The 57,024-nt window shown below is 69.0% G+C and carries 52 protein-coding genes and 1 tRNA gene (2 of these 53 only partly in view); 20 read left to right on the top strand and 33 right to left on the bottom strand.

Going from position 1 to position 57,024, the window contains the following annotated elements:
- From fusA to Q9Q40_04315, 13 genes are all read right to left on the bottom strand, one after another.
- Positions 1-1,109: the 5' portion of an elongation factor G gene (gene fusA / locus Q9Q40_04375; protein MDQ7006445.1), read on the bottom strand. The gene continues 976 nt to the left of window position 1, outside the view; the window shows 1,109 of its 2,085 coding nt (coding positions 1-1,109); its start codon is at positions 1,107-1,109; the stop codon falls past the left edge of the window.
- 604 nt (positions 1,110-1,713) lie between these two features.
- Positions 1,714-3,531, bottom strand: a complete 1,818-nt coding sequence (locus tag Q9Q40_04370; protein MDQ7006444.1) for a molybdopterin-dependent oxidoreductase — start codon at positions 3,529-3,531, stop codon at positions 1,714-1,716.
- Positions 3,531-5,030 carry an ATP-binding protein gene (locus tag Q9Q40_04365; protein MDQ7006443.1) on the bottom strand — a complete coding sequence of 500 codons (1,500 nt, stop codon included), beginning with the start codon at positions 5,028-5,030 and terminating at the stop codon, positions 3,531-3,533. The genes Q9Q40_04370 and Q9Q40_04365 overlap by 1 nt, the downstream gene beginning before the upstream one ends.
- Positions 5,031-5,034: 4 nt before the next feature.
- The gene (locus Q9Q40_04360) at positions 5,035-5,424 is read right to left on the bottom strand and encodes a response regulator (protein MDQ7006442.1); all 390 of its coding nucleotides are present in this window, start codon (positions 5,422-5,424) and stop codon (positions 5,035-5,037) included.
- Between the two features lie 185 nt (positions 5,425-5,609).
- A complete protein-coding gene (locus Q9Q40_04355) occupies positions 5,610-6,374 on the bottom strand; it encodes an SDR family oxidoreductase (protein MDQ7006441.1) in 765 nt (254 codons plus the stop codon).
- 18 nt (positions 6,375-6,392) lie between these two features.
- Positions 6,393-6,468: transfer RNA gene (locus Q9Q40_04350), tRNA-Gly, on the bottom strand.
- Positions 6,469-6,555: 87 nt separating this feature from the next.
- Positions 6,556-7,620 (bottom strand): AI-2E family transporter, encoded by a 1,065-nt coding sequence (locus Q9Q40_04345; GenBank protein MDQ7006440.1) that lies wholly within the window; start codon positions 7,618-7,620, stop codon positions 6,556-6,558.
- Between the two features lie 9 nt (positions 7,621-7,629).
- Complete coding sequence (gene dusB, locus Q9Q40_04340; protein ID MDQ7006439.1) at positions 7,630-8,604, bottom strand: tRNA dihydrouridine synthase DusB; 975 nt, start codon at positions 8,602-8,604, stop codon at positions 7,630-7,632.
- Positions 8,601-9,149 carry an NUDIX hydrolase gene (locus Q9Q40_04335; protein MDQ7006438.1) on the bottom strand — a complete coding sequence of 183 codons (549 nt, stop codon included), beginning with the start codon at positions 9,147-9,149 and terminating at the stop codon, positions 8,601-8,603. Before Q9Q40_04335 ends, dusB begins: the two co-directional genes overlap by 4 nt.
- Before the next feature lie 8 nt (positions 9,150-9,157).
- Positions 9,158-9,871, bottom strand: coding sequence for a site-2 protease family protein (locus Q9Q40_04330; GenBank protein MDQ7006437.1), 714 nt, complete (start codon positions 9,869-9,871; stop codon positions 9,158-9,160).
- Entirely contained in the window at positions 9,868-10,233 is a 366-nt protein-coding gene (locus Q9Q40_04325) for a hypothetical protein (GenBank protein ID MDQ7006436.1), read from the bottom strand. Before Q9Q40_04325 ends, Q9Q40_04330 begins: the two co-directional genes overlap by 4 nt.
- A gap of 60 nt (positions 10,234-10,293) precedes the next feature.
- A complete protein-coding gene (gene pyrF / locus Q9Q40_04320; protein MDQ7006435.1) occupies positions 10,294-11,019 on the bottom strand; it encodes an orotidine-5'-phosphate decarboxylase in 726 nt (241 codons plus the stop codon).
- Positions 11,020-11,113: 94 nt separating this feature from the next.
- Complete coding sequence (locus tag Q9Q40_04315; protein ID MDQ7006434.1) at positions 11,114-12,061, bottom strand: DnaJ domain-containing protein; 948 nt, start codon at positions 12,059-12,061, stop codon at positions 11,114-11,116.
- Between the two features lie 180 nt (positions 12,062-12,241).
- Here Q9Q40_04315 and Q9Q40_04310 point away from each other — a divergent pair, with 180 nt between their 5' ends.
- Positions 12,242-13,624, top strand: a complete 1,383-nt coding sequence (locus tag Q9Q40_04310; protein ID MDQ7006433.1) for an ADP-ribosylation factor-like protein — start codon at positions 12,242-12,244, stop codon at positions 13,622-13,624.
- A gap of 75 nt (positions 13,625-13,699) precedes the next feature.
- Here Q9Q40_04310 and Q9Q40_04305 read toward each other — a convergent pair whose 3' ends face one another.
- Together Q9Q40_04305 and serS are read right to left on the bottom strand one after the other, a co-directional pair.
- A complete protein-coding gene (locus tag Q9Q40_04305) occupies positions 13,700-15,865 on the bottom strand; it encodes a hypothetical protein (GenBank protein MDQ7006432.1) in 2,166 nt (721 codons plus the stop codon).
- A gap of 193 nt (positions 15,866-16,058) precedes the next feature.
- On the bottom strand, positions 16,059-17,327 hold the full coding sequence (serS, locus tag Q9Q40_04300; protein ID MDQ7006431.1) for a serine--tRNA ligase: 1,269 nt from the start codon (positions 17,325-17,327) through the stop codon (positions 16,059-16,061).
- Positions 17,328-17,439: 112 nt separating this feature from the next.
- On the opposite strand from serS, the gene murA reads away from it, so the two are divergent.
- Positions 17,440-18,696, top strand: a complete 1,257-nt coding sequence (murA, locus tag Q9Q40_04295) for a UDP-N-acetylglucosamine 1-carboxyvinyltransferase (GenBank protein MDQ7006430.1) — start codon at positions 17,440-17,442, stop codon at positions 18,694-18,696.
- Positions 18,697-18,794: 98 nt separating this feature from the next.
- On the opposite strand, the gene Q9Q40_04290 is transcribed toward murA, so the two are convergent.
- The 3 genes from Q9Q40_04290 to Q9Q40_04280 form a co-directional block, all read right to left on the bottom strand.
- Entirely contained in the window at positions 18,795-19,622 is an 828-nt protein-coding gene (locus tag Q9Q40_04290) for a DUF2384 domain-containing protein (GenBank protein MDQ7006429.1), read from the bottom strand.
- Positions 19,623-19,692: 70 nt separating this feature from the next.
- The gene (locus Q9Q40_04285) at positions 19,693-20,187 is read right to left on the bottom strand and encodes an SEC-C domain-containing protein (protein ID MDQ7006428.1); all 495 of its coding nucleotides are present in this window, start codon (positions 20,185-20,187) and stop codon (positions 19,693-19,695) included.
- A gap of 1,072 nt (positions 20,188-21,259) precedes the next feature.
- A complete protein-coding gene (locus Q9Q40_04280; protein ID MDQ7006427.1) occupies positions 21,260-21,493 on the bottom strand; it encodes a hypothetical protein in 234 nt (77 codons plus the stop codon).
- Between the two features lie 664 nt (positions 21,494-22,157).
- Between Q9Q40_04280 and Q9Q40_04275 the strand changes: the two genes are divergently transcribed.
- Together Q9Q40_04275 and Q9Q40_04270 are read left to right on the top strand one after the other, a co-directional pair.
- Positions 22,158-23,258 carry a hypothetical protein gene (locus Q9Q40_04275; protein MDQ7006426.1) on the top strand — a complete coding sequence of 367 codons (1,101 nt, stop codon included), beginning with the start codon at positions 22,158-22,160 and terminating at the stop codon, positions 23,256-23,258.
- Positions 23,255-25,297 carry a VCBS repeat-containing protein gene (locus Q9Q40_04270; protein ID MDQ7006425.1) on the top strand — a complete coding sequence of 681 codons (2,043 nt, stop codon included), beginning with the start codon at positions 23,255-23,257 and terminating at the stop codon, positions 25,295-25,297. Before Q9Q40_04275 ends, Q9Q40_04270 begins: the two co-directional genes overlap by 4 nt.
- 167 nt (positions 25,298-25,464) lie before the next feature.
- Here the strand turns inward: Q9Q40_04270 and Q9Q40_04265 are convergent, their stop codons facing one another.
- From Q9Q40_04265 to Q9Q40_04240, 6 genes are all read right to left on the bottom strand, one after another.
- Entirely contained in the window at positions 25,465-25,683 is a 219-nt protein-coding gene (locus Q9Q40_04265; protein MDQ7006424.1) for a CopG family antitoxin, read from the bottom strand.
- Positions 25,680-25,973 carry a BrnT family toxin gene (locus Q9Q40_04260; GenBank protein ID MDQ7006423.1) on the bottom strand — a complete coding sequence of 98 codons (294 nt, stop codon included), beginning with the start codon at positions 25,971-25,973 and terminating at the stop codon, positions 25,680-25,682. The genes Q9Q40_04265 and Q9Q40_04260 overlap by 4 nt, the downstream gene beginning before the upstream one ends.
- A gap of 263 nt (positions 25,974-26,236) precedes the next feature.
- Positions 26,237-27,592 carry a S8 family serine peptidase gene (locus tag Q9Q40_04255; GenBank protein ID MDQ7006422.1) on the bottom strand — a complete coding sequence of 452 codons (1,356 nt, stop codon included), beginning with the start codon at positions 27,590-27,592 and terminating at the stop codon, positions 26,237-26,239.
- Complete coding sequence (locus Q9Q40_04250; protein MDQ7006421.1) at positions 27,592-27,924, bottom strand: hypothetical protein; 333 nt, start codon at positions 27,922-27,924, stop codon at positions 27,592-27,594. Before Q9Q40_04250 ends, Q9Q40_04255 begins: the two co-directional genes overlap by 1 nt.
- A complete protein-coding gene (locus Q9Q40_04245) occupies positions 27,921-28,244 on the bottom strand; it encodes a hypothetical protein (protein ID MDQ7006420.1) in 324 nt (107 codons plus the stop codon). Before Q9Q40_04245 ends, Q9Q40_04250 begins: the two co-directional genes overlap by 4 nt.
- A complete protein-coding gene (locus tag Q9Q40_04240; protein MDQ7006419.1) occupies positions 28,241-28,447 on the bottom strand; it encodes a hypothetical protein in 207 nt (68 codons plus the stop codon). The genes Q9Q40_04245 and Q9Q40_04240 overlap by 4 nt, the downstream gene beginning before the upstream one ends.
- A 226-nt stretch (positions 28,448-28,673) precedes the next feature.
- On the opposite strand from Q9Q40_04240, the gene speD reads away from it, so the two are divergent.
- The 12 genes from speD (at position 28,674) to Q9Q40_04180 (ending at position 41,919) form a co-directional block, all read left to right on the top strand.
- Complete coding sequence (gene speD / locus Q9Q40_04235) at positions 28,674-29,087, top strand: adenosylmethionine decarboxylase (protein ID MDQ7006418.1); 414 nt, start codon at positions 28,674-28,676, stop codon at positions 29,085-29,087.
- A 42-nt stretch (positions 29,088-29,129) separates the two neighbouring features.
- Entirely contained in the window at positions 29,130-30,074 is a 945-nt protein-coding gene (locus Q9Q40_04230; protein MDQ7006417.1) for a methyltransferase domain-containing protein, read from the top strand.
- Between the two features lie 224 nt (positions 30,075-30,298).
- The gene (locus Q9Q40_04225) at positions 30,299-31,285 is read left to right on the top strand and encodes a MoxR family ATPase (GenBank protein ID MDQ7006416.1); all 987 of its coding nucleotides are present in this window, start codon (positions 30,299-30,301) and stop codon (positions 31,283-31,285) included.
- Entirely contained in the window at positions 31,282-32,193 is a 912-nt protein-coding gene (locus tag Q9Q40_04220) for a DUF58 domain-containing protein (protein MDQ7006415.1), read from the top strand. The genes Q9Q40_04225 and Q9Q40_04220 overlap by 4 nt, the downstream gene beginning before the upstream one ends.
- Positions 32,190-33,170 (top strand): hypothetical protein, encoded by a 981-nt coding sequence (locus Q9Q40_04215; GenBank protein ID MDQ7006414.1) that lies wholly within the window; start codon positions 32,190-32,192, stop codon positions 33,168-33,170. Before Q9Q40_04220 ends, Q9Q40_04215 begins: the two co-directional genes overlap by 4 nt.
- Positions 33,167-34,156, top strand: coding sequence for a VWA domain-containing protein (locus Q9Q40_04210; GenBank protein ID MDQ7006413.1), 990 nt, complete (start codon positions 33,167-33,169; stop codon positions 34,154-34,156). The genes Q9Q40_04215 and Q9Q40_04210 overlap by 4 nt, the downstream gene beginning before the upstream one ends.
- A complete protein-coding gene (locus tag Q9Q40_04205) occupies positions 34,153-35,154 on the top strand; it encodes a VWA domain-containing protein (protein MDQ7006412.1) in 1,002 nt (333 codons plus the stop codon). Before Q9Q40_04210 ends, Q9Q40_04205 begins: the two co-directional genes overlap by 4 nt.
- A complete protein-coding gene (locus tag Q9Q40_04200; GenBank protein ID MDQ7006411.1) occupies positions 35,151-36,044 on the top strand; it encodes a tetratricopeptide repeat protein in 894 nt (297 codons plus the stop codon). Before Q9Q40_04205 ends, Q9Q40_04200 begins: the two co-directional genes overlap by 4 nt.
- Complete coding sequence (locus Q9Q40_04195) at positions 36,041-37,747, top strand: BatD family protein (protein MDQ7006410.1); 1,707 nt, start codon at positions 36,041-36,043, stop codon at positions 37,745-37,747. The genes Q9Q40_04200 and Q9Q40_04195 overlap by 4 nt, the downstream gene beginning before the upstream one ends.
- Positions 37,744-38,619 (top strand): SH3 domain-containing protein, encoded by an 876-nt coding sequence (locus Q9Q40_04190; protein ID MDQ7006409.1) that lies wholly within the window; start codon positions 37,744-37,746, stop codon positions 38,617-38,619. Before Q9Q40_04195 ends, Q9Q40_04190 begins: the two co-directional genes overlap by 4 nt.
- A gap of 31 nt (positions 38,620-38,650) precedes the next feature.
- Entirely contained in the window at positions 38,651-40,441 is a 1,791-nt protein-coding gene (locus Q9Q40_04185) for a pitrilysin family protein (GenBank protein MDQ7006408.1), read from the top strand.
- The gene (locus Q9Q40_04180; GenBank protein ID MDQ7006407.1) at positions 40,441-41,919 is read left to right on the top strand and encodes a pitrilysin family protein; all 1,479 of its coding nucleotides are present in this window, start codon (positions 40,441-40,443) and stop codon (positions 41,917-41,919) included. Before Q9Q40_04185 ends, Q9Q40_04180 begins: the two co-directional genes overlap by 1 nt.
- Positions 41,920-42,838: 919 nt before the next feature.
- On the opposite strand, the gene purF is transcribed toward Q9Q40_04180, so the two are convergent.
- Positions 42,839-44,299: an amidophosphoribosyltransferase gene (gene purF / locus Q9Q40_04175; protein ID MDQ7006406.1), complete on the bottom strand. Its 1,461-nt coding sequence runs from the start codon at positions 44,297-44,299 to the stop codon at positions 42,839-42,841.
- A gap of 27 nt (positions 44,300-44,326) precedes the next feature.
- Positions 44,327-45,361, bottom strand: coding sequence for a hypothetical protein (locus tag Q9Q40_04170; protein MDQ7006405.1), 1,035 nt, complete (start codon positions 45,359-45,361; stop codon positions 44,327-44,329).
- Between the two features lie 284 nt (positions 45,362-45,645).
- On the opposite strand from Q9Q40_04170, the gene Q9Q40_04165 reads away from it, so the two are divergent.
- The gene (locus Q9Q40_04165; GenBank protein MDQ7006404.1) at positions 45,646-46,398 is read left to right on the top strand and encodes a hypothetical protein; all 753 of its coding nucleotides are present in this window, start codon (positions 45,646-45,648) and stop codon (positions 46,396-46,398) included.
- On the opposite strand, the gene Q9Q40_04160 is transcribed toward Q9Q40_04165, so the two are convergent.
- Positions 46,395-46,805: a hypothetical protein gene (locus tag Q9Q40_04160; GenBank protein ID MDQ7006403.1), complete on the bottom strand. Its 411-nt coding sequence runs from the start codon at positions 46,803-46,805 to the stop codon at positions 46,395-46,397. The two genes, Q9Q40_04165 and Q9Q40_04160, sit on opposite strands and share 4 nt — an antisense overlap.
- Before the next feature lie 227 nt (positions 46,806-47,032).
- Here Q9Q40_04160 and Q9Q40_04155 point away from each other — a divergent pair, with 227 nt between their 5' ends.
- Both Q9Q40_04155 and purH read left to right on the top strand, forming a co-directional pair.
- A complete protein-coding gene (locus Q9Q40_04155) occupies positions 47,033-47,872 on the top strand; it encodes a hypothetical protein (GenBank protein ID MDQ7006402.1) in 840 nt (279 codons plus the stop codon).
- A gap of 4 nt (positions 47,873-47,876) precedes the next feature.
- Positions 47,877-49,478 carry a bifunctional phosphoribosylaminoimidazolecarboxamide formyltransferase/IMP cyclohydrolase gene (gene purH, locus Q9Q40_04150; GenBank protein ID MDQ7006401.1) on the top strand — a complete coding sequence of 534 codons (1,602 nt, stop codon included), beginning with the start codon at positions 47,877-47,879 and terminating at the stop codon, positions 49,476-49,478.
- Here purH and Q9Q40_04145 read toward each other — a convergent pair.
- The 3 genes from Q9Q40_04145 to Q9Q40_04135 form a co-directional block, all read right to left on the bottom strand.
- Entirely contained in the window at positions 49,450-50,550 is a 1,101-nt protein-coding gene (locus Q9Q40_04145; protein ID MDQ7006400.1) for a hypothetical protein, read from the bottom strand. The genes purH and Q9Q40_04145 overlap by 29 nt on opposite strands.
- Before the next feature lie 171 nt (positions 50,551-50,721).
- Entirely contained in the window at positions 50,722-52,911 is a 2,190-nt protein-coding gene (locus tag Q9Q40_04140) for a hypothetical protein (protein MDQ7006399.1), read from the bottom strand.
- Positions 52,912-53,125: 214 nt separating this feature from the next.
- Positions 53,126-53,482 (bottom strand): hypothetical protein, encoded by a 357-nt coding sequence (locus tag Q9Q40_04135; protein ID MDQ7006398.1) that lies wholly within the window; start codon positions 53,480-53,482, stop codon positions 53,126-53,128.
- On the opposite strand from Q9Q40_04135, the gene rlmN reads away from it, so the two are divergent.
- Positions 53,481-54,533, top strand: a complete 1,053-nt coding sequence (gene rlmN / locus Q9Q40_04130) for a 23S rRNA (adenine(2503)-C(2))-methyltransferase RlmN (protein MDQ7006397.1) — start codon at positions 53,481-53,483, stop codon at positions 54,531-54,533. The genes Q9Q40_04135 and rlmN overlap by 2 nt on opposite strands.
- A 102-nt stretch (positions 54,534-54,635) precedes the next feature.
- On the opposite strand, the gene rho is transcribed toward rlmN, so the two are convergent.
- The 3 genes from rho to Q9Q40_04115 form a co-directional block, all read right to left on the bottom strand.
- Positions 54,636-55,931: a transcription termination factor Rho gene (gene rho / locus Q9Q40_04125; GenBank protein ID MDQ7006396.1), complete on the bottom strand. Its 1,296-nt coding sequence runs from the start codon at positions 55,929-55,931 to the stop codon at positions 54,636-54,638.
- Between the two features lie 43 nt (positions 55,932-55,974).
- Positions 55,975-56,796, bottom strand: coding sequence for a HEAT repeat domain-containing protein (locus Q9Q40_04120; GenBank protein ID MDQ7006395.1), 822 nt, complete (start codon positions 56,794-56,796; stop codon positions 55,975-55,977).
- A 161-nt stretch (positions 56,797-56,957) separates the two neighbouring features.
- Positions 56,958-57,024: the 3' portion of a HEAT repeat domain-containing protein gene (locus tag Q9Q40_04115; GenBank protein ID MDQ7006394.1), read on the bottom strand. It continues 674 nt past the right edge of the window; 67 of the gene's 741 nt are visible here — the last part of the coding sequence; its start codon lies beyond the right edge, outside the window — the gene reads right to left on this strand; it ends in the stop codon at positions 56,958-56,960.

Raw genomic sequence — 57,024 nt, 5'->3', positions numbered from 1 at the left:
CCGCAGGCCACCTGCTCGACGGCCTCCTGCTTGTCGGCATGGAGCCGCAGCAGTCGCCGCAGGCGCAGCCGCGCACCGCTGCGGGGGTTGTAGGCCCGTTGTTCGGTACTCAGCGAACCGGAGTAGACGCGCAGCCAGAACAGGTCCTTGTTCGGGTCGGCGACGACCTTGAAGACCAGTGCCGAAAACGGCTCGTCCAGCGATGGAGCCCTTTCGGCGGGTTCCCCGGTGGCAGGATCCACGCCCCGGGCGGGAGGGCGCTGGCAGGGCGAGGGCAAGTAGTCACAGACCGCGTCGAGGATGGGCCGGATGCCCAGGTCCTTGAGCGAGGCCCCACAGAGCACCGGCACGAAATCCCCGGCCAGGGTCGCCTGCCGAATCGCCGCCTTGAGTTCGGCGTTGGTGATTTCCTCCTCGCCGAGGTACTTGTCGGCCAGGGAATCGACCACCTCCGCCACCGCTTCAACCAGGCTCTCCCGGGCGGCCCGGGCCGGCTCCACCATCGACTCGGGAATCGCCCTCGATTCCAGTTCGCGGCCGCGGGTCTTGGCGTCGAAGACCAGCCAGCTCATCTCCAGCAGGTCGACGACACCGTCGAGGTCGCCCTCGACACCCCGGGGCAGATTGACGAAGCGCGCATGGGCTCCGAGCACCTGCTGAATCTGCTCCAGCACCCGTTCATGGTCCGCACCGACCCGGTCCATCTTGTTGACGAAGGCGATTCGGGGCACGCCGTAGGTGTCGGCCTGGCGCCAGACCGTCTCGCTCTGGGGCTCGACCCCCTCGACGCCCGAGAAAATCACCACCGCGCCGTCGAGCACCCGCAGACTGCGCTCCACCTCCGCGGTGAAATCCACGTGACCGGGCGTGTCGATCAGGTTGATCTGATGATCGTTCCACAGGAAGGAAGTCGCGGCGGAAGAAATGGTGATGCCCCGCTCCCGCTCGTCCGCGCGGAAGTCCATCGTGGCTTCCCCGTGGTGCACCTCGCCGATCTTGTGGGTCAGTCCGGCATAGTAGAGAAAACGCTCGGTCGTCGTCGTCTTCCCCGCGTCGATATGCGCGATGATCCCGATATTGCGGACCTTTTCCAGCGGTTTGAGCAGCATCAGGGTTTCCCGGAGCGCCCGCGGGCGCGGATGACGGCAACAGCGGAGCCGACGTTAGCAGGCCCTCCCAGCGCCGTCAAAACGCCGGACCGGGCAGTCTCAGCGCCCAAAAGACATCCCCCGCGACGGGTGCCGCGGGGGATGACCGACTCGGAAAGGAGGGCAAGTGCCGGGGCCGGTCCGCCGGGTCGTTCCCCACCCGTTGTTCGAAGACCCGCTGCGGTTTCCCGAACCCTGGCTTCGGCGTGAGCCCTCCGGGATCCACCCTGTCGAGGATGGTCCTTGGCTCCGATTTCGGGCTGAAGCTTATCTGTTATTAATGGACTTGTCAACGAAAAGGTTCAAGTTTTCTCCGCTTCGCGGCCTCCCCCTCCAAAACCCCGGCCCTGTCGGCCAGGCCAGCCTGCCGCGCTGGCAGCCCGGGCAGACCTTAACGCCTCGTGAATGCCATGAGTCCCGCGTTTTCAGTACATTAAGGCAATCCCGGGCGCGCCGGACAGCGCCCCGGGAAGCTGCGGGCGGTTTTCCACAGCTGTGGATCCGGCGGTGGAAATCCATCGGACTCTAGGAGATAGACCGGCACCGGCATCCACCGCGCCAGGCCTCACGGCGTGGTGCGGGACGGCTCGCCCTTTCGGGCGGGAGCGTCGACCTCGACCAGGCAGGGCCCACGCCCCACGGCCGGGTCCAGCAACACGGCCGGAGCGTCGCCGACCACCCCCCGCTCCCACCAGGCCAGCACCACCACCCCACAGGGCTGGTCGGGGTCGATGACGGCCCGGCCCTCGACCTTTCCCCGCTCGTTGTACACGACCACCTGGTCCCCCTCCTCGATACCTCGCAGGCGGGCGTCTTCCGTCGCCAGCAGGACGCGGCGCGTACCGGGGGCGACGCCGGAGCCGTCCTCGGGATCGGTGCAGAGCACCAGATGCAGCGGCAGGGCCCGGTGGAGCCGGGGCGTGGCGAGAGGCCCTTCCCCCGTCTCGCGGTAGATCGGCGCAGCCGTGGGCACCGCCACCGGAGCCGCGGGATCGACGATGGTCGTCATTTGCTCGGCGAGTTGCTCGAGAGAAGCGGACAGCCACTGTCCGGGCCACTGCAGGCGCCGGGCGACAGCGGCCCAGATCCGCTGCCGCGAGTAGCTCTCCCCGGCGGGCGGCAACGCGGCCTGCCCCCAGCGGTGGACTCGCCCCCAGTGCCGGGCTTCCAGGTCGCCGTGCTCGAGGAAACTCACCACGGGAAGCACCAGGTCGGCGTGCTGGCAGACCGGGCTGCGATGAGCGGCAAGCACCACCACGAAGCGCGCGCGGCGCAGGTAACCCTCGAGCAGCGGTCCCCCGCCCCAGCTTTCCAGGGGATCCCCCCCCTCGACGATCACCACGTCGGTCGCGGGATCGGTGGAAGCCAGGAAGTCCTTGAGTCGGCCGGAAGAGACCTCCTCCACCGATCCCCGGGGATCGGGCGCCGGCACATCCCGCGCCGGAGGACGCAAGCGCCGGGGTGACAGCAGCCGCAGACCGGCCGTCTCGGCGAGCACCACCAGAGCTTCGAGAGCATGGCGGGGATCGCCCGAACCCAACAGGCCGGCCCCCACCAGCAGGGTCGCCCGGCCCCCGGCGAGAGTCGCCACCGCCGCGTCGAGGACGCTCCTGTCCATCCGGCAGATTTCGGCCGCCCGGGCCGTCGACCACCCGGCCAGCCGCGCATCGTTCCGCCCGGCCCGCTCGGCCAGGCCCGCCGCCAGCCCCAGGGCCAGGGCGCCATCCGTCCCGGGACGGAGCGCCAGGTGACTTCCGGCCCGCCGCGCCGAGGACGAACGCCGGGGATCGACGACCAGCACCAGCGAGCCCTCTCCCCGCATCAGGGGCCGGCGGAAGATCGCCGGTGACCGCAGGGGATCGATCCCCCAGGCGACGACTCGGCCGTCGAGGCCGGCGGCTGCGTCCAGGCGCATCGGCCGGGGCACCAGATCCCCGGCCAGGAGCGCCAGGGCCTGGGTGTCGGTTTCGTGATGCAGGTGCACCACGTCACCGGCCAGCGCACCGACGCGAAAGGCATAGGCCGCCGACAGGCGGGGACGGTCGGCGGCATGAATCCACACCAGGCGCCGCTCACCCCGGCCCACCTGGGCAAAGGCGCGGGCCAGGCGATCGAGGGATTCGCTCCAGGGAATCGGGACCAGGTCGTGGGAGGCGTCCCTCAGGCGACGGGCGGCCCGGGGCCGGAGCGGGGTCGAAAGCCTCCTCTCTTCCAGCGCCCGCGCGCTGTCCAGGCAGCGCGGACAGGGCGCGGCCCCTTCCTCGGCTTCGAGGCCGATCAGCCGGTCGGCTTCCACCACCGCCCGGAGCCGGCATTCGCGCGGGCAGTGGGACGAGGCGGACACTTCGACGGAACGAAGGGCCGCGGCCGTCGGCGGGCGCATCACGACGACGCCACCGGGAAAAAGACATGGAAACGAGTTCCGCCCCGGGAAGACGTATCCACCCGCACCCGGCCCCCGTATTCCCGCACCAGGCCCCAAGTCACGAAGAGCCCGAGCCCCGTGCCCGGGCTTCTTTCGGCGGAGCGGAAAGGATCGAAGATGTGAGGCAGGACCTTGTCGGGAATCCCGGGGCCGGCGTCGGCCACGACGATTTCCACCTCCCCGCGAGCAGCCAGCAGGCGCGTCGTGACGCCCAGCCGGCCTCTTCGCCCGAGCACATCGAGGGCATTGAGCACCAGGTTCAGAACGATCTGGTAGAGATGGCGCGCCGGCACCCGCACGGTGGGACCACTCTCGGCCAGGATGACGGTGGAGCGCAGCTCCCGCTGTCGGAACCGCGCCCGGCACAGGCCGAGCACCTCCTCGACGATGCGGTTGACCGCCACCGGACCCGTGCCATGGTCCCGACCACGGTGCAGGTCGAGAAGATCGGCGACGATCTCCCGGATGCGCCCGATCCCCTCTTTCAGCCGGCGCCAGGAATCCTGCTGGTCGAAGTCGTCTCCGAGGGAGGACTCGACCAGGGAGAGGTGCATCAGTACCGCCTGCAGGGGGTTGTTGATCTCGTGGGCGACTCCCGCCGCCAGCCGGCCCGTGGCCGCCAGGCGATCGGTCAGTCGCAGCTGCCGGACGAGCATCTCCCTCGAAGCCAGGTCCCGGGCGGAGACGAAAACCCGACCGGGCTCGAGAGGCGAGACCAGCAGTTGGACCGCCATCGGCAGGGGACGGCCCGAGCGGCGCCGAATTTCCACTTCGAGAGTCTCCGCCCCTCCCGAGTCCCTCAGCCGCCCCAGGCTCTGCCGCACCGGGGCCAGGCTGCGCCGGGTGAGGAAACGCAGCGCCGGCCGGGCGAGGACCTCCTCCCGCCCGTAACCCGTCAGCCGCTCGAGGGCGCCTCCGACGACGAGGATCCGGCCCGCATCGTCCAGCACCAACTGGAGATCCGGGCCTCCCGCCAGGTGGCCGGTGAGGGTCCGTGAGCGCCGGCGGCGCAGTTCCGCGCCGAGAGGCCCCCCCGCGTTCCCATCGAAATCGAACTCGAGAACGATCCGCGAGGGCTCCCCCGCCGCGCCTTCGTGGCGCACGGCCCGCAGCAGACTCGAAGTTCGGCCGGCCCCGCGTGCGGCGCCCAGCTCCCGCTCGAAGCCGCCGCCGGCGCGGGAAATCTCCCGCAGGCGATCGAGAATCTCCTGCCGGACCGAAGGTTCCGTCTCCAGTGCCTCGAGGAGGGCCACCAGGGCGAGACGGGAGGTGTCCAGCCCGGTCCGCTGCAGCAGGCGACGGTTGACCAGCAGCATCCGCCCCGCCAGATCCAGCAGGGCGAACCCCCTGCCGAAGGACTCCGCCAGGCGTGCCGTCTCTCGCTCCCAGGGTCGCGGCGGTGCCGGAATCTCCGATGCGGCTCGAGGGGCGCGAGGCGGTACTTTCCGGCGCGTCATGCCCCTACTCTCCGAGCAGGTCGTCGATGTGCATCACCAGAGAGTGGATGTCCTGGGGCTTGGTCAGGAACAGGTCCGCTCCGGAAACCAGGGAGCGCTCACCGCTGCTGTTTCCCGGGTAGCCGGTGAGAACGATGATCTTGATCTCGCCTTCTCCGGCCAGCTCCCGCAGCCGCTGGCAGACGTCGAAGCCCCCCATACCGGGCATCACGATGTCGAGGATCACCAGGTGGGGCCGGATCGCCGCGAAACGATAGCCGGCTTCGAAGCCATCGGCAGCCGTCGCCACCTCGTAGCCGCCGTGCCTGGCCAGAGCCTTGGCCAGGCCCTCGCGCACGCCTTCGTCATCGTCGACGATCAACAAGCGCCACGGCGAACGGGTATGCCCCTCCATCGAATCTCCAGCCTCCTGCCCACCAACACTCGAAGTCTACGGTGAGGCAGGAAGCGAAGCCATGGGAAAAGTCCGAACCCAGGTGGATGATCGCGAGCGGGAGCGCCCCCGGGGCAGAAGGCCCTTACGCGCACCCGCCGGCGACGGCCCGGGGCCTGCCGCCGTCACGCTGCGCGTCACCCGGGTCAGTCGGAGAATCCCGCCAGTTGACCGCCGTCGACGGTCAGGACGCTGCCGGTGACGAAAGACGCCCGAGGATCGGCGAGCAGGGCGATGATGGCCGCGACCTCCCCCGGCTCGGCGATGCGGCCGGAAGGGTTGTCGGCGGCCAGGCGCTCGAGACGCGCAGGGTCGCCTTCCACCATCGGCGTGCGGGTCAGCCCCGGGCAGACTGCGTTGACCCGGATTCCCTCGGAAGCCAGGTCGAGGGCCATCGCCCGGGTCAACCCCAAAAGCCCGGCCTTCGTGGCGCAGTAGGCGATACCCTCCCTGCGGCCCACCAGGGCCAGGGTGCTGGCCACGTGAATCACCGCGGGTGCGGCGCCCCGACGAAGCCGGGAGAGCAGGGCCTTCGAAAGCAGGAAGGGTGCGGTCAGGTTCACCGCCACCAGCCGCTCCCAGGCGCCGAGGTCGGTCCGCTCCAGATCGCCGCGGTGCGCCAGGCCGGCGTTGTTCACCAGCAGCTCGAGTCCATCCCAGATCTCGGCCACGGTACCCGCGAGGCCATCGACCTGCGCGGGGTCGGCGAGATCGGCGGCGACCACCCGGCAGGCGGCGCCCCGCCCGCGGCAGGCAGCGGCGGTCTCCTCGAGGGGTTGCGGACGCCTGCCGGTCAGCAGCAGGTCCCACCCCTCGGCCAGGGCCAGGGCGGTCGCACGCCCGATACCGCTGCCCGCGCCGGTGATCACGGCACGCCTGCGCTGGGGGGTGGGGCCGGCAGTGGAGGACAAGAGCGTCTCCAGGGCGACTGGAGCGGGAGACGGGACTCGAACCCGCGACCCCGACCTTGGCAAGGTCGTGCTCTACCAGCTGAGCTACTCCCGCTCGTTGCGATTTCCGCCGGGAAGCGGACCCGCGGCCTTCCCGGCGAGCCAGGAAGAAGCGGGATTCTAGCCCCCGCTTCGGAGAGCGTCAACCCGGATCGGCCAACCGGTGGTCTTCTTCGGCCAGGGCCTCTCGGGCCTGGCGCCAGAGGGCCAGCATCACCGCCAGGAAGACCGGCCCGAGCACCAGCCCCAGCAGACCGAAACTGGCCAGCCCACCGAGCACGCCGAAGAAAACCAGGATGAAGGGGATGCGCGAGGGTCCCGAGATCACCAGCGGCCGGATCACGTTGTCGATCACCGAGACGACCAGCAGAGACCACAGGGCCAGAAAGATCGCCTGCCACCAGGCCCGATGCAGGAGCAGCGTGACGATGGCCGGAATCCACACCAGGCCCACGCCGAAGGGAATCACCGCGGCCAATCCGGTCGCCACGCCGAGCAGCACCGGCGAGCGCATGCCGACGATCCAGTATCCCAGCATGGCCACCAGCCCCTGGGCCATGGCCGTCATCAGCCAGCCATAGAACACGGCCCGTACCGTTTCACGCACCGCATCGAGGATCGTCCGACCGCGACCGGAGGCGATGCGGTCGAGCAGCACACTCACCTCCCCGGTGAGAGCCTCGCCGTCGCGATAGACGAAGAAGAGGGTGAAGAGGGTGAGAAAGACATCGGCCAGGTGGCGCAGCAAGTTGCGCCCGAACTGGTAGAACTGCTGGCTCTGCCCGGTGGCCTGGCGCAGCAGGGACTTGCGCATCTCCGGGTCGTCGAGGCCGGTCAGCCACTCCTCGAGCACCTCACGCACGGCGGGAACCCGGTCCAGCACGGCAGGCAGTTGGGGGCGATCCGCGGAGGCCCAGGCCACGACGCGCTCGACCTCCGGACCGAGTTCGCGCACCAAGGCCAGCGAGAGCAACGAGGCCGGAATCAGCAGCAGGGCCAACAACACCGCGCTCATCACCAGGGCGGCCAGGTTGGTCCGCTGGCCGAAATACCGCCGCAACCGACGGTAGGCCGGCCAGGTCGCCGAACCGAGGATCAGGGACCACAGGATCGGCGTGACGAAGGGAGCCAGAACACTGGCCGTTCCCAGCAGGACGACCGCCAGGGCCGCCAGGCCGAGGACGAGCCTGAGGACCTCGATGCGCATGCGGGCATGCTAGCAGAAGTGCTCTTCGAGAGCGTCCAGAAAGTCGCTCGGATCCGCCAGCTTGCCGAGTCTTTCGCGCAGGGCGCGCCCACCGGCGAGTCCCTTGGTGTAACGCCCCGCGAAGGTGCGCATCTTGTGCAGCGCGACAGGGGGCGGCTCTTCCCGGGCGACCCAGCGGAAGTGCTCGAGCATCAGGCTCTTCCGGTCCTCCAGGCTGACCTCCGGTTCGGGGCTTCCCTCGAGGCGGGCGGCGATGCGGCGGAAGAGCCACGGATCGCGCAGCACGCCCCGTCCCGCCATCACCCCGTCACAGCCGGTGCTCTCGAACAGGGCCATGGCATCGTCGGCGGTGAACACGTCGCCGTTGCCGATGACGGGAATCGACACGCTCTCCTTCAATCGGCGGATATGGTTCCAGTCGGCCCGCCCGGTGTACATCTGTCGAGCGGTGCGGGCGTGGAGGGTGATGGCGGCCACACCCAGATCCTCGCAGATCCGGCCCAGCTCCAGGTAGCCCGGCTCATCGTCCCGACGTCCGAGACCGAGGCGGAACTTCACTGTCAGCGGGCGGTTCAGGCGGCGCCGGCAGGCTTCGATGATCCGTGCGGCGAGTCCCAGGTCCGCCATCAAGGCCGCCCCGGCACAGCCCTTGAGCACCTTGTTGGCGGGGCACCCCATGTTGATGTCGCAGATCTCCGGTCCCAGCGCGTCGACCACCGCAGCACACTCGGCCATGCGCTCGGGATCGCTGCCGTAGATCTGGATCGCCAGAGGTCGCTCGGCGTCACTGAAGGCCATCTTCTCGATGATGGGCCGGATCCCCCGGGTCACCGCCTCGGCGGAGATGAACTCCATCGACACCAGGCCCACCCCGCCGACCCGGCGGATCATCCGGCGGAAATAGCGATCGCAGATCCCCGCCATGGGAGCCAGCACCAGGGGCGTGGGGAGTTCCACACCGCCGATCACCAGTCGCCGTCTCATCGTCCGCTGCCGAAACGACTGAGCAGGCCGAAGGCCGCCACCACCAGGGCGTGGACGATCTCGCCCCGGGCGATCATCCCGGGGATCTCCTCGAGCGGGCGCCGCAAGACATCGATCCGCTCCCAGCGATCGGGTCGCGCCGGACCCGCTTTCCGCACGTTCCGCGCCACGAAACAGTGGCAGAGGTTGCTCTGAATCGCCGGGTTGGGAGCGACGGCGCCCAGGGGTTCCACCACCTCGGCCCGGTAGCCGGTCTCCTCGGCCAGCTCGCGCAGGGCGGCCTGCCCGGGACTCTCGCCGGGGTCCACCAGGCCCCCGGGGATCTCCACCGTCGAGTGCCGCAGCCCGTGGCGGAACTGGCGGATCAGCACCACCTCCCCGTCGGCGGTCAGGGGGATCACGTTGACCCAGGCCGGGCCGTCGAGGACGACGAAATCCCGCTCGCCCTCGCATCCCTCGAGGCGGAAGCGATCGCGGTAGAGGCGAAAGATGCCCTCATCGGTCACCAGGCGTCGGGAGAGAAATGTCCACGCGCGATCCGGCATCGGCGCCCTCAGGAGTAACCGACCCCCGGGTACAACGCGGCGAGGATGCCGCCGAAGATCCAGGGGGCGAAAAAGTCGAAGAGCTGCCAGGCGATGATGATGCCCAGCAGTCCCGCCATGGGCAGGGTGCGGAACAGGCGCATCATCCGTGCCGGGCCGCCACCCACCAACCCTTCAATGATCGCCGCCCCGTCGAGCGGCGGGACCGGTATCAGGTTGAAGAAGAGCAGCAGGCCGTTGAGCATGGTGAGAATGCTCAGAAAGCGAGCCAGGGCCGTCATCAGAGGATCGGCGGAGGCGATGCGCACCAGGGTGTCCATGCGCACCATCTCGGGAGCCGACCCGACTCCCGTGGCCACCATCAGGCGAATCGCGCCGATGGCCAGCAACAAGAGCAGCAGGTTGGCGGCGGGACCGGCGGCGGCCATCAACCCGGCCCGCCGGGGGTGACGCCCGGCCCAGCGCGGGTCGTAGGGCGCCGAGGCCCAGCCGATCATGAAGCCCTGCCAGGCGAAGGAGATGAGCGGGACGAACACCATGCCGAAGGGTTCGCGACGGATGTGGGGCCACGGGTTGAGAGTCACCTGCCCGGCCCGGTAGGCGGTGCTGTCCCCGCCCCACAGCCCCGCCAGGGCGTGGCCGGCTTCGTGGCACGTGGTGGAGAGCAGGAAGGCCACCATCCACAGGGCAAGTCCGACGATGTCCAGGTCTGCGAGGGTCATTCGGTCCCCTCCCGACCTGCGCCCCGGCAAGCCCAGAAAGCCGTCAACGCCAGGCCCAGGTAGGCCACGCCGCCCATCAGGGCCAGGCGGACCCGTGACAGGCCCAACAGGGACTCGGAAAGGGGAGAGCGGCCCACCACGATCAGCGTCGCCGCAGCCCACACGGCGACCCACCACCCGGCGGCGCGGGAGCCGGCCGGAAGCTGGCGCAGGGCGGCCAGAGCCAGCAGGGCGAGCAAGCCCGTGGGCATGACGTCCAGATCGCCATGGAAGGCCAGCAGGATCACCACGACTGTGCCGGCAAAAAGGCACAGGGCGAGCAGCGCCCGGGCAACAGCCCTGGCCTGGAGCGGATCAGTCATGACCCACCCGGCAGCGGCGCCGCTGCGATGGACAACCGGTTCCGGCGGCGGTCCACGGAGTCAATTCCCGACCACCGCCGCGATCTGACGCTGGATCGCCTCGGCCGCCGCCCGGGGGTCGGGGGCCGAGCGGATCGGACGGCCGACGACGATGTGGTCGGCACCGAAGCGAAAGGCGTCTTCCACGGTCACCACCCGCTTCTGATCGTCGACGGGGCGATTCTCCACCGGGCGGATACCCGGGGTGACGATCAGCAGGCGCCGGCCCAGGGCCTGGCGCAGGCGCTGGGCTTCCTGGCCCGAGGCGACCACGCCGTCGCAGCCCTTCTCCACAGCCCGCCGGGCCCGGGAGAGCACCAGTTCTCCCACGTCGCAGTCGAAACCCAGGTCGTCGAGATCGCCCCGGTCGAGACTGGTCAGCACGGTCACGGCCAGGATCTTCAGCTCGCCACGGGGCACACGGCCGGCGGCCTCGAGGATGGCGTCGTTGCCGTGGACCGTGGTGAAGTCCACCCCGCGATCGACGAGTTGCTCGACGGCGCTCGACACCGTCGCCGGCACGTCGAAAAACTTGAGATCGGCGAAGACCTTCTTGCCCCGCCCGCGCAGCTCGTCGATCAGCTCGAAGTAGCCCCCCGCCATGAAGAGCTGCAGGCCCATCTTGTAGAAGGACACGCTCTCGCCGAGTCGATCGACGAGTTCCAGAGCCTGCGCGGCGCTGGGCAGATCAAGGGCGACGATCAGGCGCTCGCGGGTTTTCGGGGGAGCGCTCTGGGACTCGGTCAAGGGTTTTCCTCCCCGCCGCCGGCTGCTCGCGCCATGATGTGACGCGCCCGGCGGCGGGCCCCATTGTAGGCGCTCTGCCGGGCCGGGACGACGTTCAGCCGCCCGTTTCCCGGGCCAGCTCCGCCAGGCGCCGGTAGAGCCGGCGTTCTTCCTCGCTGGGCTGGCGCGGCACGACCAGGTTCAGCCGCACCCTGGCATCCCCCCGGCCCCCATCCCGGCGCGTCAACCCTCGCCCCCGGATCCGCAGCACACGGCCCTGGCGGCTGCCGGCGGGAATGCGGATCTTCACGGTCCCGTCCGGCAGGTCCACCGGCCACTCGCCCCCCACCACGGCGATGGGGGCGGGCAGGTCGACATCCAGCAGCAGGTCGTCGCCGTCGATCTCCAGGTCCGCGGTGGGCCGCAGCTTGACCGCCAGCAGCAAATCGCCCCGGCGGCCGCCCGGCCCGGCCAGCCCCTGCCCGGCGAGGCGGATCTTCTGCCCCGGCCGCAGGCCGGGTGGGAGGTTGACGGTCAGGGTCTTGCGCGTGCCCTGGGGCCCCGGGGTGCGCACGGTGATGCGCCGCTTGCCCCCCCGCAGCAGGTCGGCGACAGTGAACGCCACCTCGGTTTCCAGATCGAGGCCCGCGGGCTGGCCCCGGGGATCCGCCGCAAAGCCGCCGAAGGCCGAACCCAGGTCCCCGAAGAGCATCTCGAAGAAGTCGGAGAAACCGCCGCTGCGTGCGTGGCCTCCTGTGCGGCCGGCGCCACGGAGCAAGTCCTCGATGTTGATCCCACCGGCAAAGGGACCGCCTCCGGCCATCCCCTCGAAGGGCATACCGTTCTGCCAGTTGGCCCCGAGCTGATCGTAGCGCCGGCGCTTTTCCGGATCGGAGAGCACCTCGTGGGCCTCGTTGATCTCCTGAAAGCGGGCCTGGGCCTCGGGCGAAGGATTGACGTCGGGATGCAGCTCCCGGGCCAGGCGCCGGTAGGCCTTCTTGATCTCCTCCGCACTGGCCCCGCGATCGACGCCGAGGATCGCGTAGTAGTCCTTGTAGGTCACGCTCACCGGGCTGGTTCCTTTCTGTTGGGAGCTCTCCGAAACATCTGGCCGAGGGGCCGGAAGCGCCCCCTGCTCATCGGATCTTTTCCCGCCCTGGTCAAGGCCTCGTGCTTCAGGAAACCGCCGCCCGGGCCGAAGAGAGATGGGCAGGCGGAGTGCAGGGCTTCGCAAGGGAAGGCCATGCAGCTCAGTAGCTCAGAAAAGGCCCTTTACGTCAAGATCGTCTACTACGGCCCGGGGCTTTCGGGAAAGACGACGAACCTCGAGACGATCCATCGTCTGACGGACCCGGATCGCAAGCAGCCGATGGTCTCCCTGCGCACCGAACAAGACCGGACCCTGTTCTTCGACCTGCTGCCCTTCGACCTCGGACGCATCTACGGCCTCGACGTGCGCCTCAAGCTCTACACGGTCCCGGGACAGATCCAGTACGACACCACCCGCAAGCAGGTGCTGGCCGGCGCCGACGGCATCGTCTTCGTCGCCGACTCCCAGCCTTCCCAGGCAGCGGAAAACGCGCGCATGGTGCGCTACCTGAAGAACAACCTGCAGGACAACGGCCTCGACCCCGCCACCATCCCCCTGGTCTTCCAGTGGAACAAGCGGGACCTCCCCGGCGTGATGCCGCCGGAGAAAATGGAAGCGGAGCTCAACTGGCGCCGGGTGCCGGCCCTCGAGGCCGTGGCCACGGTGGGCCAGGGAGTGATCGAGACCTTCCGGGAGATCGCCATCCTGACCCTCGAGACCGTCTCCTCCCAGGGCCGCGGCGGCGGCGACCCGGCGGCGCGCAAGGAGATGCGCGAGCGGATCCGCAAGCTCCTCGACCCCTTCGTGGTCAGGGAAGCGGTGAAAACCGTCCCCGAGGTGGAGCCGCCGTCGATCACCCACGTGCACCACACTACCCCCGCGGGGACGGACCCCGCCGAGGGGCCCGCCCGTAGCATCCTGGGCCTCGATGACCTGCTCTCGGAAGCGGTGCAGGCCAACCTGGCGATCTCCGAGCAGCTCGCGGTGACCGCCGGGGCCGAGGAAGCGGTGCTCTCCCGCATGCGCCGGGAGCGTAAGGCCCTGGGCCGCATGCTGCAGATCGCCCAGGTCACCTCGGAGCCGCGGAGCCTGTGCCGGATCGCTCTGTCCACCCTGGTTGCCGGTCTGGACCTGGTCGCAGGGTCGGTCCTGGCTCCCGCGGGCAACGGCAAGCCCGCCTCGGAGGTGGCGGTGGTGGGCGTGCCGCGGGATCCGCTCAACAGTATCGAGGTCCCGGGAGTCGGCTCGGTGGCGGCCAGCATCGTCACCCGCGCCGAACCGCTGATCTGCCACGACATCCAGGGGGAGTTGCTCTTCGGGCAGCCCCACCCCGCCGTCGAGGAGCTGCGCTCGGTGATGGCCCTGCCCCTGGTGGGAGTCAGCCGGGTGCCCCTGGTCTTCCTGCTCTACACCGGCCGCCGCAGCCGCGACCTGGGCGCCGAGGAGCGCGAGTTCGCGGACCTGATCCTCGGCATCATCGGCCTGGCCCTCAAGGCCGCCACCACCGGTGCCCCCGCTCCCGCGGGGAACGGGTAGGGGCCGTGGTGAGCGAAGCGATCCCTCCCCGGGCCGCGCGTGGCGGAACGGGCAGAGGGCCTCGGGTCCCGGGCCTCAGCGGCCGACCGTGAAGGAAACTCGCTCGACGATCTGCCCGCTTCCCTCCTGGGCATCGGGCCCTGGGGCAGCGCGCCCGGGGTCGAAGTCCGCTTCGGTGATCAGCCACTCGTAGCGCCCCGGGGGCAGGCTGTATTCGGGAATCATGACGGTCGCGGCGGCGCAGAACGGCCCCTCCACCTCCCCGCCGAGGACCTGCACCGCCTCGGGAGTGAACGCCGTCTGGACCTCCCTCGTGGCCGGGTCGACAATCCGCAACAGAAAGTGCCGGAAGCGCTCCGGCGCCTTGGAACGATCGGGGCCGCAGATCACGTGCCGCAGGCCCACCCTGTCCCCCGGCGCGACCTGCTGCCCCGGCGCGACGCTGCGCCAACTCGCGCGCCCCTTGTCTCGCCGGACGGTCTTCGTTCCCGGGCGCCAGACGAAGTCCTTTCCGGAACTCGCCTCGACTCGCGCCACGGGAACGCTCCACTCCTCCCCCAGGGAACCGACGGTCTGCACGGCACTGATCCCCGCTCCCAAGGAGTAGCTTGCCAGATCGGTGACGACACCTCGCGCGGTATAGAACCCGTCCTTCGACAGGGGACAGGACAGTTCGAAAACGAGGTCGGCTCCCTGATCCTCCCTCGGTTTCCGGCGAAGCTGGAAATCCAGCCGGTTGAGGTCTTCCGGGCCGATCTTGCACACCAGCTCGGTGCCACGGCCGGTATCTCGCTCGACGATCAGGTCGACCAGTACGCTGGCCTGAACACCCTTGTCGGACGCCGTCCAGTCGAGGGCGGCGAGGGGAACCCGCAGCGACACTGGAAGCACCCGCTCGTCCCCACGAACGACCGGATAGGAGACGAGGAGGTCGACCGGAGGAGTGTCGAAGTCCAGGGGAGAGAAGAGCGCTGCCATCCGTTGGCTGCGGCGCCGGGTGATCTTGTCCACTGCCTGCACCTGGTCCGCGGCGATGATCCGGTGGCCCCAGAGTTCCGGATGCTTGACCGTGTCGACCTTGACGTTCAGAAAGTGCCGGCGGCTGGTTCCCGGCTCGATGGCCACCGGCACGCTCAGCAAGTAGTAGCAGGAGAGCTGCTCGGAAGCACCGCGGAAGGCTGCATCGAGATGGCCCGTGTAGCGAATCGAATCTCCGCCGCTCTCCCGGGCGATCATCGACAGCAGCCTCGAGCGCGAGGCCTCCCTTCGGGACAGACCTTCTGCGTCGACCGTCCACACGGTAAAACCATGGCGGAACATCTCTTTCAGACCCCGCGCCACAAAGGCGATCCTCTCCTCCCGCACCATGCGAAATCCCTCGCCGGTGAACAGGATCGCCACCTGGCGGCCCTGCCAGGCGCTGTTGGCCCGGAGGATCGCCTCCAGCGCAGCCACGCTAGCCCCCGGGTCGTAGGAAGAGACAGCGTCGAGAAACTGATCCGAGATCCCGAGCGCCGCTTCGAGAGCCGACTCGGCGGGCCGGTCGCGATAGACAAGGCTACCGTCCGACCTTGTCGGCCGGGCGAAGACGAACACGCCTGGAATCTCGCGACTGTGCGTCGCGCGGTGAGAGGTAACCCGAATCGCGTCTGCGACCCGGCCGAGCACTTGCGGGTCCCGAGTGAAGCCGGATGTCAGCTCGTAAACCTGTCGGGTCAGGCCGTAGACCTTGTAGACCTCTGGTCCCTTCCCCGCCTTTTCAGCGACCTTCTCGATCGCCTCGGCGACCCGAAACCGGCCGCGCGCATCGAGGTAGTTGAAGTCCACGACGGCGATGATTCGCCGTTCCCGCTCCTCGACCGCCTGCGTGGTAGCCGGAGGCCTTTCCCCCTGACCTTCCGCCTGGGCACAGAGGGTATCGAAGATCAGCCCGCTGTCCGGCTTGTCGTCGAGCCGCTTGCCGTCGAGCCAGACCTCGAAGTGCTCGAGACTCAGTCCGGGAACCGAAGCGTGAGTCTTCGATCCCGGAGGGAGGACGGAGATGTCGACCTGCACCAGTCGCACCTCGACATCCTCCCGCTTGCCCGACGGCAGGACCTCGCCGGAGGGGACCGGCCGGCTCTCGCCTCCGAGAGCCCAGGAACCCGTGGCAGACCCCGCCACGAGGATCGCCGTCGCCAGCAATGCGGCCGGAGACGAGCCCGATCGTGGCGCGACCCAGCGCAGCGCGCGGGCCCACACTCCACCGCGCTTTTCTGCACAGACCCCACCGCTGGCACCGATTCGGAAGATCCCGAATCCGGGCCGTCCACTGCTAGCGCATGGGCTCATCGTCTTCCCCCCGCGATCGTCTTCCAGGCTGGAGTATACGCGGCACGAATCGGCCGGACAACCGCCGTCGGTGTCCCGCACGGGGCTCGGGCGACGTCCAGACTCAGGGAATGCGGGAGTGCATGTAGGGCTCGAGGGCCTCGGGGACGCGGAAGGTGCCGTCTTCGTTCTGGTAGTTCTCCAGGATCGCCAGCAGGGTCCGTCCCACCGCCAGGCCCGAGCCGTTGAGGGTGTGCACGAAGCGGGGTTTGCCGCCCGCCTCCGGCCGGTAGCGGATGCCGGCCCGGCGAGCCTGGAAGTCCTCGAAGTTGGAGCAGGAGGAGATCTCCCGGAAAGTGTTCTGCGAGGGCAGCCAGACCTCCAGGTCGTAGGTCTTCGCCGCGGAGAAGCCCAGGTCGCCGGTGCAGAGGGTGACCAGGCGATAGTGCAGGCCGAGCCTTTCGAGCACCCGGCAGGCGTGGCCGGTGAGCTGCTCGAGCATTTCGTAGGACTCCTCGGGGCGGCAGAAGGTCACCAGCTCCACCTTGTCGAACTGGTGCTGGCGGATCAATCCCCGCACGTCGCGGCCGTGGGAACCGGCCTCGGCCCGGAAGCAGGGAGTGTAGGCCGCGTAGCGCCGAGGCAAGTCGCTCTCGTCGAGTATCTCCCCCGCGTGGAGGTTGGTCACGGGAACTTCCGCGGTGGGAGCGAGGAACCACTGGTCCGGCTGCTGCAGGCGGAAGAGGTCCTCCTCGAACTTGGGCAACTGGCCGGTACCCTCGAGGGCCTTGCGATTGACGATGAAGGGGGGCAGCAACTCCCGGTAACCGTGCTTCCCCGTGTGCAGGTCGAGCATGAAGGAGATCAGAGCCCGCTCGAGACGCGCCGCCTGGCCCGAGAGCACGGCGAAGCGCGCGCCGGTGATCTTGGCCGCCCTCTCGAAATCGAGGATCCCGCAGATCTCGCCGATCTCCACGTGATCCCGCACCTCGAAGTCGAATTCCGGCCGCCGGCCCCAGACCTTCTCCTCCCGGTTGCTGCTCTCGTCGGCACCCAGGGGGCAGCTCTCGTGGGGCAGGTTGGGCAGGGTCATCAACAGGGCGCCCAGTTCCGCCTCGAGCTGTTTCTGGCGCTCGTCGAGGGCCTTGATGGTCTCGCCGATGCGGCGAGTCTCCTCCCGCACGGCGCTGGCGTCCTCGCCGGCCTTGATCATCGCGCCGATCCGGCGGGAGACCTCGTTGCGGCGGGCCTTGAGCTGCTCGACTTCGAGGATCGTCGCCTTGCGCTGCTCGTCGAGCCGGCGCAGGGGCTCGAGGTCCACGCTCCCGCCCCGTCGCTCGAGGGCACGGCGAACCTCGTCGAGGTGTCCGAGGACGTATTTCAGATCGAGCATGCCTTCTTCTCCCGCCTGACGGCCGATGGCTGATGGTGGCCGCGATTCTACCGCCTGGGCTGCTCCCATGCTCTAATGGGGTCCCGCTGATGACTTCACCAAGGAAGCTCCCATGGACAGGCTGCGCATCGAAGGCGGAAGGGCCCTGTCGGGCTCGGTCCGCATCTCGGGGGCGAAGAACGCCGCCCTCCCCTGCCTGGCCGCCAGCCTGCTGACCGGCGGCGAGGTGCGGCTGGACAACGTGCCCGACGTGTGGGACGTGGACTCGCTGATCCGCCTGCTCGGCCGACTGGGGACCCGCTGCGAGCGGCTCGGTCGCCACCGCTGGGCCCTGGCCACCGAGCAGATCGGCACCTTCGAGGCCCCCTACGAGTTGGTGCGGAAGATGCGGGCCAGCGTGCTGGTGCTCGGCCCCCTGCTGGCCCGCCACGGTCGCGCCCGGGTCTCCCTGCCCGGGGGCTGCGCCATCGGCGCGCGGCCCATCGACCGCCACCTCACGGGACTCGAGCGCCTGGGCGCGGAGATTCGCCTCGAACACGGCTACGTGGAGGCGGTCTGCCCGCGGCTGACCGGCGCCCGGATCCACTTCGACGAGGTGACGGTCACCGGCACCGAGAACCTGATGATGGCCGCCTGCCTGGCCCGGGGCACCACCGTGCTCGAGAATGCCGCCCGGGAGCCGGAGGTGGTGGACCTGGCCCGGCTGCTGACCGCCATGGGCGCCCGGATCGAAGGGGCCGGCAGCGACACCATCGAGATCGAGGGCGTCGACGCCCTGGGCGGAGCCGAGCACAGGGTGGTGCCCGACCGCATCGAGGCCGGCACCTACCTGGTCGCCGCCGCCATCACCGGGGGCAGGGTGACCCTCGAAGATGTGGAGCCCGCCCACCTGGAGGCCGTGACCTCCCACCTGGGCGAGGTGGGCCTGCGCCTGGAAGTGGGCGACGGCTGGATCCGCATCGGCAACGGTCGGCCCTTGCGCGCCCGCGACATGGAGACCCAGCCCTACCCCGGCTTCCCCACCGACCTGCAGGCCCAGTACATGGTGCTGATGAGCCAGGCCGGCGGCAGCAGCCGCATCCGCGAGACGATCTTCGAGCAGCGCTTCATGCACGTCCCCGAGCTGCGCCGCATGGGCGCCTCCATCGAGCTGGCCGGCAACCTGGCAACGGTGGAAGGCCCCACCCCCCTGACCGGCGCCGAGGTCACCGCCTCCGACCTGCGCGCCTCCGCCTGCCTGGTTCTCGCCGGGCTGGCGGCCCGCGGCGAGACCCTCGTCCACCGGGTCTACCATCTCGACCGTGGCTACGAGCGCATCGAAGAAAAACTCGCTGCCCTCGGTGCCCGCATCGAGCGCCTGTCCGACTGACGCTGCTGAACGGGGCTCGCTCGCCCCAGCCATCACGAATCGCGCACCTGGAGCCGGTCCCGGTTGCGGGAGGAGGGTCTGTCTGCCGAGGGGTTGCGTCAGTCGAGACCGAGTTTCCTGCGGATCTCGGAGAAGTCGTAGCCCGGCGTCGGCGCCCGGCGTTCCATGTTCTCCATTTCTTTGAGCAGCAGGTCGAGTTCACGCCGTCCCGCTTCCGTCTGGGCGGCCTGGCGCGGCGTCCGGCCCGCCAGAGCCGGCAGCGGCTCCTCGGTCCAGTTGGCGTAGTGTTGCTGCTTGACGGCCAGCATCATCTCGTGCATCTCGGATGAGCCAAGCTCGACGGGCGCCTGTGGTGGTGCGCCACTCTGCGCTTTTCTCTGAAACTCCGCGATCGGGTCCGAGTGTTCCCGCGCTCTGTGCTGCAGGAGATCGCCGCAGGCCCTCTCGACCCGCTTGCGCAGATCATCGGCCCGCGCCATCGAGTTGGTCTCGAGAGTCATTCTCTGCCCGGAAATATACGCCGAGCCGAGAATCCTCCGCATGCCCGTCGCTCCGGGATCCGGTTCTTCGCTCGGCTCGAAAAACGTCCAGCCGTCTTCCCTGTCCGACTCGCCGGGAGGATCGACCCCGGGAATCGAGGCGAGGCGTTGCTCGATCGCCTGCCGGCACCCGGAAGCGATGTCGAAATGATCCGTCGTGAACAGAAGCGGATCGCCCCCCCCATTGGTCAGCCGGGGAAGGGGGCGCGGCCGGCTGTCGAAGGTGTGCACCTGACGTTGCCAGCTCCGGACCAGGTGGCGAGCGAAAGCACTGTTCCGCAGGCGGTCCGGCGGGGGAGGACTCTTTCGCCTCAGGTGCTTGCGGGCACGCTCGACCACCTCGGCCGCCTCTCGTGGCGGCAAGATACGCGGATGAACGGCGCTCATCAGGGAAAGACCCTCGTAGTCGACGATCCTGGCGAGCAGCGCATCTCGGACGACGAGTTGTCGCGAGGCTTCACGCTCGAGGACATGCCGCTCCTCTCCGGTGATCAGGTCGCGCAGCAGCCCCCCCCCGTTCCGCTTCGACTTCGAGCACTTCCCAGACGGAGAACCAGGCCGCCTGTTGTGCCGCGATCCACCTCCGCGCCTCCTTGCCGAACCTCCTGGCGCCCCTTTCAGCAAGTGTTGCGCCTTCGAACTCGGGTCCGTAAGCGAGCAAGACACGAAGCAGATGAGGAGCCTCTCGCGCAACGTCGTTCAACCCCCGGAGGGTCCTGAGCCACCGATCGTCGTCTACTTCCTCTTCGGCCAGATCCAGCAATTCATAAGCCACGTCCGTATCGAGCCGGTGACAGTGAGCGGCACGGGCAAAAAGCCGCTGCTGTTCCTCGCGCAGCGGCAGGTGACACTTCTTGTACTTCCGTCCGCTACCGCAAGCGCAGGGATGTTCCGACCCACACCCGCGAAGGGATCGACATCCAACACCACGTCCCCCGCAGACTCCTCGAATTGATCGTAGGCATCATAGGGCGCTGTCAAACGAACGCGCACTTCATCATCCCCCGTGAACGACTCGGACACCGGCATCGAGCTTCGCCCTCCGAATACCGATGCGTGACGCGGGACGAACGCCGCCAGCGCTACCGCACAGCGCCAGACAATCTCCACATCGCGGGGCGTCACCGGCCTGACCGCGGCGTCGTGCTCGTAAGGCCGCACGATGGGGCAGAGTTCGCCTGGCGCCATTTCCCATCCGAAGCGGTCGATCTCCTCCTGCATCGTCGCCGACAACGAGTTTTTCTCTGCCAACTCGAGAGCCAGCCAGGAAGTCCCGAGATCGACCGCCTCGCCGGTCTCCGGCGGCGACTCGCCGGCCTCGAGAAACGATTCGAAGTCTCGGGCCGACGGGAAGAGCAGAAAGCCGGGCTCGCTGCCTCCGGCACCGACGATGGAGATGCAAGCACTTTCGACGTCGAGCGATGGGATATCCACCCGCAGGATCGGCTCCGCCGCCGCGATCTTCCACGGCGCGGTCGAGAAAAACACGCCCGCCGCATCGAAGAGGGCGCCGACCGTCTCCGGCGAGATGCTACCTTCCTCGAGGTAGCTCACCGGTTCCGCGTCGGCATCCATCTGGTCGCGAATATATGCGGCCAGGTCGTCGATCTCTGGTGTGGGCGCAACGATGACATCGACCTCGGCTCCGATGACCTCGCGGACCTCGCGGGCCAGTTCCTCGCTCTCGACGCGAAAGCGCCCGATCTGTCGTGGCTCCACCTGGACCGTCTCGAGGGCCTCGAGCAATGCCCTCTTCACCGCGCCGTCGGCCTCGTCGGGATGAACGACTTCGTTCGCAAGCGCCATCCCGCTGGGCATGGCGATCCAGAACGCCACCAGCGGTCTCCAGGGCGGATCTCGATCCATGACGAAACCCGGAAGCTCCCGCAGGCCTCCGACCCATTCCACGGCGTGGTTCACGCCCGCCACGTGGTCCTCGACCACGTCGACTCCGGATCCGTTGTCTTTTCATCGCACGCTCTTTTCTCGTGCGGCCAGCGCACCCATCGAGGCCCCAGCCGGGCTCACGGCCAGCACTGCCGGTGATCCTGCCTGCTGCGTCTCCGCGCCAGATCTACGGACCGTAGTCTATGACAAGCACCGACTCCGTCCATGCCACCTCGCCCATGGATCACCGTATCGGCACCGTCAGCCAGGTCGGTCTCTGCCGGCCAGGGCGAACCTCCCATCACGATGAACACCTCACTCCCCTCGGAGCGGATGCGTGCCTGGAGGGTGGCGAGATGCGCATCGATCATGACTTCCGCCGGGCCGCCATTTTCGAGGCCTGCCGCACGAGCAGCCAGACCCGAAACGCCGTCCACAGCGGGGCCGAAGATCACCCGGACTGTCGGCCCGGGAGATCTTGAACACTCCTGCTGTTGACCAAAATATCCGAGCCCCCAATCACCGACTCTGCGATCCACGACAAAAGAGCTTGCATTCGGCTGCCACCTGACATATCAACTAGGTCATCCTCGAAGGGAGGGGGTGATGATGTTGCTGGTAGGCACCACACCAACCGCAGCCACTCTCCGTCAGATCCAGTGCCTCCGCAGCCGCGGATCGTCTCCGCGCGCACTCCCCCTGCATTGCGATCCGTTCTCCTGCCGGCACCAGCGCCACCCGATGCGCGCTGGTGTGACAAGGAGGCATCTATGCTTGGAGTGAAACGCAGAGGGTCTACCCCCCCCCAAGGTCCGTTATTCGATTCTGCTCCTGATCTTCCTCGGCATCTTGCTCGTGCCTGAGTGCCTCGCCCAATGTCCCACCGACGAGCCTCTGACTCCGCCCGAAGCTGAGGGAGATCCGTACTACGTTCAGATCTGCGGTCTCGACCCGGGAGGCGGCGGTGATCCGATGCCCTGCCCTTCCCCCGGATCCGCCCCGGTACAGGTTGCCGACTCCGAGCGAGCCCAGGGCATGGTGCTGCGCGGAACCGTCCCCAGCGGATACGGCAACGCCCATGCCGTGTGGTGGATGGCAGAAACGGTGGACTCCTCGGGCTTCCTCCACACCCTCTGGACCCATCGCTCCACCGACGGCATTCCCAGCGGCGGCCTGGCTCCAGGTGATCACGTCGATTTCGGAGCCCCCGGCCTTCCCGAAAACAGCAGCGTGCGCTTCCGCGTCACCTTCGAGGACGCCTCCGGCCTCAAGCTCTGCTGGTCCGATCGCAGCATCGAATACAGCACCATCGCCTTCGACTCTGCCGGCGAGCCGACCCTCCCCAGTGACATCTATCTGAAGGTTCAGGACGACTACGACCGCCCCGAAACTCACGCGCTCGACGCCACGCCCCCTGGAGACGGTCTCGGGCCAGAGGCTGTCTGGACATCTCGCGGTATCGGCAGCAGCACGGCTCACGAAGTGCGCATTGCCGAGGACGGGAGCCACGCACTGGTTGCGCCTTCCACCTCCATACAGTACGAGACCACCAAGGAGCAGTTTCACCATTCGCTGGCCGAGTCCAAGCTCCGCGTGGATCTCGCCCGATCGAGCGGCGTGACCATCCCTTACAACCTCCAGATCCAGGCCCGGATCGGGGATGTCGACCCCTCGACTGGGGAGGCCCCCTCCTATGCCGTCAAGCTGCTCAAGGGCGTGCGCGACTGCGACAGGTCAGTCCTCGTTGCCTTCCGGCTTCCGGATGCATACGGTCAGGCAAGTTGCGATTCCAACGGTAACCCCCTGCCATCCACGGAGGGCGTCTTCTGCGAGGACCCGATTACCGGTGAGGAGCCGCCACTCGAGAACGAGGATCCGAACTACGCCGGACTGAGCCGCCCCGTGTGGCTGCGGATCGAGGTGGCAAACAGCCAGCCGCCCAGCAACGATCCAGTCGTGGAAGGCACAGTATTCTGGCAGGATTCCCAAGGCAACTGGAGATCATGCAGCGTACGGCGTCCTTTTGAGGGCGACCCCGGCAACATGAAGGGCATTCTCGGCAAGTGGGGCATGAGCTTTCACGACGTCTGGTACCGCCTCGACTGGTTCAAGGCCGGAGACGGAGCCCAACCATGAGTCTCCGTTCCATGGCAGCTCCCTCCGGGAGCGCTCTGCGCGTCAGCTTCACCATCGCCATTCTCGCGATGGTGGGGCTGACGCCCCCTTCGCTCAGCCAGACGGTCACGGTCGACCTTCAGACCGATGCCGATGCGGTCCGCATCGATGGTGAGGATCTCAGCGACAACCTCGCCTACCGCGCCGCAGCCTGCGACATCAACGGCGACGGCGTGGCGGACTTGGTGATCGGCGATCCGGAGGCCGACGGCTTTGGCAACTCGCGTAATGGCTGCGGAGAGGTCAGCGTCATCCTCGGCAGGAGGAGCGCATGGACCGGCCCGCTTTCCCTGGCCAGCGCACGTGCCATCCGCTTCGTCGGCCAACACTCCAGTGATCTGCTAGGTGACGCCGTCACCTGCGGCGACATCAACGGTGATGGTTTCGACGATATCGTCATGTGTGCCCCATGGGCGGACCGCGAGCGTCCCGGAGGCTGGACTTCCGGCCAGGCCCACGTGGTCTTCGGCAGTGCCGATCTCGCCGGCGAGATCGACCTCGAAGTGGACCCCGGCATGGTCATCAACGGTGAGTTCTACGGAGGAAAACTCTGCGAAAGCCCCGTCATTGCCGATGTCAATGGAGACGGCACCGACGACCTGATCCTCGACGACCACATGGCCTACGACAAGATTGACGCAACGCGCGCGGGTCGTGTCTACGTTCTTTTCGGACGGCAGAACTGGCCCCCGAGCATCGACCTCAGAAGCGGTAATGGCGCCGATGTCGTTATCTACAGTCGTCCGGGCGATAGCTTCTCTTCCGGCATGGGTGCGGGCGACGTCGATCGTGACGGCATTCCGGAATTGATCGTTTCTGCGCGATTCGGGGACGGTCCTGTCGATGCGCGCGAAGACTGCGGGGATATTCATCTGTTTCGGGGTCGACACACCTGGCCATTTGAAATCGACCTTGGCGTAGATACATCGGACCTCCTTCTCTACGGCCCTGACCCTGCAGATGCCTTCACCCGTCCCGAGCAACTCGCTGTCGCCGACCTTGACAGGGATGGAACATCTGAACTCATCGCCGGATCGAACAGCACGTGGGGACGCGACAACTCATCCAAGCTCGCGGGCGAGGCTCGCAGCGTCGAGATCGCAGTTCCCTGGCCTCCTGCGATAGATCTGCAGGGACCGGTTGAAGGGCTTCTTTTCGGAGCAAACATCCGCGACCGCGCCGCGACGGCCATTCGCGTTGGGGATACGAATGGTGATCGGTATCTCGATCTCGTGCTAGATGCCTCGGGGGCAGACGCAGGAAGTGACATCCGCACGGACTCCGGCCAGATCTCGGTCTTTCACGGCCCCGTCACGTATCCTCTGGACATCGATCTCGGCCAAGGGAGCGAAGACGTACTGATCATTGGTCCTCAGCCCGGAGAGTGGATATGGCCATCGGCTCTGGGCGACATCAATGGCGACGGGCTAGATGACATCATCGCCCACGGTGGTGGCGGCTACAGCGACGACATCTGGCCGAGGTTCTGGCTGATCAGTCCCTACGACGTAGACGGAGACGGCATCACCCAGCTTCCCGACAACTGTCCCCTGGTGGCCAACGCCGACCAGACCGACAGCGACGGCGACGGGCGCGGCGATGCCTGTCAGGTCGACTGGGACGGCGACGGAGTGACGGACGACGACGACTGCGCACCCGCCGACCCGGCGGGTGGCCCGCCGGGAGGCGTAGCGGGCCTCGCCTTCGAAGCCGGCAGCGAGTCGGTGATCACCTGGTCGCCGGCCGCGCTGGCCGACCGCTACGACGTCTCCCGAGGTGACCTGGCCTCCCTCGACGGCAGCGACTACGGTGCTTGCCGCAACGACGACGATCCGGACACGACCGATACCCGCTTCGAAGACGCTTCCACCCCCGCCGCAGGAGCGGGCTACTTCTACCTTGTCCGCTCTCGCAACGACCTCTGCGCGCTGGCTGGCTCCTGGGGCCATACCTCCGAAGGAGCCGAGCGCGCCAACTCCAACCCGGCCGCCTGCCCGTGACGACACGTTGGCGTCGCCAACCCGCGTTATTCATGAAGCTTCGAGGTGAAACGTCGCCGCAGGGGGTGACGGAGGCACGGAAGTCGCAGTGAGTCAACTCGGGCTGCTGATACTGCGCAAGAAGGAGGCGCATCGTCGTTCCGGCATGACTACAGGTTTCCGATCGGCTACGACGCCCACTTCAGATTCGGCTTTCTCTTCGAGGCGACGCAGTCACGCAGGTAGAGGTTGATCAGGTTCTGGTAGGGAATCCCGGTTTCTTCCGCGAGCTGCTTGAAGTAGTCGATCACGTCCACGCCAAGGCGGATCGTGACCTGCTTCTTGAGCCGCTTCGAGTAGGGATTCTTGCGCCCCTTCATCTTCGACAGATCGTACTCTTTTCTCATCGTCTGTCCCTTACATAGACGCCTCGCTCCTTTGCCGTAGCGCGACGTGCGGAAATGATGCGTATCTCACCGTCATTCTCACGAAAACAATGGCACACCAGGAGGACACGGAGACGATAGCTCCTGCCGATAAGAAGGAATCGCTCCTCGTCCCCGGAGTGATCCGGGTCGGAGAACTCCAGAGCGTTGTCGTCGAAAAAGACAGACTGTGCTTCCTCGAAGCTGACGCCGTGTTTTCTCTTGTTCTGGACGTTCTTTCGCTCGTCCCAAACGAAGGTCAGTCCGCACATGCTCATTCCGTAATTACACTGTAATTATACTGCGGGCGAAGTCAGCGTCAAGTTCCACGCCCTTCCAGGCCTCGAGCGCCTCGGCGTGAGATGGCGCGGTGATCGATTCCTTCCGGTGGATACCGGGGCGGGGACGCACCGGCGGGAGGGGGACGGTGGTGCAGTCCCGCGTGGGAGGACGACGCGCAGGTCAGTGGCGTGGCCTCGGCGTGGACGGCGCCCGTGGGCCGGCTTCAGGGCGCCTCGTCGCCGCAGGCGTTGACTCAGGCGTAGAGGTAGTAGTGGGCCTGCCCGTCGCCCAGGGCGCCGGCGTCGGTCCACTGCTCGCCGGGGCGGGCGGCATCCTCGTCGGTGACCGCATCCTGGTAGGGGGGTGGCGAGGCGTTCATGAAGTCGGGACTCTCGCCCCGGTAGACCACGTAGTGATCCGCGCCCCGGTCGGCCCACGACGCCAGCAGCTCGCCGCCGCTCTTCTCGTGGCTGACGCTGTTGCCCACGCCGTCGGGGAGTGGCGCATCGCAGCCCGTGGGCGAGGCCGGTGAGACCACCACCAGGGCGTAATCCTGGGGATGGGCAGCCACGTCGCCGCGGGCATGGGCCACCACGCGAATCGTCGCCGTCTGGGCGGCGAGGAACCGGAGGTAAACCGCTTCCTTGTCGTTCAGCCGATCGCGCGCGGTAGCGGTGGTGGTGGTCCAGCCCCCACTGAAGCCCTGGTTGCCGGCATAGAGGCTGCCGTCGGCCAGCTCCACCTCGAGATCCAGGGCGTTGACCTGTGCCTTGCCCGCAAAAGAAGACCCCGGTGCATCGGTCCACACCAGCATCACCCGCAGGTCGCCGGCCCGGGGCAGGTCGAGCTGGAAACTGCCCACCGCCCCCGGAGTCGCCGGCCCCGTGCTCATGTCTCGGTCGTCGAGCACCGTCAGCCGCGTCGCGGCATCCTCCCCCTCGAACCCCAGAGCGTCGTCGAGGGTCAGCCGGCCGAAGCCCTGGTTGTTGTTGGGCCGCGAGCCACCGCCCCCCGAGCCGGTCATCTCCCGCGCCGAGATCAACAGCGTGGCCTTGACCAGCGCCGCGCCGGGCTCGAAGCCGTCGGCGACCGTCTCCGCCCCCGTGGGGTAAAAGCCCCGGACGAAATACTCCCGGGCCAGCGCCGCTGTCCCGGCCACCGCGGGGGTGGCCATGGAGGTGCCCCACTTGGAGGTCCAGCCACAGGAGGTGCCACTGCGGGCCGAGGAGACCCCTGCCGCCGGAGCGGTCAGGTCGGGCAGCATCCGGCCATCGCCGGCGGGCCCTCGACTCGAGGCGGAGTACAGGCTCTCCCGGGACGAGCCGTTGCCCGAGGCCCCCACGGTCACCGAGTTCTTGGCGTTGGAGTAGATGCCCAAGGTGCCCTCACCGGGCCCCTCGTTGCCGGCGGCGTAGAGGATCAGGAAGTCCTGGTTGTCCCACATGAACGAGTCGATGGCCTGGCTGTCGCCGCCGTAGAGGTTGAAGCCGCCGCCCCAGGAGTTGGTGTGCACCCGCGCCCCCCGGCTGCGGGCGTCGCTCCAGGCTTCCGAAAGTGGGTTGGGCGGATAGACGTTGACGCAGTCGCCGCTCTTGCCGATGTCCTGCATCAGCAGGCCCGCGTCCGAGGCGAGCCGGCGAACCCGTCGCGATCGCCCCCATTCTCGCAGGCCGCGGAGCCGGAGACGTGGGTGCCGTGGTCCCCGGAGCCATCCGCCCCCAGGGTGCCACCGACCCAGGCCCGACTGTCCGGCACCTTCCCCACCCCGGAAAAGCAGTAATGGGCCGTGTCCAGGCCCGAGCCCATCACCGCCACCACCTGGCCGCCGCCGACGATCCCCCGGTCGTGGAGCGAGTCCGCCCCCGGCGTGCCCGACTGGCAGATACCCCGGGAGGAGTTGTTCAGCAGGCGGGGCTGGAAACTCGGCTCGACGAAGATCACCTCCGGCGCCCGCAGCAGGGCCAGCGCCTGGGCCGAGGCGTCGACGCGCAGGCGCAGACGCCCGCAGCCGGCAGCACCGGCAGGGGCAGGGCCCGGGAGAGCTTGTAGAAGGGGTGGGAGGGGCCGACCCACCTGACAGCAGGCTCGGCTGCCAGACCCCCGACGGCGGCTGCGTCCACCCTGGCCCGCGCTGCCGCGTCGGGAACGTGGCCCAGCCACTTTCCGCCGTGACGGCGGAGGATCTCCCGCACACGGACCGGGGCCGTGCCGGAGTCGAAGGCCACCAGCAGCAGCCCTCCCCCGCCCGGCGCCGCCCTCAACGACGGCTGAGTCCTCCCCCGGAGGGGATCACCCGGACCACCGGCCAGAGCCCTAAAGACCGCAGCATGCAAAGCGATGCGCCCGCCGGAGGCGGATCGACCCGCAGCATCCAGCAGCACGGGGCGCAGCGCGGGCCCGGCGGCGGCGAGAAGAGGACGACCATCACGGCCACCAGCGAGACGATGCGGATTCTCCGTTCCAAACCACTACCTCCCGGCCCGGAACTCTCTCCGGGCGCCCGGCCCATCTACCGCCAACGACCGCGAGAGTCTCTTTTTCGGCAAGGACTTGCGGCCCTCGCGGTGTTCCCCTATAAAGAGCCGCTGCCTGTCGCTGCTCTTTCCAGCCGCCGGGGCTGCCCTGCTGTCGGCCGCCTCGACTTTCTCCCGGGAGCGCCCCGCGGCCGCTGTCCCGGAGGGAATCCAACGTTGGCTTCCATCGGTTCACACTGCGTCTTGGAGATGTACGACTGCCCGGAGGGGCTGCTCAACGACCCCGCCTTCGTTCGCGAGGCGGTGCGTCAGGCCGCTGTGGCGGCCCGCTCCACCCTGCTCGAAGAAGTGCAGCACGTCTTCGACCCCCAGGGGGTTACCGCCCTGGCCTTGCTCGCCGAGTCCCATATTTCGGTCCACACGTGGCCCGAAACGGGCTACGCCGCGGCGGATGTCTTCACTTGCGGCGAGCACACCGAACCCCGCCGCGCCTGTGAATTCCTGGTCCGCAAACTCCAGGCCCGCCGTTTTTCGTTGCGGGAGATCCGTCGCGGTGCGGGAGCGGGGGATGTCCGTCCCGCAACCGAGCTACCGCCGGCGACCGACGATGCCGCGGAAATGACGGCCTGATCGGCTCGCTGCCCATTGCCCCCACCCGAGGGAGGTCATCCCATGCCCGGTGCCGAGCTTCGCGCTGACCTGTGGGTCAGCGAGTACATCACGCCTTGGGACGTCTACCAGCACGGTATCGTTCGCATCCTGGCCCATGCCCGCACGGCCTTCCAGGAAATGTCCATCGTCGAAACCGGCGCCTACGGCAAGGCCCTGGTACTCGACGGCAAGTGGCAGTCCTGCACGGGGGACGAGTTCCTCTACCACGAAGCCCTGGTCCAGCCGGCGATGATCGCCCTGGGCGCGGCACGCCGGGTACTGGTGCTCGGCGGCGGTGAAGGCGCCACGGTGCGCGAGGTGCTGCGCTGGAGGAGCGTCGAGCGGGTGACGATGATCGACATCGACGGCGAGGTGGTGGAGGCCTGCCGTGAGCACCTGCCGGAGATGCACCAGGGCGCCTTCGACGACCCGCGCACCGAACTGATCATCGGTGACGCTCTCGAGTACCTGGACAACACCGACCAGCGCTTCGACCTGGTCATCTCGGATCTCTCCGATCCGATCGAGGAGGGCCCCTCCTACCCCCTGTTCACCCGGGAATATTTCGAGAAGGCCCGCCGGGTGCTCCGTGACGACGGCGTCCTGGTGGTCCAGGCCGGCCCCGTCTCGCCCGCGGAACTGGGGCTCCACGCCCGCCTGGCCCGCACCCTGCTCTCGGTCTTCACCAACGTACGCTCCTACGCTTCTCACGTGCCCACCTACGCCTCCCCCTGGGGCTTTCTGATCTGCCGGGACGCGGCTCTCGATCTGCGTCCCGAGCCGGAGGCCACCGACGCCCTGCTCGCCGCGGGCACCACCGGAGGCTTGCGGCTGATCGACGGCATCACCCTGCTGGGCATGCTGCAAACCCCGGCCTACGTCCGCCGCGCCATCGCCGAAGAGACCCGGATCTACACCCTCGACGAGCCCCCCCGCTTCTTCGGCACCGGCCAGGGCGACCGATAGCTCCCGCCGCTCACTCAGCGCGAACGCCGCCCCTCGAAAGGAAAGCTCCGGGCCGCTCGCGAGAGCATCGCCCGCTCCCTGCTCCCCCGGGAGGGGGCGAGTCCTCCCCCGTCTGCCGCGACTTTGCCCCCCGAAGCTTTGCCCCCCGAAGCGTTGCCGAATACCCTACTTTCTCCTGTCACAGGTCCGCCCCGGGGCCCCGGGGACGAGACGAGGAGAGCGCCATGGACGAGAGGATCCGCCGACTCGGGGAAGAGGTGCTCCGCGAGCAGGCACCGATTCGGCAACTGACCGAAGAGGTGGGACGAGTGATCGTCGGCCAGCAGGACCTGATCGAGAAAGTGGTCATCGGGCTGCTCTGCCACGGTCACGTGTTGCTCGAGGGCGTGCCCGGCCTGGCCAAGACCCTGCTGGTCAGCACCCTGGCATCCTGTTTCGACGCCAGTTTCCGCCGCATCCAGTTCACCCCCGACCTGCTGCCCGCCGACCTGGTGGGGACCCTGGTCTACGACCCGCGGGACAACACCTTCCAGCCCCACAAGGGCCCCATCTTCGCCAACGTGATCCTGGCCGACGAAATCAATCGCGCCCCGGCCAAGGTCCAGTCGGCCCTGCTCGAAGCGATGCAGGAACGGCAGGTCACCATCGGCGAGACCACCTTCCCCCTGCCCTCCCCCTTCCTGGTGCTGGCCACCCAGAACCCCCTCGAGCAGGAGGGCACCTACCCCCTGCCGGAGGCCCAGGTCGACCGTTTCCTGATGAAACTGCTGGTGGAGTACCCCGAACGGGACGAGGAAAAGCTGATCGTCCGCCGCATGGCCACATCGGCCCCCCCGACGGTGCGGGCGGTGCTCGGCCCCGAGGATGTGGCGCGAATCCGCGAGCTGGTAGGGCGGATCCATCTCGACGAGCGGGTGGAGGACTACATCATCGACCTGGTGCGGGCGACCCGCAGTCCGGAAGCCCACGGGGTCGACGCCCGCGGGCTGATCCACATCGGCGCCTCACCCCGGGCATCGCTGGCCCTGGCCCAGACCTCCCGGGCCCATGCCTTCCTGCGCGGCCGGGGTTTCGTCACTCCCGAGGACGTCAAGGCCATCGGCTACGACGTACTGCGGCACCGCCTGATTCCCAGTTTCGAAGCCGAGGCCGAGGAGATCAGCGCCGACGAGCTGGTCCAGCGCGTCTTCGACGCCATCGAAGTACCGTGAGCCGAAGCCTGCCTGCCGCCGACAGCGAGGTGATGCGCCGCGTGCGCCGGATCGAGATCCGCACCCGGCGCATCGTCACCGAGACCCTCTCGGGCAGCTACCACAGCGCCTTCCGCGGCCGGGGCATGGAATTCGCCGAGGTGCGGGAGTACCTGCCCGGCGACGATGTGCGCACCATCGACTGGAACGTCACCGCCCGCTCCTCCCGCCCCGACCAACCCCTCTACGTCAAAGTCTTCACCGAAGAGCGGGAGCTGACGGTGATCCTGCTGGCCGACGTCTCGGGCTCCACCGGCTTTGGCTCGGGGCGCCGGCTCAAGCGGGAGATCATCGCCGAAATCTCCGCCCTGCTGGCCTTCGCCGCGATCCGCAACCGCGACCGGGTGGGCCTGGTGCGCTTCAGCGACCGCATCGAACAGTACTTGCCCCCCCGCAGCGGCACGACTCACGTGCTGCGGGTGGTGCGGGAAATCCTCACCTCGCCTGGGCGCACCGGCGGGACAGACCTGGCGGGAGCCCTGGGGTTCCTGCTCAAGGTGCAACGCAAGCCGGCGGTGGTCTTCCTCGTCTCCGACCTGATCGCGGGCCACTTCGATCGCCCCCTGGCCATCGCCGCCCGCCGCCACGACCTGGTAGCCTTCGAGGTCTTCGACCCCCGGGAGCGGGTCCTGCCCGCGGTGGGGCCGGTGCTGGTGGAGGATGCCGAGCGGGGAGAACGGCGGCTGGTGGACACCGCTTCGGCCGCCGTGCGCCGGCATTACGAGCAGGCCGTGCAGCAGAAGCTGGCCCGGGTGCACGAGAGCTTCGCCCGCTGCGGAGTGGACCGGGTGGAGATCGACGCCACCCGCGCCTACGACCGCCCCCTGCTGAGGTACTTCCATGCCCGGGCTGCGAGGGTGCGCCGATGAGGCGGCGCCGGCTGCTGGCCCTGCTGGCTGTCCTGCTCTTCCTGGCCCCGGGCACCGCCCAGCCGGACCCGCCGGCGCCGCCCCCCCCCGTCGTCACCCTCGAACCGGTCTTCGTCCTCGGCCCCCAGGGCCCCCAACCCTGGACCGGGAGCCAGCCCCCGCGGCCGGGCCAGATCGTGGGCCTGGCCCTCACCTGGCCCCCGGGCGCCCGCCCCGACGACCCGCGACTGGCCGCACCGAAAGCGGCAGTGGAAGGCGGGCAGGTGCGGCCCCGCCGGCTGGTACCCCGCGATTCCCGGGCCGGGGGCCGGGACGTGCTGGAAGTGCTGCTGACCGCCATCGGCCCGCTACAGGTCCCGTCCCTCGAAATCCTCACCGCCGGAGGGACCCTCGCCGGGCGCACCGCGCCCCTGGAACTGGTCACCGAGTCCCTGCCCGGTGCCGGTGGCCGGCAGCCCGCGCCGCCCAGGGGCCCGCGGTGGATCGGTCTCGACATCCCCGGCCTGCTTGCCATGGCGGCCCTCGCCGGCCTGCTGATCGCCGGGGCGGTGTGGTGGCTCCGGCGCCTCCGGCCCCGCAGCCGGCCGACACCCGCTCCCGGCCCTCCTCCTCCACCACCGGAAACCGTGGCCCTCGACGCCCTCGAGGCCCTGCTCGGTGAGGGCCTGCTCGAACGCGGCCACCTCAAGACCTTCAGCGCGCGCCTGGCGGAGATCGGCAAGGGCTACATCGGTACCCGCGCCGGTGTCAGCCTGCTCGAGAAGACCACCGCCGAGTGCCGCCCGCTGCTCGCGGCCACCGGTTTTTCCCCGAGCCGGAGCGACTGGCTGGTCCATTGGCTGGGCGAGCTGGACATGGTGAAGTTCGCCGGGGACCGACCCGCCGCGGACGTGCTGCGGGAAAAAGCCGAAGCCCTGCGTGCCGTCATCGTCGAAACATCGCGCGCGCGCCGGGACGACGAGGAGGGGACGGCATGATCCGCCTCCACGACCCCTGGGCGCTGGCCCTGCTGCTGGCCCTGCTGCCCCTCTTCTGGCTCTGGTGGCGCCAATCTCGTCGCCCGCCGGCCCTGCTCCACGCCGACCTCGCCCCCCTCGAGGGCGCCCCCGGAAGCTGGCGCATCCGCCTGCGTCACCTGCCCCGGGTGCTACGGGTACTGTTCCTCGTGCTCGCCGCGGTGGCCCTGGCCCGGCCTCAGTACGGCGTGCGCAATGAAGAGGTCACGACCCACGGGGTGGACATCGTCATCGTCCTCGACCGCTCGGGAAGCATGCGGGCCCTCGATCTCTCCCCCGACCGCCTGACCGTCGCCCGTCGCACGATCCGCCACTTCGTCCTCGGTCGTCCCACCGACCGGCTGGGGCTGATCCCCTTCGCCCGGGAGGCCTACACCGCCTGTCCGCTGACCCTCGACCACCAGGCCCTGCTGGCCCTGCTCGAGGCGGTGGACTTCGCCACCCCCGACGAGGACGGCACCGCCATCGGCCTCGGCCTGGCGGCCGGCATCGCCCGGCTCCAGGCCTCCGACGCCCGCAGCCGGGTGATCATCCTGGTCACCGACGGCGTGAACAATGCCGGCGCCATCGCCCCTATGACCGCCGCCGAACTGGCTCGCAAAAAAGGTCTGCGGATCTACACCATCGGCATCGGCACCCACGGCGTGGCCCGGCTGCCGGTACAGGGGCCGTCGGGGCGCTGGCGGGTGATCCCCGTACCGGTGGAGATCGACGAGCAAACCCTGACCCGCATCGCGGAAACCACCGGCGGACGCTATTTCCGTGCCGACGAGGACGGCAAGCTCGAGCAGATCTTCGAGATCATCGACGGCCTGGAGAAAAGCGAAATCCGCAGCCGGATCCACGTGGCCTGGTCCGACCGCTTCGAGCCCTGGCTGCTGGCGGCGGGGCTGCTGCTGCTGCTCGAGATCTTCTGCGCCCGCTTCGTCTTCGGGAGGCTGCCATGAGCTTCGGGGCTCCCCAGTGGCTGTGGGGCCTGCTCACTCTCCCCGCCCTGGCCGCGGGACTGTGGCTGCTGGCCCGCTCCCGCCGACAGCGCCTCGAACGCTGGGCGGCTCCGGGCTCCCTGGGCCGCATCGACCTGACCCGGCCCTCGTCCCGCCCCCTGTGGCGCAACCTGCTGGTGCTGCTGGCCGCGGCCCTGACGCTGGTAGCCCTGGCCCGCCCCCGCTGGGGCGAGAGCGAGGAGGAGATCCACGCCCGGGGCCTGGACCTGATCATCGCCCTGGACCTCTCCCGCTCCATGTTGGCCGAGGACGTGGCCCCCAGCCGCCTGATGATCGCCCGCTCCATGGCCCGGGAACTGGGCCGCCGGCTTCCCTCCGACCGGGTGGGGCTGCTGGGCTTCGCCGGCCAGGCGGGGCTGCTCTGCCCGATGACCCTCGATCGGGGCTCCCTCGAACTCTACCTGGCCGCGGCGGATCCCACGATCTTCCCCGACCAGGGCACCGACCTGGGCCGGGCGATCGAACTGGCCGTGGATGCCTTCCGCCAGCGGGCCCGGGCCAGGCGGGTGCTGGTGGTGATCTCCGACGGCGAGGACCTCGAGGCGGGGGCCATGGCGGCGGTGGCCACGGCGGTGGAATCGGGAGTGCGGATCTACACCATCGGCGTGGGCACGCCCCAGGGCGCGCCGATCCCCGAGCGGGACGCCGACGGCCGGGTGACAGGCTACATCCGCGACCGCTCGGGCCAGGTGGTCACCAGCCGCCTGGACGAACGCGTTCTGGCGGCGGTGGCGGAGGCCGGCGGCGGGGCCTACGTGCGGGCCACGGGATTCGACGCCGGAGTCGAGCAGGTGGTGGAAGCACTTTCGAAGATGGAGCGCAGCGAATGGGCGGATACTCTCTTCGTGCGCCACGCCGAGCAGTACCGTTGGCCGCTGGGAGCGGTGTTCCTGCTGGTCCTGCTCGAGGCCGGATGGCTGGACAGGAGGAAGACATGAAACAGACCCTCCGGGTCCTCGTCGTGTCTCTGGCCGTGCCGGCCGCCGCCGGCACGGTCCAGGCTTTCGATCCCGCCCAGACTCTCTACCGGGAAAACCGGGCCGGCATCGCCGCCCTCGAAAAGGACGACCCCGCCGCGGCCCTCGAGCACTTCACCGAGGCCCAGGCCCACGCGCCGGACGATCCGCGGGTGCTCTACAACCTGGGACTCGCCCTGGCCCGGGCCGGCAAACTGGAGGAGGCCGACCGGGCCTGGAAGCGGGCCGCCCAACTCGCCCGGGGCGAGCTTGCCCGGGATGCCTGGTACAACCGGGGGGTGGCGGCGCTGGCGGACAAGAACACCGCCGCGGCCGTGGACTCCTTCGCCCGGGCGCTGATGATCGATCCGACCGACGAAGAGGCACGGCGCAACCTGGAACTGGCCCTCCAGGCGGCCCAGCCCCAGGCCTCCCAGGGCGGGTCCCAGGAGCAGCCACGGGACCAGCCGCAAAAACAGCAGGGCTCACAGCAGGGCTCTTCGGGCGGCAAGGACTCGAAGCCGAGCAGCGAGCCCCGGAACCGACAAGACCAGGGGCAGCGGGACGGACGGCAGGGCGACCAGGAACACGACAGCCGCTCCGGCCGGCAGCCGGAGGCCCCGAGCCCCGGTGACGACCGGCGGCAGGCCCCGACCCCACCGCAGGAAGATCGGCCCGGCCCGGCCGATGGCCGGAGCCAGGCCGGCGACCGGCCCGCGGAGGGAGCCGGGGCGGATGCCGAGCGCCGGGATGAGGACGAACTGGCCGCTCGCCTGCTGAAGATGCTCGAGCAGAACGAGAAGAGCGCCCTGCGCCGAGCGCTCAGGCGCCAGCGAAGGGGCCCCCACGAAAAACGGGAGAAGGACTGGTGAAGGGCCGCGGGTGGATCGTCGCCCTCCTGCTCGGGGCGGGCCTGCCGGCCGCCGTGCCGGCGGTGGAAATCGACGTCCAGGTCGAGCCCCGCACCGTGCGGGTCGGCGAGGGCGTGCGGGTGCAGATCGAGGTCAGCGGCCCCGAGGCTTCCCGGACGGAAATCGGCTCCCCTCCCAAGGGCCGGCGCCTGGTGCCCGCCGGCGGCGTCAGGACTTCCCAGTCCTTCTCGTGGATCAACGGCAAGTCCAGCGCTTCGAAAACCTTCACCATCGAATACCTGGCCATCGAGCAGGGGGAGGGGCGGATTCCATCCTTCACGCTGCAAATCGGGGACGAGGCCCGCAAGACCGCCGCCGTGCCGATCAAGATTCTCCCCCAGTCGGCCGACGACCCCTCGGCCCCTGACAGTGAAATCTCCATCACCCCCCGCCTCGACCGCAAGAAGGTCTACGTGGGCCAGACCGTCACCCTGGATTACGTCCTGCGCACCCGTGTCAAGGTGCAGGGTTTCGATCCCGATCGCCTCGAACCCATCGCCGGCTTCATCATCGACGACGAGAAGATCGACCCCAACGCCACCGCCAGGGTCAGCCAGGACCGGCGAGGGCGGCAGTGGACCGAGTACGTGCTCTTCCGCCGACACCTGACCCCCACCCGTACCGGCGAGGTGGAGATTCCCGCCGTGCCCTTCGCCTTCGGGGTGCCCCGACGCAACCGGGACCGGCTGGGCTTCTTCTTCGAACAAAGGATCGACCGGGTCGCTCGTGTGGCCCCCGCCCTCAAGTTGCACGTGCGTCCCCTGCCCGAGAAGGACCGGCCGACGGACTTCACCGGCGGCGTCGGCCACTACCGGCTCGAGGCCGAGGTGAGTCCCGGCCGCGTGCGCGCCGGCGAGGCTTTCAACGTCGTGGCGCGGATCACGGGCGACGGCCCCCTGGGGGCCATGGCCGCCCCCCTGCTCGACCTGCCCCAGGACGTGCAGGGCTTCGAACCCCTGGAGGAGGAAATACCCACGGGCGGACGCCGTTTCGTCTTCCCCCTGGTGGCCCGGGCACCGGGGACGATCCGCCTGGACGGGGTCCATTTCAGCTACTTCGATCCGGATGCCGAAACCTACCGATCCCTTGCCTCCGGTCCCCTCGAAATCGAGGTCCTGCCCGCGGCAAGCCACGGAGCCGAAGCCGGGACAGGCGCTCCTCTGCCCGTGCGGCCGCAGGGTAGCGACCTGCGCTTCCTGCATCCCACACCCCGTGCGTTGCGCTCGAGGGCCACCGGGCTGTGGGATGCGGCGGCGGCCTGGATCGCGGCCCTGGCTCCGCCCCTGGGGCTGGGCCTGCTGGCCCTGGCCCAGGCTCTCACCCGGCGCATCGCCCTTTCGCCCGCCGGCCGGCGCCGGCGCTGGCGGCGGCGCATCGATGGCCACCTGGCACGGGCCCGCAAGGCGGCCTCCGGAGAAGAAGCCGCCAAGGAGTTGATCCTCGCCCTGCACACCCTGATCGACCACCTGGCCGGTGCCAGGCTCAGCGCTCTCGACCCGCCGCGCCTGCGACGACGACTGGCGGAGGCCTGCGGCGACCGGGAACTGGCCGCCCGTATCGTCTCCCTGGTCGACCGGGCCGAGGCCGTGCGCTACGGAGGCGGCAGTGCCGACACGGCACTGATCGATGCGGTGGCCGCCGTGGTGAGGGAGGCGACACGATGAAGAGGATGCCCGCCATGCTCGCGGTCCTGCTGGCGCTGAGCACCCTGGGCCCGTCCCGGGCCGCCACGCCCGAAGCCCTCTTCGCCCGGGCCGCCGAAGCCTACGAGAGCGGCGACTACGCCCGCGCGGAGAGCCTCTGGCAGCAGGTGGCCGACGGAGGGGTGATCCACGAGTCGGTGTACTACAACCTGGGCTGCGCCCAGGCCCGTGCCGGCCGCCTGGGCCCTGCCGCCCTTTCCTTCCGCCGGGCCCTGTGGCTCGCTCCCCGGGACGAGGACGCCCGGGCCAACCTGCAGTGGGTCACCGCACGGCTGACCGACGCTCCCCCGGACGAGGGCTTCCGGTGGCGGTGGGCACTGGCCCGGGCCACCGCCCTGGTGCCGGCCCGGGGGGGATTGATCGTCGGCCTGGCCATGGAGTGGCTGGCCGCCGGCCTGCTGGCCCTCGGCCTGCTGGCAGGCCGTCCCCGGCTCCGCCGGCCGGCCCTCGCCCTGGCGGTGGTCGCCGCACTGCTGCTGACGCCCGTGGTGATCCGGCTCGGCATACGACAATCCGAGCGGGGGGCGGTGATCCTCGCCGAGCGCGTGGAGGTCCGCTCGGGCCCGGGCGCGGCCAACCCGGTACTCTTCACGGTGCACGAGGGCTTCCCCGCCCGCATCGGGGAGCGCCGGGAAGGCTGGGTGCGGATCCGGGCCGCCGGGGGCCTGGCCGGCTGGGTGCCCGAAGGGAGCCTCGCCACCGTCCGCCCCGCCGCCGCGACCGATCGCCCCATTCCTGGCGACCGTCCGTCCCCGACACGAGGCGGGTCGGCCGCCCGAAACCATGCCCCGCGCTATGCTCAGGGGCTGAGAAATCCGAAACCGGGCGCTTGATCCAAGCGCCCCCTGGCCCTGGAGGCAGTCGATGACGACTCGCTCACGCGTGATCCTGGGTGTAGTTGCGTCCGTCCTGGTTCTCGCCGGTTCCCCCACGCCGGCGACGGCCGAGACCAGCGCCCAGCTACCCGTGGAAACCTTTACCCTGGACAACGGCATGACCTTCCTGCTGGTCCACAAGCCGGAATTGACCACGGTCACCGCCGGCTGGGTGGCCCACGTGGGTTCGGCCAACGAACGGCCGGGCATCACCGGCATCTCCCACCTCTTCGAACACATGATGTTCAAGGGAACCCACGTTGTGGGCACCCGCAACATCCAGCGGGACCTCGAGATCATCGCCGAGCAGGAGAAGATCCAGCAGCGGATCCGCGAGCTGACGGAAGTGCAGAAGGCCCGCTGGCGCAAGGGCGAGATCGACGATCCCTTCGCGACGGAAAACCGCACCCCGGAGCTCGAAGAGTTGCAGAAGAAGTTCGATGCCCTGGCCGAAGAGCAGGCCTCGCTGATGGTGAAGAACGAGTTCGACAAGATCTACACCGGCGAAGGCGGCTCGCGGATGAACGCCTTCACCAACCGGGACATGACCGTCTACTTCATCACCGTGCCGGCCAACAAGCTCGAGCTGTGGTTCTGGATGGAGTCCGACCGCCTGGCGCACCCGGTGTTCCGTGAGTTCTACACCGAGCGGGATGTCGTGCACGAAGAGCGCCGCCTGCGCACCGAGTCGACCCCCACGGGCAAGTACCAGGAGCAATTCGAGGCGATGTTCTGGGAATCCCACCCCTATAGCTGGCCGGTGGTGGGCTGGCCCTCCGACCTGCGGGCGATCAGCAAGCAGCAGGCCGACGACTACTACAGCACCTACTACGCGCCCAACAACCTGACTGCCGCCGTGGTGGGCAACTTCGACCCCGAGGAAGTCAAGCGCCTGGCCCGGGCCTACTTCGGCAGGATTGCCAAGGGTCCTCAGGATCCACCCCAGGTGGTGACGATGGAAATGGAGCAGCTCGCCGAAAAGCAGATGATCGCCGAGTGCGACTGCCAACCCCAGGTAGAGATCCTCTACCACACGGTGCCCTTCCAGCATCGCGACAGCTACGCCCTCGACGTGCTGGCCGAGCTGCTCAACGGCCGCACCGGCCGCCTCTACAAGTCGATGGTCCTCGACCGGAAGATCGCCTCCAGCGCCTCGGCCTCCCAGCAGAGCGGCAAGTGGGAAGGCAGCTTCTCGTTCTACGCCGAGACCAAGGGGGATGCCACCCCCGACAAACTCGTCGAGGCCTGGGACGAGCAGATCGCCAAGCTGCAGAACGAGCCGATTCCCACCGAGGAGTTGCAGAAGGTCAAGAACCAGATCCTCGCCGCTTCCTACCGCCGGCTGTCGAGCCCGTTCTTCCTCATGCTGCAGTTGCTCTACTTCGACGGATTGGGCGACTGGAGCTATGTCAACACCTGGACCGACAAGACCCTGGCGGTCACCGCCGAGGACGTCCAACGGGTCGCGAGCGAGTACTTCAAGCCGGAGAACCGGGCCGTGGCCCGCTACTACCGCAAGGCCGGCACCCAGGCCGAGGAGGTGCCCCCGGAGCTGGCCGACCTGCCGGCACCCATGCGGCAGAGCATGCTCAACCAGATCAAGCAGGTCCGACAGTCGACCAACCTCGAGCGCCTGGAAGAGGCCCTCAGCGGCATCCAGCAGCAAAAGGAGCAGGTGCCGCCCCAGTTCAAGGGAGCACTCGAGTTGATGGAGAAGACTCTCGGTGAGCGCATTGAGGAACTCAAGAGCGGTGAAAAGACCGCGGAAGGAGGTGAGTGATGAAACGCCTCGCGATCCTCGCGGCGATCGCCGTGCTGACGCCGGCGGCCCTGGCCGCATTGCCGGCGCATCCTTCCGAGCTGAAGTACGGCCCCCTCGACTTCAAGGTTCCCGATCCGTCTTCGTTCCGCCACGAGCTGGCCAACGGCATGGTGGTCTACGTCGGTGAGGATCACGCCCTCCCATTGGTCGACCTGTCGATCACCGTCCGCGCCGGCGCTTTCCTCGATGATCCGGCCAAGCCGGGCGTGGCGACCCTCACCGGGCGGATGGTGCGCCGGGGCGGTACGAAGACCCTCAGCGCCGAGGACTTCGACGAGAAGGCCGACTTCCTCGCCGCCCAGATCAGCAGTTTCGGCGGTGACATCTCCTCGGGGGCCTCGTTCAACTGCACGACCCAGACCCTCGACGCCTGCCTCGACCTCTTCTTCGACATGATCCAGAACCCCGCCTTCGAGGTCGAGCGCCTCGACCTCGAGAAGGAGAACATTCTCGAAGGGCTCAAGCAGCGCAACGACGATGCGGGAACGATTCTCGGCCGGGAATGGGGTTGGCTCATGCGCGGCCGGGACCACTTCACCGCCCGGCAGCTCACCGCCGCCGAGTTGGACGCGATCACCCGCGACGACCTGGTGGCCTTCCACAAGAAGTACTGGCTGCCGAAGAACATGATGGTCACCGTCAGCGGTGACGTGGATACCGGGGCGATCCTCGACACACTGGCCAAGCGCTTCGCCCCATGGAAGAGCGAGGGGCCCGAGGTTCCCTGGCCGCCGGCCGCGCCCGACCACACACCCCGGCCCGGTGTCTACTACGTGGACAAGGACATCCCCCAGGGCAAGGTCTACATCGGCCACCTGGGCATCCAGGACGAGAACTGGAACCACCCCGACCGTTTCGCCGTGGCGCTGATGAACGAGATCCTCGGCGGCGGCGGCTTCACCTCCCGCATCACCAACCGGGTGCGCAGCGACGAGGGGCTGGCCTACTCCGCCGGCTCGGTCTACCGTGTCGGCCGATTCTGGCCCGGCATGTTCCGCATCGTCTTCCAGTCCAAGTCGGCCACCGTACCCCTGGCGGCGAAGATCGCCCTCGAGGAGGTGCGACGGATTCAGAACGAACCCGTGAGCCAGGAAGAGCTGGACATCGCCAAGGCGGCCTTCATCGACACCTTCCCCCAGGCCTTCGAGTCCATCGAAAGCATCGTCAACACCTTCGCCGACGACGAGTACACCGGCCGCCCCCGTGACTACTGGAAGAAGTACCGCGACCGGGTGCGTGCCGTGACCGCCAAGGACGTTCAGAAGGCGGCCCGGAAGTACCTCCACCCCGACCAGGTGGTCTTCCTCGTGGTCGGCAAGTGGGACGAGATCGTCAAGGGCGACCCCGACGGCCGCGCCACGATGAAGGAGTTCTTCGAAGGCCGGGCCACGCGCCTGCCCCTGCGCGATCCACTGACGCTCGAACCTCTGCCCTAGCCCGGCTGATTCGTGAAACCGCGAGGTGAAATGCCGCAAATGGCCGCTGGAAGTCAAGCCGCAGGCCACGCATCGCCGAGTGCGGGCCGGAGGGCTCGAAGAGCCCGGCCAGCCGCCAGTTGCGGCGTTTCCTCCGAAGCGTTCACGAAGAACCCGGACTGTCCCCTCCCCGGAAAGAACGCTACACCGTAGAGCGGGTTCAGGGACGGCGGGAGCCTGGCAGAGGAGCGAGGGTCGCATCCCCCGGCTCGGTTGCCCGGGGGATGCTGTCGGCCTGCGCCCCGCCGTGGATCGGGACCCGCGGTCGGGAAGGGAGTGACGACGCCGGGGCCCGGTGGTCTGTCGTGGGGCGAGTACTCGATCGTGCGTCGTCGGGAGGGGATCGTGTCCGGCATTTTCGTCCATGCCCTTCGTGATCTCGCCGACTCCCGTGGTGGCGCGCGTCCTGCCGTCGAAACAGCCTCATTCGCCCCCCGATCGGTGAACCCCGTCGGCTTTCTCCCCACCGGGCCGACTTCATGAAGGGCTGCACCGGGGACACGATTTCCCAGGACGACGCGAGCGACTGCGCCCCGGCCCCCCCGGAGGGAGGAATGCCGCCGGAAGTCCTCGGCATGAGGGCGAGGAAGGCTCCGTGACGACGCTGTCCGGCAAGAGCGCCGGTTTTGCCGATGAGAATACGACCTATCGCGAGTTCACCTTTTCCGGTCGAACGGCCCGGGGCCCGGAACCGGTCGGAACGCTCGGGACCCGGACCTGGGCGGCGCCACCGTCGAGGAAGACGAGGCACACCTCGCCGGAGATGTTTTTCTTCGTCACCCATGGCCGGAACCGGGCGGGGCCCCGCCGGCACGCCGGGAGCCACCAGCGCCGGGACGAGAGGGACCCCACGAACCCCGACGCCGCCCCTGGGCGCCCTTCAGCCGCCGGACTCCAGCCGCTCCTGCTCGACCCCCTCGAGGGCCTCGGCGTCGATGTCACCGGTGGGGTAGTGGCCCGAAAAGCAGGCGTGGCAGGTGTCTTCGAGGGTGCCGGGATGTTCCTGGCGGGCCGATTCGATCAGGTCCTCCAGATCCTGGTAGATCACCGCCTCGGCGCCGAGGATCCGGGCGATCTCGTCGTAGTTCCGGTCCCGGGCGATGAACTCCCGGCGGGTGGACATGTCGATCCCGTAGACGCAGGGGTGGCGCAGGGGCGGCGCGGTGGAGGCCAGGTAGACCTTCTTCGCGCCCGCCTGCCGCAGCATCTCGACGATCTCGCGGGAGGTGGTGCCCCGCACGATGGAATCGTCGACCAGCAGGACCGAACGGCCGGCGACTTCCGAGGCGATCACGTTGAGCTTGTGGCGCACCGAGCGACGGCGCTCACCGGCGCCGGGCATGATGAACGTGCGCCCCACATAACGGTTCTTGACCAGGGCCTCCCGCAGGGGCAGGCCCAGTTCCCGGGACATCTCGATCGCTGCGGCCCGGGCCGACTCGGGCACCGGTACCACCGCGTCGATCTCCAGCCCCAGGCGTTGGATCTTCCGCGCCAAAGCACGCCCCATGCCCTCCCGCACCCGGTACACGCTCATGCCGTCGAGGTTGCTGTCGGGGCGGGCGAAGTAGACGAACTCGAAGATGCAGGGCCGATGGGTGGGCGGGGTGACCTGCTCGAAGAGCACTTCGTCCCCGCCTTCGCTGATGAAGACCGCCTCACCGGCAGCCGGCCTGTGTTCGACCTCGTAACCGAGAGTCTCGAGCACGACACTCTCGCTGGCCAGGGCGTGCACGACCCGGCCGTCCGCACCCCGGCGGGTGCCGTAGCAGATGGGCTTGATGCCGTAAGGGTCGCGAAAGGCGAACAGGCCCGCGCCGGCGATGAAACCGACCACCGAATACGCCCCCCGCACCCGACGGTGCACCTCGGCCACCGCGGCCAGGAAGTACTCGGCGCTGAACGGCCCGCCGGCACATTCGCGGGCCAGGGCGTCGGCAAAGACGTTGAGAATCGCCTCCACGTCGCACTTCGACAGCAGGTGGCGGCGGCCATGACGCAACAGGTGGCGGCGCACCTCGGCGTAATTGGCCACGTTCCCGTTGTGGGCCATGGCGATGCCGAAAGGATGGGTCACCACGAAGGGCTGAGCATCTTCCTCGCCCCCGGAACCGATGGTGGGGTAGCGCACGTGCCCGAGGGCCAGGCGGCCCCGCACGTCGGCCATGCGGGAGGGTTCGAAAACGTCCCGCACCAGTCCCGCGCCCTTGCGCAGGTGGAACTGTCCGTCGTAAGTCACGATGCCCGCGGCATCCTGGCCCCGGTGCTGGATCGCCAGCAGGCCGTCATGGACCTCCCGGACAGGGGCGTCGGTTCCGATCAATCCGATGAATCCGCACATGGCCGCTCCGCAGGTCGAGGCGAGAAGTCAGGGAAGCCAGAGCACGTCGCCGATTTCACCGTCGAGATCCATGGTCCGCTCGAGCCGCGGAGCCTCGGGATCCGACAAGTCGACGATCGCCAACTGCCGTTGGGCGGGGATCAGGACGGCCGCTCGCTGGCCCGAGGGGGACAGCGCAATCTGGCGTGGAGCCTTCTCGAACTTCAGGTCAGCCACCACCTCCCCGCTGTCCGGATCGAAGACCAGCATACCCAGGGCCGCCTGGCAGGTCAGCAACAGGTAGCGGCCGTCGGCGGTGAAGACACCTTCACCAAGGTAGTTCGGCGTGACGACCGCCTCGACCCGGTATTCGCCTTCGACGGCCCCCGAAGCGGTAATCCTGTGCACGGCATTCATCGGGTTGGTAATCACCCATCCCTCGTCGTGACCCGGCCGACGGAGCACCTCTCCGGGAACCGGCCCCACGGTCAGGGTGGAAGCCTTCATCGTGACCGGATCCAGAATCGCCAGGTCGTCCGAGGCCCTCATGCCCACCAGGATCTTTCCCGACTCGCCCAGGGGAGCGAGGGTCACCGGCCAGCCCCAGGAAACCAGCACCGATGCCGCCGGCTTGTCCCACGGCGGATCGAGCCGGTACACGGCGTGGTGATTCTGTCCGACCATCCACAACCGGTCCTCCCCATCGAAGAAGAGATCGAGGGGGGCACAGCCGATGCAGGCGGAGATCGTCTTGTCGGCGCGGAGAGTCCCCAGGTCGATGCGAGTCAGACTCGAACCCGGGGCCTCCGCATGCCCCCAGTTGGCCACGTAGAGTTTGCCCTCGTGAGCGGCCATTCCCCGGGGGGAAATCCCGGTCGTGATCGTCGCCAGCCGCGTACCATCGGGCCGGTAGACCGCGACCTGGTGCCGGCCGCGTTCGGAGAGGAAGATCCGGCCTCCTTCGGCGGCGCGTACCGCCCCCCACGGACTCCAGCCAGTCGACACCAGCGCCAGGACGGCGACCAGGCCCGAAGAGCGCAGAAACCGGGTTTGGAGCAGGTGCAAGAAATGTATCGATCGCATCGTGTGCCTCTCGTTGCCAGGCGGGTCGGCAGGTCCAGATCCCAGGTTCATGGAGTCGCTATTCTCGCCCTCCCCCCTGCGGCGTGCCAGCAAGGCCTGACCGGGCCGTGACGGGCGGGGCCGGCAAACGCCAAATCAGCCGAAATCACGGAAAAATCGTCATCTCGATCCCGCCTTTGTTGAACCGTATTTGCCCACTTCAGCCCTATCCCCTTGCCCACCAGCAGGTTGCTCGTACTTTCGCGGCCACCCGCAAACGCTTTCCGCCTTGATGGAGGAGTCCCGTGCACCACAACCCGGCCGGCCCGAACCTGGTTCTGCTCTGTACCGCGACGGTGGTCGCCCTGGCCCTCGGTGGCGCGCTGGCCACCCCGGTCATTCCGGGAAGAGCGGAGATCGACGCAGACCTGGGAACCATCAGCGCCCAGCTTCCCTCCGAGCCGGCGGGTCCCCTCGCCCCCTTCCACCTGGCCCTGGGCGCGACCTACCGGGACGTGGAACGGATGGCCACCCTCCAGCGGCGGGGCCGGCTCCGGGCCCGAGACGATGTCTACCTCCATGCCAGCCTGCGGCGCCAGAGGGGGGACGGCGATCTGCTACCGGCGCCGGATGGCTTGCGGGTGCTGGACGGGGATCTTTTCTTCCACCAGGGCAGTGACACGGCACTGGTGGAAGCCACACTGCTGGTGGAGGCCACCATCTCCCGGGAGACCGCCATCACCACCCTCGAAGCGTGGCTGGGAACACCGAGTTTCGAAGTGCTTCTGCCCGGCGCTCTCAACCTGGCCCTCGGCTGGCAGACACCCCGGGGCTACCTGCTGGCGACCTTCTCCGACCTGCAGATCTTCCAGATCAGCGCCTTCAGCGATCGGCCGGCGGATTTGATGGCGGGCTCCCAGATCGTCCTCTTCGAAGGCCTCAACGATTACTCCCGCGACCGGGCCGAGGGCCTGAACGAGGCGGAACTCAGCGCTCGCCTCGACGAGGTGGTGCGCTGGGTGGAATCGGCCCGCCGGGCTCTGCGCCGGGTTCGCTAGCGGATCTTCTCGATCTGAATCTGGAAAAATTCATCCCAGGCGGAAAGCTGGGGCGCGATCTCCGTCTCGATCAGCGCAGCGGTGGCTTCCCAGTCGTTGGCTTCCTGGTGCCGCACCAGGTCGGCCAGCGAGCGGGCCATGGCGCCGAAGTCGACACCGACGTCCTCATCGGCCCCCTTGACCTGGACCAGGTCCACGGCCAGGCGCGTGAGTGAACCGAGGCCATCGAGCAGGAAGCCAAGCTTGGCCCCCGCTTCCTGGGTCCGGCCTTCCCGGAGTCCGGCAATCAATTCCGGCGCTTCCCGCTGAACGGCACCGAGAAACTGCCTGGCCGTGCTCAAGGCACGCAGGGCCATGGACTGTGTATCGGTCTTCGCCTCAGGGGCGGCTTCTTGCTGCTGATTCATGAGAATCCTCCGCATCACGAGGGCCGACGACAGGTCGGCCGGGCGCCAGCGTCGGGATTCGGTGGCATCCGTGGCCGGTAACCGTCAAGATCCCGACTCACCGGGGCGCTCCTTCCGCTCCTGCTGACACGGCGATGCTTATTGCACGTCACGTGCCAGTCTTGTGAAACCCCGGGAATGCGGACCCGGCCCACGGCCGAACTGCTATCATCCCGGGCGGAGGCTCGATGGCTGGTCGTCTCTCTTCCTTCCCTCTGTTGCGCCTGCTCGTCCCCCTCGCCCGACCGTGGATCGGCGCGTCGGTGTGCGCACTGGCGGTGCTGGCAGCCTCGGAGGGATCCGCTCGGGCCTTCACCCCCCGCACCCGGGCGGAGATCGCGCGACGCGCCCTGGCCCTGATGCCCGACGGCCTCGAGCGCCAGCTTCGCAAACATGCCCGGGCCCTGTTCGCGGGAGCCCTCGAGGGCCTGGAGGCCGAACCCCGCCCCCTCGCGGCCCTCGACCCGGGCCAGGCTCCCCAACGCCTGGCCGGCGCCATCGACAGGGCCGCCCAGGCCATCGAAGACCGCCGGGGCATGGAAGAAGTCGCACGACGGTTCGGGCGGATCGCCCGCTGGACCGCCGACCTGGCCTTCGCCCTCAACGTGGGGCCCGACGACCCGCGAGAGGCGACGATCTACGACGACTTCGCCCGCTACGCCGAAAGCCGTCTGCCGCGCATGCGAGTCGTCTTCGACGGCTTTGCCGACCCCCGACTGGCGGCGGGCGAGACGGAGGCCTTCGGCCGCTGGATCGGCGAACGGGCCCGCCGGGACTACGACGGCATCCTGCGCAGCTACTTCCCGCCGGGACGCCGCGCCAGCCCCCAGGACTTCGACGACCGTTCGGTGGCCTTCGCTTCGGCCTCCCTCGAGGTGTCCCTGGCGGTCACCGCGACGGCCCGGGCCTGGCTCTACACCTGGAGACTGGCCCACGGCGATCTGCACGGCACCCCCACCTTGAACGACACGCAAGTTTCGGCACCTTTCCAGGCCGCCCCAGCCGGCGGAGAACAAACCGGAGAATAGAAACATGAGCGAAGTGAGCGATTCGTCGGCTTCCGAACGCGTGACGCCCATCCGCCGGGCCCTGCTCTCGGTCTACGACAAGGACGGCATCGTCGACCTGGCCCGCAACCTGGCCGATCACGGCGTGCAGATCCTCTCCACCGGCGGTACCGCGCGGATGCTCCAGGAGGCGGGCCTGAAGATCACCCGCATCGCCGATCTGACGGGCTTTCCGGAAATGCTCGACGGACGGGTCAAGACCCTCCACCCGAAGGTACACGGGGGCATCCTCGCCATCCGCGACAACGATCAGCACATGCAGGACCTGGGCCGCGAGCAGATCGCGACCATCGACCTGGTGGTGGTCAACCTCTACCCCTTCGAACAGACCGCACGCATGGAAGGCATCGGCCTGCCGGAGATCGTCGAAATGATCGATATCGGCGGCCCGACCATGGTTCGGGCCGCCGCGAAGAACTTCCGCGACGTGGGCGCCGTCGTCGATCCGCGGGACTACACCGCGGTGGCCGACGAGATCGCCGAAAAAGGCGGCCTGAGCGATGCCACGCGTTTCCTGCTGGCCCGCAAAGCCTTCCAGCACACGGCGTCTTACGACACGGCGATCTTCTCCTTCCTCAACCAGCTCGAAGCCGACGGCACGCGCAAGGTGGCCTCCTCGCTCTTCCCCCAGAAGATCGAAGTCGTCATGGAGAAAGTACAGGACCTGCGCTACGGCGAGAATCCGCACCAGCAGGCGGCGTTCTACGCCGAGCTGCAGGGCAACGAGCCGACCCTCGCCCGAGCGGCCCAACTGCAGGGCAAGGAACTGTCTTTCAACAACCTGCTCGACCTGGACGCGGCGATGGGCATTGCGGCCTCCATCGACGGCTGCGGCTGCGTGGTGATCAAGCACTCCAACCCCTGCGGCGCCGCCCAGGGCAAGGATCCGGCCGAAGCCTTCCGCCTGGCGCGGGAAGGCGACCCGGTCAGCGCCTTCGGCGGCATCGTCGCGTTCAATCGCAGCGTCGATCCCGAGGCCGCCGGGGAGCTGACTTCCATGTTCCTCGAAGCCGTGGTGGCTCCGGAGTTCACGCCCGAAGCGCGGGAGGTCCTGGCACGCAAGAAGAAACTGCGGGTCCTCCAGTGGGGCGATCTCCGTGACTATCGGCGACCGGGTCTCGATCTGCGGAGGGTTTCCGGGGGCTACCTGCTCCAGGAATGGGATACCGACGACGACCTCGCGGGCGCGCGCACGGTCACCAGCCGCGAACCCACCGAAGAGGAGTGGCAAGCCCTGCGCTTCGCCTGGCGCCTGTCCCGCCACGTCAAGTCCAACGCCATCGTCTTCGCCCGCGGCACCCAGCTCGTGGGAGTCGGTGCCGGGCAGATGAGCCGCGTGGACTCGGTGCGACTGGCGGCGGGCAAGGCCGGCGAGCGCTCGAAGGGAGCGGTGATGTCCTCCGACGCCTTCTTCCCCTTCCGCGACGGCATCGACGAGGCGGTGAGCGCCGGGATCACGGCGGTGATCCAGCCCGGAGGCAGCATCCGCGACAAGGAGGTGATCGCGGCGGCCGACGAACACGGCCTGGCGATGGTCTTTACCGGACGGCGACAGTTCCGGCACTGAGGACGCCGGCGGTGTGACGGCGGGCGAGTTCCCATCGCAGGCGCGCAGCGACCCAGGCGGCCTCCTCCTCGGTCAACCCGCGGCCGAAGACCAGGCTCGCCCCGTCGCCCCGCGCCACGAGAAAGGGCCCCGAGGGCGCCAGCGGCGACGCCGCCTCGGGCGTGGAGACGAAGAGTTCTTCCACGGCCCCGCCGTCCAGCCTCCGGCGGCGGGCCAACGGACCGCAACGCCACCCGAACCACAGGCCGCCCCCCTCACTGACGCCGACCGATTCCCGCCGTGCCGCCTTCCACGCCCCCACGGCGGCCGTCACCAGGGCCGGTACCACGGTCAACACGCCCATGCCCAACAGCAAGAGCCCCGAGGGTTGGAAGGTCAGCAGGGGAAGGGCGAAGAGAGCCAGGCTGACCGGCAAGGTGATCACGGGCAGCAGCAGAAGCAGCCCCCCCGACGCCTTGAGACCGGCGGGAGGCAGGCGTAGAAGGACCTTTCCGGCCTGCTCATGGATCTCGATCCGCCCCGGTGGTGGGCCGGGGTCCACCACGCCGCCCTCCCGGACCAGACGCTGTCCGAGGGACTCGTCGAGTTCCTCGGGCCGGCGCCGGACGGCGCCGGCGTAGGTGCGGTCGTCGAGGGGAATGTCCAGCGCCCGGGCCAGGGCCTCGGCGCGGCGGCGGGCACGCACCGGGTCGTGGTGGGAGCAAACGCGATGCCGCCGACCTGCGACAAGACGAACCCCGTAGACGACCTGGGAGTGCTGACTCGAACGGGAGACCTTGCGCACGATCTCCACGGCCTCGAGAGGTTCGAGACAGTCGGTACGCTCTCCGAGCGGCACGAAGACACCCCACCAGCGCCCCAGCTTGTGGGCGTAGGGATCGATCCAGAGCCCCCTCTTCCACCCCACCATCAGGGCTCCCCCCAGCATCAGCGTGAGGATCGCGGCTCTCGATCCACGGGTCCACACATCCTCCGGCAGACCCGTCAGCACCGCGGCCCCGCCGAGGAGCAGCGCGCCACCCAACAGGCGCAGAGCCCAGGGCGTGTCGTGCATGGAGATGCGCTGCTGCATCGCTACCCCCCCTCGGGAAAGGCCCCTTCCGAGGCCGGCAGCGAGCTTCCAGCGACCGGCGCATCCGACAGTCCCCCCAGTCCGTCCGGGCCCCATACGACTTCGTTCCGCCGGCTGCACCGACCTTGGAATCCCGCCCCCCCGCAGTGCAAAGACCGGATCAACGGACGGCTAGTCTTCGAGGGCCCGCAGGGTCAGGCGGGAGACGTAGAGTCGATAGGCGTCATCGAGGCCGCGACGGCGATAGCGCCGCGCCAGTTCCCTGTTGCGCTGGGCGTCCGCGTCGTCGGGCATCAGCTCCAAGCCGTCGGCAAAGAAGCGGGCGGCTTCGACCACGTCACCGGCTTGCAGCGAGCGCACACCCAGGTTGTACCACCCGTTGGCGATCCACCGCTCGAGCCCGGGAGGCTGATAGGCCTTGGGCACGCGGTAGAAGATGCGCAGGGCCTCCTCGTAGCTTCCCGAGTGGAAGGCGTCCTTGCCGATGGCGATGCGCTCCTCGGCACGCTGCCGCTCCCGGAGAACCCTCCGCGCGTTTTCCAACTGCTCGACCACGTCGAAGCTGGTGGGGTCCGCGTGCTGGGCCGCGACCAGCAGTTCCACGGCCTCGGACTCCTTGCCCTGGGCCAGCAGCCGTCGGGCCCGGGCCATCAGGCGCGGCACGTCACGCGCGGTGTAGACCGGCGCCTGGGGCGCGGGAGCCGGCTCTTCCCGGTCTTGCCGAGCCGCAGGCGACTCGGTGGATACCGTTGCGGACGCGTCGGGCACCGGAGCGGATGGGGCCGAACGAGAGGGGGCGGCGCTTGCACCGGCAACCGGCTCCTGCTGCCCCCGCCACCAGTCGTAGCCGTACCAGCCTGCGGCGCCCGTCGCAACGACCAGCAACAGCCCCGGCAGCCACCGGCGTGATCCGGCGGCACGCACCGAACCCACCCGCGGCCCGGGACGCCCGGCGTCGGGCGCCGGCGGACCGGGGACGCCGGGATCTTCCCGTTCCACCGGTGGTGTGCCGGGCTCGACCTGGCAGCCGGCGGGCTCGTCCCCTGGCGGAGGCGGCGGGGGCGGGGCCGCGGCGGGCAAGTCTTCGGTGGGGGTGGCCTGGGCGGCCGTCGCCTCGGGGGCGGCCTGGGCAGGCGGGGCCGCGGCCAGGGGAATCGACTCGATGGATTCGAGGTTCAGTTCTTCGGAGGGCGAGTTTCCGGCGGGGGCGGAGACCAGCCCCCGCGCCCTTTCGAGGGCCTCGGTGATTTCCGGATGATCGGGCACCAGTTCGAGGGCCTGCTCGAAGAGCGGAATGGCCTCGGCGTCGTTGCCGTTTTCCATCGCCGCCAGGCCTTCCACCAGCAGGCTTTCGGCGTGCTCGGCCCGGCGCTGGGTTTCCCGGCGGGCCGACTCGAGCACCTCGTCGGCCCCCGGAGCGTTCTCGTCGGTCGCCATGGCCCGGCTGGCCAGTTCCATGGCGTCGGCCAGCCGCCCCTCCTCGAGGGCCTGGCGGGCCTGCCCGACCAGGGGCGGCTCTTCGACGGCCGCGGACTCGGGGCGCGGCTGGAATTCCTCGACGGGAATCTCCTGGTCCAGGCCTTCGGCGGCGTCGAAAAGATCCCGCACCGTGCTGGAATCGGCCCCGGCGGACGGCTCCGGCGGGATCACCGGAACCTCCTGGGGGGTCGCCGGGACCGGCGGCGGGGCGAGATCCAGGTCGAGATCCAGGTCCACCGGTGCGGGAGCGGCCGGTGCGGCGCCGGCCGTCTTGACGGAAGCCGGCGCGGAAGTCACGTTTTCGACCAGGTCCAGATCCAGTTCGAGGCCGGCGGCAGCCGGCTCGGCGGCAGCCGGCTCGGCGGCACTCTCGGCCTGCTCGAGCAGCAGGGTCGCCTCGCGGTGGGCCGGATCGATTTCGAGCACCCGGCGGCAAGCCGCCAGCGCGGCGTCGTTCTCGCCGCGGGCCAAGGCCTCCCGGGCCTGCTCGAGGGAAGCGCTGATCAGGGTCGATCGCTCGAGTTCCTGCCGGGCCTGGCCGAGGAGCTGCTGGAGCGCCCCGTCCTCCGGGTTCCGACGGAGTAGCTCTTCGGCCTGCATCACGGCCTCACCGGCCAGGCCGCTATCGAGGGCCTCGCGGATCTTGACCAGGGCGGCCCGGTACTCGGGCCCGCCGCCCGAGGCCTGCTCGACGAGGGACCAGTTGTCCTCGGACAGTTCGGTCAGCCGCAAACCCTCGAGAGCGCGCTCGTCTCCAGGCGCGATCTGCAGGATCGCCTCCCAGATCTGGCGGGCCCCCTGGTGGTCTCCGGCCCTGTGGCGGGAGGTCGCCTGGGCGTGGAGGGACTCGAGTTGCTCGTCGAAGGTTGTCGTCTGGGACACGCGCCTCTCCTCGGCCTTTCGCCTTCGCCCTTTCCCACGGCGGTCCCCGCAGCCGAGGGCCTCGGCAGCACTGATGCGAATATAGGGAGCGCCGGTGGAGGCCGGCAAGGCGGGAGCGAGCTGGCGCGCGACGCCCCCCCACCCCCTTGAGGCCCAACCTCAAACGACCCGGGTTCAACAGGTTGGCCATACGCCCGGGGACAAGACCCGGGGCTCAGGCGGCGCCTTGTTCGAGGCGGTGGCGGGCTTCACACTCGGCCGAGCAGAGTACCGGGGACTCGCCCCCCGACCGGGGGCGGCGGGCGGCGGGCTCGGGGAAGTGAATGCCGCAGACGGCACAGGCCAGAAGGCGCTCGGGAGCCCGGGGGGGGGCCGAGCGCGCTCCGGACCCGGAAGATTTCATCTGTGGCGCGGCGAAAACGCGCGACAGCCCCCGGGCCAGCAGCCAGGCCAGGACGAAGAAGACAAAGCCGCGAATCAACCCCAGCATGGCTCCGAGTTTGATCCGTCGCGGGAAGGCCGTCAAACCGCCCTTGGCGGCCCGCCGACCCCTGGGAGACAATCCGGGCATGTCCTCCGACCCGATCCAGCTCTACGGCCTCGGCCGGGAGGGCCTGGCCGAAGCGCTGGCCCCCCTGGACCTTCCCGCCTTCCGGATCCGGCAGGTCTTCGCCGCCCTCTATCGCCGGGACTGCCTCGATCCGGCCCACTGGACGGACTGGCCCCTCGCCCTGCGGCAGGAAATCGCCCGGCGCTTCGTCATCGCCCGACCCCGCATCGCCGAAACCCGGTCGGCTCCCGACGGCACGATCAAGGCCCTGGTGGACCTCCCCGGGGGCGGCCAGGTGGAGGCGGTGGCCATTCCCGCCGAGCGGCACGTGACCTTCTGCATCTCCTCCCAGGTGGGCTGCGCCTTCGGTTGCACCTTCTGCATGACCGCGCGCCTGGGCTTTCGGCGCCACCTCGAGGCGGGAGAAATCGTAGGCCAGGTGGCGGCCCTGCGAGCTCTGACGGCAGCCTCCCGCGAAACCTACAACATCGTCTACATGGGGATGGGCGAACCCCTGCACAACCTGCAGAACGTGCTCGAATCGCTGAAGATTCTCAGCGACGAACTGGGTCCGGACCTGCCCCCGCGGCGCGTCACCGTGTCCACCGTCGGCCTGCCGCCGGGTATCCGCGCCCTGGCCCGTCTGCCGCGTCCCCCACGGCTGGCGGTCTCGCTGGTCACCGCCGACGAAGAGCGCCGCCGGGAACTGATGCCGGTGGCCCGCAAGTACGCCCTCGAGGAGCTGGCCGAGGCGGTGCGGGAATACGGCAGGGGACGACGGGATCGCCCGACTCTCGAGGCCGTCCTGCTCGAAGGGGTCAACGACCGCCCGCAAGACGCCCGGGCGATGGTGGCGCTGGCCCGCGCGGCTCGGGCCAAGGTCAACCTGATCGAGTTCAACCCCACCCCGGAACTGCCCTTCCGACCCGCGCCCGAAGAGCGCATCGAGGCTTTCCTCCGCACCCTGGCCCAGGGAGGCGTGGTGGGCACCGTACGCCGCTCTCGCGGGCGGGAGGTGGACGGCGCCTGCGGTCAGCTCGCCTTCCGCCGCCGCGCACCCGGCACCCCGTGACCCGGCACACGGCGCGATCCGGCACGAGCACCGGAGGTCCGCGGATCCCGTCGAGACCGTGCCTTCTCGAGGCCGCCGCCTCGGGGCCTTCGGCGCGGACCGCTAGCGCGTACCGAGGTTGGCCAGGAAAGCCTCGTTGCTCTCGAAGGCCGAGAGCTTCTTGAGCAGGGCTTCGACCGCGTCGACCGTTCCCATCGAGGCCAGGGCCCGGCGCAGCAGATGCACCTTGGGGGTCCAGGCCTTGAGCAGCTTCTCTTCCTTGCGCGTACCCGTCATGTGGATGTCGATGCAGGGGAAGACGCGCTTTTCGAAGAGGCTGCGGTCGAGGACGACCTCGGTGTTCCCGGTGCCCTTGAAATCCTGGAAGATCACCTCGTCCATCTTCGAACCGGTGTCCACCAGGCAGGAGGCGATGATCGTCAGCGAGCCGCCTTCTTCGCAACGCCGGGCCGCGCCGAAGAAGCGTCGGGGATTTTCGAGGGTCCGCGAGTCGATGCCCCCGGTGAGAATCCGCCCCGAGCCGCGCTGTTCGACGTTGTAGGCCCGCGCCAGGCGGGTCAGGGAGTCGAGCAGGATCAACACGTCGCTGCCCGTCTCCACCAGGCGTTTGGCCCTTTCGAGGACGATCTCCGCCACGGACACGTGATTTCGCGAGAGTTCGTCGGAACTCGAGGCGATCACCTCTCCCGCCGGAACCCGGCGCCGCCAGTCGGTCACCTCCTCGGGGCGCTCGTCGACCAGCAGGACGATCAGGTGGATCTCGGGATGGTTGACTCCCACCGCATGGGCGATCTGCTGCAGGAGGGTGGTCTTGCCCGCCTTGGGCGGAGCGACCACCAGGCAACGCTGCCCCTTGCCGATGGGGGCCACGAGGTCGACCACCCGGGTTTCGATGGGCTCGGGGCCGGTTTCCAGTCGAATCGGCTCTTCGGGCGAGGTGGCGGTCAGATCGGCGAAGTGACGTCGGCTCTTCCAGGCTTCCGGGTCGCGACCGTTGATCTCGTGGATTTCGAAGAGGGCCGCGCCCCGACGGCCGGTGGCCCGGGCCTGGCCCTTGATCTCCACCCCTTCCTCGAGACGGCGGTCGCGAATGATGTCCGGCGCGACCCACACGTCGTCGGGTCGGGGCAGGTAGTTGGCCTTCTGGGTACGGAGGAAGCCATAGCCCTCGGGCAAAGTTTCCAGCACACCCCAGGCCTCCACCGGTTCGCCGTTGGCGACCGCCGTCGAGGTGCTCATGGCGGGAGCCTGGGCGCTGGCGTTCCGATTGCCCCGGTTCCCCTTGCCGCCCTGTCCTCCCGGACGACGGCGGCGGCGGCGACGACGATAGTTGCCCTTCTTGTTGCCGGACCCGCCTCCTGATCCGCTACCCGGCCCGTTACCCGATCCACTCGCCATGTCTGTCCTTCTTTTCCGAACCGCCAGGAGATTCAGCCTGCGGCTATCTGCTGTGTTCCTTCACCTGGAGCCCCGAGACTCTTTCCGCGCCGGCTTCACCACTCCGCGCCGCGTGCCGCACCGTCGGATGCGGATCGCGGGACAGCCGTGCGAGCCACCTTCGGGCTTCCGCGTCGCCCTTCCCGGCCAGAGCCAGCGCCACCCGCGCCCGCACACTCCAGTGGGAGTCGGTCGCCATCCGGGCCAGTTCTTCCCCGCCGGGCCGCCCCCCCGCCACGCAGACCCCGGCCAACACCGAACGGAGCCACGGATCCTCCTGTCCAGCCACTGCCGAGCAGATGCCCCAGTGCCGAACGAGGGAGGGATCCTCGAGCGCGAGAACGGCCATCAGCCTCTCCGTTCCCACCCCCCGCGAGGAGGCCGGGGCAGAACCCAGGGCCTCGACGACCCACTCCCGAGGCGCCGCCAGCAGGCGGCTGAGCGCGGTCCCCCGAACCAGGGGCTCGGGATCCTCCAGCCGAGCGAGCAGGTCGTCGAGATCTTTCCGGCTCTCGCAGGATCCGCGCCGCACGGCCTCGGCTCGATCGATGGGGCTCCCGGCGGGGACGGGCCGCTGCGCCGGAGCCCGGCCACCCGCAGGCGCCAGGGCCCGGACATCGGCACCGACCATCAGGAAAAGCGCCGCAGCAGCCGGCAGCAACCATGGCCGGGCGGCGCCCTCCAACCGCAGGCAGCCTAGCAGAGACCTCCGAGCACTGTCCAGCCGGGCGCTGACGCCGCAAGGGGACGCGGGGCGTCCCCAGCCGCTGACACTCCCCTCCCCGTCGGGGGCCGATCCTGATCCGAGCACGATTCTCCGCTCCACCCAGGGCATCCGTGGAAACCAGCCAAAACATTGAATTCAATACAGTTACTTTCCACCCAGGATCCAGGCCCGGCCCTGGGGCCCTCTTGTGCCCGATCCTGGCACGCATCTCGCATATCACTGGGGCAAGTCTGCCGGACGAGGTCCTCCGTCCCCCCTCGTTACGGCCGCCGGCGGGGATCGGCCCCGCCGGTTTTGTTTTGCCCCTCCTCCGCGGCACGACGAATC

The organism is Acidobacteriota bacterium (genome assembly GCA_030949985.1).
Taxonomy (GTDB): Bacteria; Acidobacteriota; Polarisedimenticolia; order J045; family J045; genus JALTMS01.
This window is presented reverse-complemented; position numbering and strand designations above follow the sequence as displayed.

Excerpts from the sequence above, each read along its gene's own strand:
- Q9Q40_04170 (MDQ7006405.1), bottom strand. The coding sequence starts at position 45,361 with ATGCGATCGATACATTTCTTGCACCTGCTCCAAACCCGGTTTCTGCGC.
- Q9Q40_04365 (MDQ7006443.1), bottom strand. The coding sequence starts at position 5,030 with ATGACGCGCCGGAAAGTACCGCCTCGCGCCCCTCGAGCCGCATCGGAG.
- Q9Q40_04190 (MDQ7006409.1), top strand. The coding sequence starts at position 37,744 with ATGAAGAGGATGCCCGCCATGCTCGCGGTCCTGCTGGCGCTGAGCACC.
- Q9Q40_04325 (MDQ7006436.1), bottom strand. The coding sequence starts at position 10,233 with ATGACTGATCCGCTCCAGGCCAGGGCTGTTGCCCGGGCGCTGCTCGCC.
- Q9Q40_04260 (MDQ7006423.1), bottom strand. The coding sequence starts at position 25,973 with ATGTGCGGACTGACCTTCGTTTGGGACGAGCGAAAGAACGTCCAGAAC.
- Q9Q40_04345 (MDQ7006440.1), bottom strand. The coding sequence starts at position 7,620 with ATGCGCATCGAGGTCCTCAGGCTCGTCCTCGGCCTGGCGGCCCTGGCG.
- Q9Q40_04360 (MDQ7006442.1), bottom strand. The coding sequence starts at position 5,424 with ATGGAGGGGCATACCCGTTCGCCGTGGCGCTTGTTGATCGTCGACGAT.
- Q9Q40_04370 (MDQ7006444.1), bottom strand. The coding sequence starts at position 3,531 with ATGCGCCCGCCGACGGCCGCGGCCCTTCGTTCCGTCGAAGTGTCCGCC.
- Q9Q40_04180 (MDQ7006407.1), top strand. The coding sequence starts at position 40,441 with ATGAAACGCCTCGCGATCCTCGCGGCGATCGCCGTGCTGACGCCGGCG.
- murA (MDQ7006430.1), top strand. The coding sequence starts at position 17,440 with ATGGACAGGCTGCGCATCGAAGGCGGAAGGGCCCTGTCGGGCTCGGTC.
- Q9Q40_04205 (MDQ7006412.1), top strand. The coding sequence starts at position 34,153 with ATGAGCTTCGGGGCTCCCCAGTGGCTGTGGGGCCTGCTCACTCTCCCC.
- Q9Q40_04330 (MDQ7006437.1), bottom strand. The coding sequence starts at position 9,871 with ATGACCCTCGCAGACCTGGACATCGTCGGACTTGCCCTGTGGATGGTG.
- Q9Q40_04155 (MDQ7006402.1), top strand. The coding sequence starts at position 47,033 with ATGGCTGGTCGTCTCTCTTCCTTCCCTCTGTTGCGCCTGCTCGTCCCC.
- Q9Q40_04225 (MDQ7006416.1), top strand. The coding sequence starts at position 30,299 with ATGGACGAGAGGATCCGCCGACTCGGGGAAGAGGTGCTCCGCGAGCAG.
- Q9Q40_04290 (MDQ7006429.1), bottom strand. The coding sequence starts at position 19,622 with ATGAGCGCCGTTCATCCGCGTATCTTGCCGCCACGAGAGGCGGCCGAG.
- Q9Q40_04210 (MDQ7006413.1), top strand. The coding sequence starts at position 33,167 with ATGATCCGCCTCCACGACCCCTGGGCGCTGGCCCTGCTGCTGGCCCTG.
- rlmN (MDQ7006397.1), top strand. The coding sequence starts at position 53,481 with ATGTCCTCCGACCCGATCCAGCTCTACGGCCTCGGCCGGGAGGGCCTG.
- purH (MDQ7006401.1), top strand. The coding sequence starts at position 47,877 with ATGAGCGAAGTGAGCGATTCGTCGGCTTCCGAACGCGTGACGCCCATC.
- Q9Q40_04255 (MDQ7006422.1), bottom strand. The coding sequence starts at position 27,592 with ATGCAGGACATCGGCAAGAGCGGCGACTGCGTCAACGTCTATCCGCCC.
- Q9Q40_04280 (MDQ7006427.1), bottom strand. The coding sequence starts at position 21,493 with ATGATCGATGCGCATCTCGCCACCCTCCAGGCACGCATCCGCTCCGAG.
- Q9Q40_04135 (MDQ7006398.1), bottom strand. The coding sequence starts at position 53,482 with ATGCCCGGATTGTCTCCCAGGGGTCGGCGGGCCGCCAAGGGCGGTTTG.
- Q9Q40_04335 (MDQ7006438.1), bottom strand. The coding sequence starts at position 9,149 with ATGCCGGATCGCGCGTGGACATTTCTCTCCCGACGCCTGGTGACCGAT.
- purF (MDQ7006406.1), bottom strand. The coding sequence starts at position 44,299 with ATGTGCGGATTCATCGGATTGATCGGAACCGACGCCCCTGTCCGGGAG.
- Q9Q40_04185 (MDQ7006408.1), top strand. The coding sequence starts at position 38,651 with ATGACGACTCGCTCACGCGTGATCCTGGGTGTAGTTGCGTCCGTCCTG.
- Q9Q40_04310 (MDQ7006433.1), top strand. The coding sequence starts at position 12,242 with ATGCAGCTCAGTAGCTCAGAAAAGGCCCTTTACGTCAAGATCGTCTAC.
- Q9Q40_04270 (MDQ7006425.1), top strand. The coding sequence starts at position 23,255 with ATGAGTCTCCGTTCCATGGCAGCTCCCTCCGGGAGCGCTCTGCGCGTC.
- Q9Q40_04275 (MDQ7006426.1), top strand. The coding sequence starts at position 22,158 with ATGGTGCTGCGCGGAACCGTCCCCAGCGGATACGGCAACGCCCATGCC.
- Q9Q40_04160 (MDQ7006403.1), bottom strand. The coding sequence starts at position 46,805 with ATGAATCAGCAGCAAGAAGCCGCCCCTGAGGCGAAGACCGATACACAG.
- Q9Q40_04215 (MDQ7006414.1), top strand. The coding sequence starts at position 32,190 with ATGAGGCGGCGCCGGCTGCTGGCCCTGCTGGCTGTCCTGCTCTTCCTG.
- rho (MDQ7006396.1), bottom strand. The coding sequence starts at position 55,931 with ATGGCGAGTGGATCGGGTAACGGGCCGGGTAGCGGATCAGGAGGCGGG.
- Q9Q40_04230 (MDQ7006417.1), top strand. The coding sequence starts at position 29,130 with ATGCCCGGTGCCGAGCTTCGCGCTGACCTGTGGGTCAGCGAGTACATC.
- Q9Q40_04265 (MDQ7006424.1), bottom strand. The coding sequence starts at position 25,683 with ATGAGAAAAGAGTACGATCTGTCGAAGATGAAGGGGCGCAAGAATCCC.
- dusB (MDQ7006439.1), bottom strand. The coding sequence starts at position 8,604 with ATGAGACGGCGACTGGTGATCGGCGGTGTGGAACTCCCCACGCCCCTG.
- serS (MDQ7006431.1), bottom strand. The coding sequence starts at position 17,327 with ATGCTCGATCTGAAATACGTCCTCGGACACCTCGACGAGGTTCGCCGT.
- Q9Q40_04145 (MDQ7006400.1), bottom strand. The coding sequence starts at position 50,550 with ATGCAGCAGCGCATCTCCATGCACGACACGCCCTGGGCTCTGCGCCTG.
- Q9Q40_04200 (MDQ7006411.1), top strand. The coding sequence starts at position 35,151 with ATGAAACAGACCCTCCGGGTCCTCGTCGTGTCTCTGGCCGTGCCGGCC.